This is a genomic window from Actinoplanes sp. M2I2, assembly GCF_023544445.1.
Lineage (GTDB): Bacteria > Actinomycetota > Actinomycetes > Mycobacteriales > Micromonosporaceae > Actinoplanes.
The window spans coordinates 1-44566 of sequence record NZ_JALPVJ010000040.1 but is presented as its reverse complement, the minus strand read 5'-3'; the positions used below and the strand labels follow the sequence as shown (position 1 = coordinate 44566).

The 44566-nt window shown below is 71.8% G+C and carries 38 protein-coding genes and 2 pseudogenes; 17 read left to right on the top strand and 23 right to left on the bottom strand.

Features of this window, described 5'->3' with window-relative positions; genetic code table 11:
- Positions 1 to 124: 124 nt before the first annotated feature.
- From HJC40_RS43590 to HJC40_RS43580, 3 genes are all read right to left on the bottom strand, one after another.
- The gene (locus tag HJC40_RS43590; RefSeq protein ID WP_250009729.1) at positions 125 to 844 is read right to left on the bottom strand and encodes a hypothetical protein; all 720 of its coding nucleotides are present in this window, start codon (positions 842 to 844) and stop codon (positions 125 to 127) included.
- Positions 845 to 1054: 210 nt separating this feature from the next.
- Entirely contained in the window at positions 1055 to 1966 is a 912-nt protein-coding gene (locus HJC40_RS43585; RefSeq protein ID WP_250009727.1) for a phosphotransferase, read from the bottom strand.
- Positions 1963 to 2538: a metal-dependent phosphohydrolase gene (locus tag HJC40_RS43580; protein WP_250009725.1), complete on the bottom strand. Its 576-nt coding sequence runs from the start codon at positions 2536 to 2538 to the stop codon at positions 1963 to 1965. The genes HJC40_RS43585 and HJC40_RS43580 overlap by 4 nt, the downstream gene beginning before the upstream one ends.
- A gap of 34 nt (positions 2539 to 2572) precedes the next feature.
- Here HJC40_RS43580 and HJC40_RS43575 point away from each other — a divergent pair, with 34 nt between their 5' ends.
- Entirely contained in the window at positions 2573 to 3031 is a 459-nt protein-coding gene (locus HJC40_RS43575; protein ID WP_250009724.1) for a hypothetical protein, read from the top strand.
- Here HJC40_RS43575 and HJC40_RS43570 read toward each other — a convergent pair.
- Positions 3028 to 3609, bottom strand: coding sequence for a hypothetical protein (locus HJC40_RS43570; protein WP_250009723.1), 582 nt, complete (start codon positions 3607 to 3609; stop codon positions 3028 to 3030). The genes HJC40_RS43575 and HJC40_RS43570 overlap by 4 nt on opposite strands.
- A gap of 177 nt (positions 3610 to 3786) precedes the next feature.
- Positions 3787 to 4986 carry a helix-turn-helix domain-containing protein gene (locus tag HJC40_RS43565; protein ID WP_250009722.1) on the bottom strand — a complete coding sequence of 400 codons (1200 nt, stop codon included), beginning with the start codon at positions 4984 to 4986 and terminating at the stop codon, positions 3787 to 3789.
- A 381-nt stretch (positions 4987 to 5367) separates the two neighbouring features.
- Between HJC40_RS43565 and HJC40_RS43560 the strand changes: the two genes are divergently transcribed.
- Genes HJC40_RS43560 through HJC40_RS43540 form a run of 5 tightly spaced genes read left to right on the top strand, consistent with a single transcriptional unit; the run spans position 5368 to position 10085 of the window.
- Positions 5368 to 6486 carry an ABC transporter substrate-binding protein gene (locus HJC40_RS43560; RefSeq protein WP_250009721.1) on the top strand — a complete coding sequence of 373 codons (1119 nt, stop codon included), beginning with the start codon at positions 5368 to 5370 and terminating at the stop codon, positions 6484 to 6486.
- Positions 6479 to 7378: an ABC transporter permease subunit gene (locus tag HJC40_RS43555; protein ID WP_250009719.1), complete on the top strand. Its 900-nt coding sequence runs from the start codon at positions 6479 to 6481 to the stop codon at positions 7376 to 7378. Before HJC40_RS43560 ends, HJC40_RS43555 begins: the two co-directional genes overlap by 8 nt.
- Positions 7366 to 8193 (top strand): ABC transporter permease, encoded by an 828-nt coding sequence (locus HJC40_RS43550; RefSeq protein ID WP_250009718.1) that lies wholly within the window; start codon positions 7366 to 7368, stop codon positions 8191 to 8193. Before HJC40_RS43555 ends, HJC40_RS43550 begins: the two co-directional genes overlap by 13 nt.
- Positions 8190 to 9209 (top strand): ABC transporter ATP-binding protein, encoded by a 1020-nt coding sequence (locus HJC40_RS43545; protein WP_250009717.1) that lies wholly within the window; start codon positions 8190 to 8192, stop codon positions 9207 to 9209. The genes HJC40_RS43550 and HJC40_RS43545 overlap by 4 nt, the downstream gene beginning before the upstream one ends.
- Before the next feature lie 60 nt (positions 9210 to 9269).
- Positions 9270 to 10085 (top strand): M15 family metallopeptidase, encoded by an 816-nt coding sequence (locus HJC40_RS43540; protein WP_250009716.1) that lies wholly within the window; start codon positions 9270 to 9272, stop codon positions 10083 to 10085.
- Between the two features lie 154 nt (positions 10086 to 10239).
- Here HJC40_RS43540 and HJC40_RS43535 read toward each other — a convergent pair whose 3' ends face one another.
- The 5 genes from HJC40_RS43535 to HJC40_RS43515 form a co-directional block, all read right to left on the bottom strand.
- Entirely contained in the window at positions 10240 to 11433 is a 1194-nt protein-coding gene (locus HJC40_RS43535; protein ID WP_250009715.1) for a PrsW family intramembrane metalloprotease, read from the bottom strand.
- Positions 11430 to 12092: a hypothetical protein gene (locus HJC40_RS43530; protein ID WP_250009714.1), complete on the bottom strand. Its 663-nt coding sequence runs from the start codon at positions 12090 to 12092 to the stop codon at positions 11430 to 11432. The genes HJC40_RS43535 and HJC40_RS43530 overlap by 4 nt, the downstream gene beginning before the upstream one ends.
- Before the next feature lie 154 nt (positions 12093 to 12246).
- On the bottom strand, positions 12247 to 13443 hold the full coding sequence (locus HJC40_RS43525) for a PrsW family intramembrane metalloprotease (RefSeq protein WP_250009712.1): 1197 nt from the start codon (positions 13441 to 13443) through the stop codon (positions 12247 to 12249).
- Positions 13440 to 14012 carry a hypothetical protein gene (locus HJC40_RS43520; protein WP_250009711.1) on the bottom strand — a complete coding sequence of 191 codons (573 nt, stop codon included), beginning with the start codon at positions 14010 to 14012 and terminating at the stop codon, positions 13440 to 13442. Before HJC40_RS43520 ends, HJC40_RS43525 begins: the two co-directional genes overlap by 4 nt.
- 348 nt (positions 14013 to 14360) lie before the next feature.
- Positions 14361 to 14996 carry a DUF4232 domain-containing protein gene (locus HJC40_RS43515; protein ID WP_250009710.1) on the bottom strand — a complete coding sequence of 212 codons (636 nt, stop codon included), beginning with the start codon at positions 14994 to 14996 and terminating at the stop codon, positions 14361 to 14363.
- A gap of 426 nt (positions 14997 to 15422) precedes the next feature.
- On the opposite strand from HJC40_RS43515, the pseudogene HJC40_RS46820 reads away from it, so the two are divergent.
- Both HJC40_RS46820 and HJC40_RS43510 read left to right on the top strand, forming a co-directional pair.
- Positions 15423 to 15557 (top strand): annotated as a pseudogene (locus HJC40_RS46820) (DUF2256 domain-containing protein); the annotation flags it as partial.
- 93 nt (positions 15558 to 15650) lie between these two features.
- Positions 15651 to 15785: a DUF3253 domain-containing protein gene (locus HJC40_RS43510; RefSeq protein WP_250009709.1), complete on the top strand. Its 135-nt coding sequence runs from the start codon at positions 15651 to 15653 to the stop codon at positions 15783 to 15785.
- 15 nt (positions 15786 to 15800) lie between these two features.
- Here HJC40_RS43510 and HJC40_RS43505 read toward each other — a convergent pair whose 3' ends face one another.
- The 4 genes from HJC40_RS43505 to HJC40_RS43490 form a co-directional block, all read right to left on the bottom strand.
- The gene (locus tag HJC40_RS43505) at positions 15801 to 16145 is read right to left on the bottom strand and encodes a hypothetical protein (protein ID WP_250009708.1); all 345 of its coding nucleotides are present in this window, start codon (positions 16143 to 16145) and stop codon (positions 15801 to 15803) included.
- A 140-nt stretch (positions 16146 to 16285) separates the two neighbouring features.
- On the bottom strand, positions 16286 to 18085 hold the full coding sequence (locus HJC40_RS43500) for a glycoside hydrolase family 15 protein (protein WP_250009707.1): 1800 nt from the start codon (positions 18083 to 18085) through the stop codon (positions 16286 to 16288).
- 38 nt (positions 18086 to 18123) lie between these two features.
- Positions 18124 to 18690 (bottom strand): DUF2087 domain-containing protein, encoded by a 567-nt coding sequence (locus HJC40_RS43495; protein ID WP_250009705.1) that lies wholly within the window; start codon positions 18688 to 18690, stop codon positions 18124 to 18126.
- Positions 18691 to 18731: 41 nt separating this feature from the next.
- Positions 18732 to 20948 (bottom strand): glycoside hydrolase family 9 protein, encoded by a 2217-nt coding sequence (locus HJC40_RS43490; protein WP_250009704.1) that lies wholly within the window; start codon positions 20946 to 20948, stop codon positions 18732 to 18734.
- Between the two features lie 151 nt (positions 20949 to 21099).
- Between HJC40_RS43490 and HJC40_RS43485 the strand changes: the two genes are divergently transcribed.
- Positions 21100 to 23499: a glycogen/starch/alpha-glucan phosphorylase gene (locus HJC40_RS43485; RefSeq protein WP_250009703.1), complete on the top strand. Its 2400-nt coding sequence runs from the start codon at positions 21100 to 21102 to the stop codon at positions 23497 to 23499.
- A 48-nt stretch (positions 23500 to 23547) separates the two neighbouring features.
- Here HJC40_RS43485 and HJC40_RS43480 read toward each other — a convergent pair whose 3' ends face one another.
- Both HJC40_RS43480 and HJC40_RS43475 read right to left on the bottom strand, forming a co-directional pair.
- A complete protein-coding gene (locus HJC40_RS43480) occupies positions 23548 to 24723 on the bottom strand; it encodes a zinc-dependent alcohol dehydrogenase (protein WP_250009702.1) in 1176 nt (391 codons plus the stop codon).
- A complete protein-coding gene (locus HJC40_RS43475; RefSeq protein ID WP_250009701.1) occupies positions 24720 to 25262 on the bottom strand; it encodes an SRPBCC family protein in 543 nt (180 codons plus the stop codon). The genes HJC40_RS43480 and HJC40_RS43475 overlap by 4 nt, the downstream gene beginning before the upstream one ends.
- A 304-nt stretch (positions 25263 to 25566) precedes the next feature.
- On the opposite strand from HJC40_RS43475, the gene HJC40_RS43470 reads away from it, so the two are divergent.
- Positions 25567 to 27051 carry an aromatic acid exporter family protein gene (locus tag HJC40_RS43470; protein WP_250009700.1) on the top strand — a complete coding sequence of 495 codons (1485 nt, stop codon included), beginning with the start codon at positions 25567 to 25569 and terminating at the stop codon, positions 27049 to 27051.
- Between the two features lie 37 nt (positions 27052 to 27088).
- Here HJC40_RS43470 and HJC40_RS43465 read toward each other — a convergent pair whose 3' ends face one another.
- The 3 genes from HJC40_RS43465 to HJC40_RS43455 form a co-directional block, all read right to left on the bottom strand.
- Positions 27089 to 28558 carry an NB-ARC domain-containing protein gene (locus tag HJC40_RS43465; RefSeq protein ID WP_250009698.1) on the bottom strand — a complete coding sequence of 490 codons (1470 nt, stop codon included), beginning with the start codon at positions 28556 to 28558 and terminating at the stop codon, positions 27089 to 27091.
- A 271-nt stretch (positions 28559 to 28829) separates the two neighbouring features.
- On the bottom strand, positions 28830 to 29435 hold the full coding sequence (locus HJC40_RS43460) for a TetR/AcrR family transcriptional regulator (RefSeq protein ID WP_250009697.1): 606 nt from the start codon (positions 29433 to 29435) through the stop codon (positions 28830 to 28832).
- A 21-nt stretch (positions 29436 to 29456) separates the two neighbouring features.
- Entirely contained in the window at positions 29457 to 31046 is a 1590-nt protein-coding gene (locus HJC40_RS43455; RefSeq protein ID WP_250009695.1) for an MFS transporter, read from the bottom strand.
- A 190-nt stretch (positions 31047 to 31236) separates the two neighbouring features.
- On the opposite strand from HJC40_RS43455, the gene HJC40_RS43450 reads away from it, so the two are divergent.
- Positions 31237 to 33480 (top strand): bifunctional diguanylate cyclase/phosphodiesterase, encoded by a 2244-nt coding sequence (locus tag HJC40_RS43450; RefSeq protein ID WP_250009694.1) that lies wholly within the window; start codon positions 31237 to 31239, stop codon positions 33478 to 33480.
- Positions 33481 to 33501: 21 nt separating this feature from the next.
- On the opposite strand, the gene HJC40_RS43445 is transcribed toward HJC40_RS43450, so the two are convergent.
- The gene (locus HJC40_RS43445; protein WP_250009693.1) at positions 33502 to 34770 is read right to left on the bottom strand and encodes an acetyl-CoA C-acetyltransferase; all 1269 of its coding nucleotides are present in this window, start codon (positions 34768 to 34770) and stop codon (positions 33502 to 33504) included.
- Positions 34771 to 34857: 87 nt separating this feature from the next.
- Between HJC40_RS43445 and HJC40_RS43440 the strand changes: the two genes are divergently transcribed.
- From HJC40_RS43440 to HJC40_RS43425, 4 genes and pseudogenes are all read left to right on the top strand, one after another.
- The gene (locus tag HJC40_RS43440) at positions 34858 to 36186 is read left to right on the top strand and encodes a 3-oxoacyl-ACP reductase (protein ID WP_250009692.1); all 1329 of its coding nucleotides are present in this window, start codon (positions 34858 to 34860) and stop codon (positions 36184 to 36186) included.
- Positions 36187 to 36191: 5 nt separating this feature from the next.
- Entirely contained in the window at positions 36192 to 37016 is an 825-nt protein-coding gene (locus HJC40_RS43435; RefSeq protein WP_250009691.1) for a MaoC family dehydratase, read from the top strand.
- Between the two features lie 36 nt (positions 37017 to 37052).
- Positions 37053 to 38264 carry an acyl-CoA dehydrogenase family protein gene (locus tag HJC40_RS43430; protein ID WP_250009690.1) on the top strand — a complete coding sequence of 404 codons (1212 nt, stop codon included), beginning with the start codon at positions 37053 to 37055 and terminating at the stop codon, positions 38262 to 38264.
- Positions 38261 to 39791 (top strand): annotated as a pseudogene (locus HJC40_RS43425) (AMP-binding protein). The gene HJC40_RS43430 and the pseudogene HJC40_RS43425 overlap by 4 nt, the downstream one beginning before the upstream one ends.
- 12 nt (positions 39792 to 39803) lie before the next feature.
- Here HJC40_RS43425 and HJC40_RS43420 read toward each other — a convergent pair.
- Positions 39804 to 40025 (bottom strand): CDGSH iron-sulfur domain-containing protein, encoded by a 222-nt coding sequence (locus HJC40_RS43420; protein WP_250009689.1) that lies wholly within the window; start codon positions 40023 to 40025, stop codon positions 39804 to 39806.
- Between the two features lie 74 nt (positions 40026 to 40099).
- On the opposite strand from HJC40_RS43420, the gene HJC40_RS43415 reads away from it, so the two are divergent.
- Together HJC40_RS43415 and HJC40_RS43410 are read left to right on the top strand one after the other, a co-directional pair.
- Positions 40100 to 41095, top strand: a complete 996-nt coding sequence (locus tag HJC40_RS43415; RefSeq protein WP_250009688.1) for an iron-containing redox enzyme family protein — start codon at positions 40100 to 40102, stop codon at positions 41093 to 41095.
- 33 nt (positions 41096 to 41128) lie between these two features.
- Complete coding sequence (locus tag HJC40_RS43410; protein WP_250009687.1) at positions 41129 to 41959, top strand: MBL fold metallo-hydrolase; 831 nt, start codon at positions 41129 to 41131, stop codon at positions 41957 to 41959.
- A 12-nt stretch (positions 41960 to 41971) separates the two neighbouring features.
- Here the strand turns inward: HJC40_RS43410 and HJC40_RS43405 are convergent, their stop codons facing one another.
- Together HJC40_RS43405 and HJC40_RS43400 are read right to left on the bottom strand one after the other, a co-directional pair.
- Positions 41972 to 42211 carry a hypothetical protein gene (locus HJC40_RS43405; RefSeq protein WP_308201010.1) on the bottom strand — a complete coding sequence of 80 codons (240 nt, stop codon included), beginning with the start codon at positions 42209 to 42211 and terminating at the stop codon, positions 41972 to 41974.
- Between the two features lie 204 nt (positions 42212 to 42415).
- Positions 42416 to 44011 carry a hypothetical protein gene (locus HJC40_RS43400; protein WP_250009685.1) on the bottom strand — a complete coding sequence of 532 codons (1596 nt, stop codon included), beginning with the start codon at positions 44009 to 44011 and terminating at the stop codon, positions 42416 to 42418.
- Positions 44012 to 44566 lie beyond the last annotated feature (555 nt).

Sequence of the window (44566 nt, the reverse complement as noted above, 5' to 3'; positions counted from 1 at the left end):
CAGACCTGTTTCCTTCGCAAGAACTGGTCTATCGATGGCTCCACGCCTATATCCAGCACCGTCCGGTACTCATACTTTTGCCCGTGTCGTACCGAATCAGACACCTCTCCTTGCTGAGATCACGTCACTGGTCGGATAGGGCCGGCAGAGCAACAGAGACCTGTTCGTTCAGACTGATTTCCCTATCGCTGATCTCGCAGCGCGCGAACCATACGGAGGGATCGCAGAATGGATACCGGAGAGCGGTGAGTGAGCCGCGGGTCTCTGCGATCTTCCCTCGCATGGCCCAAGCCATGATGGTGAGCTCAGACCCACCTATGGACGGCGGCATGATGAACTCGTATGCGGAGTATGGGAGTAAACGGACCACGGGTGTTTCTGGTGCTCCTGGAGGCTGCCACGTCGGATTTTCCTCCAAACGAGGGGTTCCGGTTGGTCTAGCTCCGCTATTCAAGTACCTCTCGTCATCCTCATGGAAAGTCTGGATATCTCCCCTTATCGGTCGGAGGTCTCCCTGGACGACAACACCGAGCCGGCTCCCGGCGTAATTCTCGAGCCCTTCCCAATTTTCCTTGTCAACCCTGAGTTTTAGAGTAGCCAGACCAGTTTGCGCCTCCACCTTCAGTGCAACGGTCAGAGCAGGAATCTGGCCGTCGGGAGGGTTCAGAAAGTCAACTGTGACCCCGCCGAAGAATCCCGACACGGGAGTTTGAGGACTTACGTCCTTCAGCTGCCAGATGCCGGCCACTGTTACGAGGACGGCGAAAACGGCAAGTGCGCTCAGTGTCCGAACCCGGCTCGTGGGATCGGCTTCGCGGTCGGTGCCCCCCAAAGCTCGCTGCATCAAGCACCATCCGTTAGCAGTTCATGCTTGAAGGTGGGATCTCCGCCGTTTGGACCGGTCGTGATCTTCATGCTCCACGCTGGATCGCGCTCATGCTTGCCACGGTAAACCGCGCGTCCAAGGGTCGCCTCTCGAACGAGTGGCGGCCTCGGGATGGCTTGACGTCGGCGCTCGTGGATTCTCGCGTGCTTCTGCCGGTCGAGCGGGCGGCTACTCGAGCAGATCGACCGCGGCGCGCAGCTGGCGTTCGGCCGCGGCCGTGTCGCTCTGGTCGACCGTGTGCGTCTGGTCGGTGGCCTGGTGAAGGTGCCACAGCGCGGAGATGACGCGGTGCCAGCCGAGCGCCCATCGGGCCGGGGCCAAGCCTGCGCGCGGGGCTTGGGTGTCGCGGTGTCCCCCGGCCTGCACGTGTGCGTTGATCAGGGCGTCCATCGCCGGCACGTTGGTGGTGCGCATGCCGAGGATGCTGGCCAGGTCGAGCAGGCCAGGTCCGGTGTGGGCGAGTGGGACGTCGAGGATGTGTTGGCCGGCGGCGCTGATGTGGATGGCGGTGGGGTGGAGTTCGCCGTGGCAGATGCCGTAGGGCGGCCGGTCGGCGTCGGCGGCGCGGCGGGCGGTGATGTGGTCGAGGCGTTTGAGCGTGGTGTGCAGTTCGCCGGGGTCGGCGATCGCGCCGGTGGCGTGGGCCTGGTCGACGAGGGCGAGCGCGCGGCCGGGGGCGTCTTTCAGGGTGTCGGTGTTGATCGTGGGGTGGCCGGGCAGCGGGTCGGGTCGGTGCAGGTGCGCGGCCGCCGCGGCGGCGGTTTCCGGGAGGGACGGTGCGCGCAGGGCCGGGCCGAGGTCGGTCAGGAGCATGCCGGTGGTGGTGCCGTGCCGGGTGTGGGCGTGGAGCTCGGGGACGGGGATACCGGCGGCGGCGAGCGTGGCCAGCGCGCGGGGCTCGTTGGCGAAGGGCGGCCGGGCGTATTTGAGGATGAGGGTGCGTCCGGGCAGGTGAAGCCGCCGCACCCCGGACAGGTGCCATTCGCGGATGGTGTCGGCCCGGGTGGGGGCGGGAAGGTGTGCGGCCTGGCAAAGGTCGGCGGCGAGGCGCTCGAGCTCGGCGGGGTGCCAGCCGTTCACCGTGGGATTCCGGTGGTGGCGTCGTCGAGTCGGGTGAGGGCGGTGGCGAGGGCGGCGCTCATGGTGTCCGGGACGCGGCCGGCGCCGGCGGCGTGGCACTGGTGGAAGTAGGGCAGCAGGAGCAGCAGCGGTCGGCGGCGGGTGAAGAAGCCGGTGATGTCGCCGGATTTGCGGGCGCGGCTCATCAGTGAGGACAGTGCGACGATCCGGTCGGCGGTGGAGGCGAGCAGGACCTGGTGGTCGTCGACGACGATCTGCGGGTGATCGGTGTCGAGGCTGCGGTGCTCGTTGTGCATGACGCGGACGATGCGGCGCACGGTGGGCCCGTATCGGGTGGTGAGCAGCTCGTCGAGGTCCAGGGTGTTCGGGGCCAGGTCCGGGGAGTCGTGCAGCAGGGCCGCGGCGATGAGGTCGGTGCCCGGGTCGGGGATGTGGGCGCCGATGGTGACGGCGACTTTGACGGCGTGGGCCAGTGCGGGCCGGTCGTCGATGATCTCGCTGGCGCACCAGGTGCGGGCGTCGTCGAGGGCAGACTGCACGATCGGGTGGCGGGGTGGCGCGAGGACGGTCATCGGGGTGCGGTCCTTTCTCTCCTACGATGGGCGCATGGATGGCCCGTTGCCGCAGTGGTGTGATGACACGTGCTCGGTGTGCCCGGCGCAGGAGCTCGGGCCGGGCCGGTTCGATGTGGTGGCTCGGCCGTCGCAGGATTTCGCGTATCGGCCTGAGGTGGGGTGGCGGGTCGGGCCGGACGGGACGGCGGTGTGTGTGCACCCGTACCGGGTGGGGATGCCGCCGGGCCGGTATGCCTCCGCCGGGACGCCGGTGCCGTCGACGAGGGAGGCAACCCGGACGCTTCCGGCGCCCACGGCGGAGGCCTTGAAGCTGCCGGAGCACCTGGACGACCTGGAAGGCTGGTTGGTCGCGGTGCTGCGGACGGCAGCCGAGGATGAGATTTTCGGTGCGGTGGCGCGGGCCGAGCGTCAGGCGGGTGAGCGGTTCGCACCCGGCGCGGTGGTGTCGGCACTGCGCCGGGTGCTCTCGCGTGAGCTCGCTCGCCGTTAGGCGGGGATGGCCTCGAAAATGATGTCGTGGCTGCGGCCGCTGCCGACGATGCCGGCCTTGCCGTACTTCTCCTCGAGGATCTCGAGGCGCCGGTTCACCTCGGCGGAACCGAGCCAGTAGCGGCTGGGCTGCTCACCCCAGCCGGCGGCGGCGTAGTACGCGTCGGTGGTGCAGCCGCGGTTGTAGCTGAACTCCTCGTGCTCGGTGGCGTGCGGGAAGTGCACGCCGATCGCTTCCTGGATCTTGCAGATCACGGTGAACTGCGCGAGGACGGCGTGGACCATCTCGTCGACGGCCGGGGGCAGGAGCAGCTCGGCGGTTTCCTCGTCGCCGCCGGTCAGCTCGAACACGGCCGCCTTGAGCGCCAGCGAGCGCAGGGCCTCCTCCAGGAGCGGGGCGGCGTCGCGGCCGAGGTCCCACTGGCTGACCGTCGGGTAACCGGTGAAGGTCGCCCAGCAGGTCGAGTACCGCATGGACGAGCCGGTGAGCCGCTCGTAGAGCGGGTGCGCCTTGATCGAGTCGAGGATCTGCGCGGCGCGGGGACCAACCAGCTCGGGGGCGAGCGTCGGGGTTTTCATGCCATGGGTCCTTCCGGATCGGGGATTCTTTCCGGCTGGCCGGCCCGGTGGCCGGGCGGCTGTGCCGTTACCCCGAAACGTATGGCGCGACGGTGCCGCGAAGGTGACCCGCGCTGTCCCGGTAGGAGGGTCACCGACGGTGCAGAGGTGACCCGGGGCGGGTCAGTGCTTGGCTGGTCAGGTGTCCATGCCCATGCGCTGCGCCAGGGCGCGCAGGCCGGGAAGGCGCTGGGTGCGGCGGCGGGGCAGCAGCTCGGCGACGATGGCGCGGGCGATCGACTGGTGCGGCAGCGCTTCGGGGGCGAGTTTCTCGGCGCGCAGCACGGTGCCGACCGCTTCACCGGAGCGCATGTCGAGGGTCTGCGCCCAGGCGACGTTGAGCAGGTAGCGGGAGTGCATGGCCGGTGGCATCCGGTCGGGGTGCTCGACGCGCTGCGCTCGGGTGAGGGCCTGGCGGGGCTGGCCGGCTGAAATCGCGGCGTCGACCGCTCGCATCCCGACGACGGTCGGCCCGAACGGCATGCCGACGTACCGGGACACGGGGTCGTCGCCGAGGCGCGCGGCGGCGGACCCCATGAGCTGAATGACTTCGGCGGCATCGCTGTGCCGGCCGGACCGCGACAGGGCGACGGCGGAGTAGCGCAGCAGCTCGCCCCAGACGGCGAGCTGGTCGACGGTGGCGGTCGACAGCTTCGGCTCGATCCGCTCGGCGGTGGTCGTGGCCAGGTGCTCGGCTTCCGACCACAGCCCTTGCCGGGACAGCACCCATGAGCGGGTGGCCTGCTGGGCGGCCTCCAGCAGCTCGTCGCCGGCCTCGTTGGCGGCGTGGCGAGCGCCGTGCAGCGCGAGGTGGGCGAGGTCTTCGTGGGCGAGGTGGGCCAGCAGCGCCGCGGTGATCTGCAGGGTCTCGGCGAGCACGGTCGCGGCGATCGGCTGGTCGGGCTTCGCGGCGGTACTGACGGCGACGCGGGCGGCGCTGATCCGCTCGGGCAGGGCCCGGGCCAGGACCGGGTAGGAGCCGGCCCAGTACAGCTGCCACAGCTGGGCGACGCCCGGCTGGAGCGTACGGGCGGGGACCGGGTCGGCGCCCAGATCGGCGAGGCCGAGCACGGCGCGGCGCAGCTGCACCATCTCGGAGTCCTCGGCGCCGGTGGCCAGGCCGCGGTGTTTCCCGACGAGGTCGCCGGCGGCCACGTCCAGGGCGTGTGCCAGCGCGGTCAGGGTTTCCAACCGCACCGACTGGCGTTGGCCTTGCTCAAGCTTGCGGATGATCCCGACGGAGATCCCGGAGTTGTCGGCGAGCTGCTGCTGAGTCATGCCGCGGCGCTGGCGTTGCACGAGCAGGCGTTCGCCAAGGGAGTGCGATTCAGCTGCCATGACGCGTCCTTCCGTCGGACCCGGCCGGTCTGTCCCTTCCACGATACGGGGGGCTGAAGCAGGCTGGCAGCTGCAACGCCCGCCGCTCGACGGCTGTGTTCGCCTGGTCCTTTGGCGCGCGCGGGAAGCAGGCCCGCTGTTCGGGAGTGGTGTCGCATGCACTCGATGCGGCGGGGTGAGCCAAGCCGGAATGCGCAGCTATAGGCATTGATCACGCCGGGGCTTACGATCACGGCAACGCCTGGAGCAGGCCGGGACATCCGCCTGATCGGCCAAGTGATCGTCGTCGGGTGGACGCCTGATGGCCGCCTGCTGTCAAGCAAGCACTTTCATGATCACCCAGCGCGTACCGGCCCGGTGCGCGCAGAGGGAGGAACAACGGTGCGACCCATCATCCGCACGATCGCCGTCACCTTGGCGGCAACCACGCTGGCCGCGGTGGCGGCCTGCTCGCCGCCCGAGAAGGAGTCCGCGTCGTCGGGCTCCAGCGCGGCCTCCGCCACCAGCGCGGGCGACCTGGGCGGCATCGACAAGCTGGTCGAGGCGGCCAAGGCCGAGGGCCAGCTCAACGTCATCGCGCTGCCGCCCAACTGGGCGAACTACGGCGAGATCATCAAGGCCTTCGGCGACAAGTACGGCATCAAGGTCAACTCGGCCCAGCCGGACGGCTCGAGCCAGGACGAGATCAACGCGGCCAACCAGCTCAAGGGCCAGGACGGCGCCCCGGACGTGTTCGACCTCGGGGCCACGGTCGCGACGGCCAACATCGCCATGTTCGCGCCGTACAAGACGGCCACGTTCGCCGACGTGCCGGAGAACCTCAAGGACGCCGGCGGCGCCTGGGTCAACGACTACGGCGGTTACATGTCGGTCGGCTACGACAGCGCCAAGGTGCCCGCCCCGACCAGCCTGGCCGACCTGCTCAAGCCCGAGTACAAGGGCAAGGTCGCGCTCAACGGCGACCCGACCCAGGCCGGCGCGGCGTTCGGCGGCGTGCAGATGGCGTCGCTGGCCAACGGCGGCACCGTCGAGGACATCGCCAAGGGCGTCGACTTCTTCGGTCAGCTCAAGAAGGCCGGCAACCTGCTCCCCGTCGACCCCTCGGACACCACGATCCAGTCCGGTCAGACCCCGGTCGTCTTCGACTGGGACTACCTGAACGCGGCCCAGGTGTCCAAGCTCAAGACCTGGAAGACCTTCGTCCCGGACGGCGCGGTCCTCGGCTCGTACTACGTGCAGGCCATCAACAAGGACGCCCCGCACCCGGCCGCCGCGCGGCTGTGGCAGGAGTTCCTCTACTCCGACGAGGGCCAGAACCTGTGGCTCAAGGGTGGCGCCCGTCCGGTGCGGGCCGAGGCCATGGAGAAGGCCGGCACCATCGACAAGGCCGCGTTCGCCGCGCTGCCGAAGATCGAGGGCACCCCGGTGATCCCGACCGAGGCCCAGAACACCAAGGCCAAGGAATACCTGGCATCGAACTGGGCCAAGGCCATTGGCTGAGATCGTCGCGGCCGTCCCGCAGCGTGTGGCCAAGCGGCCGCGGCTGCGGGGCGTCACCGCCCTGCTGGGCGCCGTGCCGTTCTTCGCGTACGTGACGATCTTCTTGATCATCCCGACGCTGGTCGTGGTCATCGGCGCGTTCGCGGGCGACGAGGGCGGTGCCACCCTGGCCAACGTCAAGGCGCTCGGCGACTCGTACATCCTGGACGCCTTCGGCCGCAGCATCGCGCTCTCGGCCATCAGCGCGCTCGTCGGCGCGGTGCTCGGCGCCCTGCTGGCGTACGCCCTGGCGACCGCCAAGCCGGACGGCGTCCTGCGCCGGGTGGTGACCGCCGCGGCCGGCGTGCTGGCCCAGTTCGGCGGCGTCACCCTGGCCTTCGCGTTCCTGGCCACGATCGGGCTGTCCGGCTTCCTCACGGTGTGGCTGCGCGACACGTTCAGCGTCGACATCTTCTCGGGCGGCGTCTGGCTGTTCGAGCTGCCCGGGCTGACGCTGGTCTACACGTACTTCCAGATCCCGCTCATGGTGATCGTCTTCCTGCCCGCCCTGGACGGCATCCGGCCGCAGTGGCGGGAGGCGACCGAGAGCCTGGGCGGCACCACCTGGCAGTACTGGACCCGGGTGGCCGGGCCGCTGCTGGCCCCCGCCTTCCTGGGCTCGACCCTGCTGCTGTTCGCCAACAGCTTCTCCGCGTACGCCACCGCGGCCGCCCTGGTCAGCCAGGGCAGCCCGCTGGTGCCCCTGCAGATCCGCGGCGCGATCACCAGCGAGGTGCTGCTCGGCCAGCAGAACGTCGGCAAGGCGATGGCTCTGGGCATGGTGATCGTGGTCTCGGTCGTCATGGCGCTCTACACCCTGCTGCAGAGAAGGACGTCCAAATGGCTGGGGTGATCGCGCGGCGCGCCCGCAAGCAGCGCGTCTTCCGCTGGGCCGTGCTCACCGTGCTCGGCGTCTTCTTCCTGCTGCCGCTGGTCGCGATGGTGGAGTTCTCGACCCGCGACGCGACGACCTGGCCGGCGCTGGTCGACTGGCCCGAGCTGAGCGAGCGCTACCCCGCGCTGGCCGAGGGCATCACCGCGTCGCTGCTGCAGGCCGCGCTCACGGCGCTGCTGATGCTGGTGCTGCTCGTGCCGACCGCGGTGTGGGTGCGGTTGCGCCTGCCCCGGCTGCGGCGCCTGGTCGAGTTCCTGTGCCTGCTGCCGCTGACGATCCCGGCCATCGTGCTGGTCGTCGGGCTGGCGCCGGTGTACGCCTGGGTCACGTACTTCCTCGGCGGCTCGTCCCTGACGCTCGTCTTCGCGTACACGATCCTGGTCCTGCCCTACGCCTATCGCGCCATCGACGCGGGCCTGTCCGCGATCGACGTGAAGACGCTGGCCGAGGCCGCCCGCAGCCTGGGCGCCGGCTGGGGCACGGTGATGTGGCGGGTCGTGCTGCCCAACATCCGCTCGGCGGTGCTGTCGGCCGCGTTCCTGACGGTGGCGCTGGTGCTGGGCGAGTTCACCATCGCGTCGCTGCTCAACCGGACCAACCTGCAGGTCGCCATCAACTTGCTGGGCAAGAGCAACGCCACCATGTCGGTGGCCGTCTCGCTGACCGCGCTGCTGCTGGCCTTCGTCCTGCTGATGCTTCTGTCCCTGCTGGGCGGACGACGCCGCACGTCGGCCGTCGTGGCGCCCGCCCCCCTCAAGGAGCCAGCCGCATGAGCGGTGTCGCCGTACACCTCAACGGGCTGCGCCGGACCTTCGGGACCGTGCACGCCCTCGACAACCTCGACCTGTCGATCGAGCCGGGCGAGTTCGTCGCGCTGCTCGGCCCGTCCGGCTGTGGCAAGACGACGGCGTTGCGGGTGCTGGCCGGCCTCGAGGACGCCGACAGCGGGCAGGTGCTGGTCGGCGGCCGGGACGTCACCGCCCTGCCGGCCAACCGCCGCGACATGGGCATGGTTTTCCAGGCGTACAGCCTCTTCCCGCACCTGACCGCCCAGGCCAACGTGTCGTTCGGGTTGTCGCTGCGCGGCCGCTCCAAGTCGTCGGCCCGGGCCCGCGAGATGCTCGAACTGGTCGGGATCGGCGCCTTCGCCGACCGCTACCCGCATCAGCTCTCCGGCGGGCAGCAGCAGCGGGTCGCGCTGGCCCGCGCGCTGGCCATCGAGCCCAGCGTGCTGCTGCTCGACGAGCCGCTGTCGGCGCTGGACGCCAAGGTCCGCGTCCAGTTGCGCGACGAGATCCGGCGCATCCAGACGGAGGTCGGCACGACGACGCTGTTCGTCACCCACGACCAGGAGGAGGCCCTGGCGGTCGCCGACCGGGTGGGCGTCATGCGCGCCGGCAAGCTGGAACAACTGGCTGCCCCGGCCGACATCTACCTGACTCCGGCGACACCGTTCGTGGCCGAGTTCGTCGGCCTGAGCAACCGCCTGCCCGGCACGGTCACCGGCAACGAGGTCGAGGTGCTCGGCACCCGGTTGCCGTTGCTCTCACCGGCTTCGCAGGCTTCCGTCACTGCCCTCGTACGACCGGAGTCCGTGCAGGTCACCCCGGAAGCCGACGGCGACGGCCGGGTGCTGACGACCAGCTTCCTGGGCCCGATCAGCAAGGTCACGATCGCCGTCGGCGACGTGCTGGTGGTCGCCCAGGTGGCCACCGACCGGCTCGCCTCCCTGACCCCCGGCACCCCGGTCCGCGTGACCCTGCGACCCGTACCGGTGGCCCTGGCCTGACTTGGGAAAGTTTCACGTTTCCCTGCGCCACGCCCGGCCCGGTTCGTACGGTCTGTAGCCGTGCCGAAACGACTGCTCGCCGCCGCCCTGTCCGCCCTGCTGCTCGTGCCGTTGCTGGGTCCCGCCCCGGCCACGGCCACCCGTCCGGCCGGGCGGGCGGCGGCGGCCTGGCACGTGGTCCGCCCCGGCGAGACGCTGAGCTCGATCGGCGCCCGGCACGGGGTGAGCGCCCGCAACCTGGCCACCTGGAACCAGATCGCCCTGACCACCCCGATCCAGGTCGACGCGGTCCTGCGCCTGAACCGGCCCCCGGTCCCGCTCCCGGCGTTCCAGTCGAAGATCGTCCCGGTCACCGCCGGCGAGGTGAACTGGAAGGCGTCCGCCGGGTGCCCGGTCATCCCCGGCAACCTGCGCAAGCTCTGGGTGTCCTACATCGACTTCAACGGCGACTACCACGTCGGCAGCGTGGTGGTGCGTTACGACGTGGCCCGCCGCGCGCAGCAGATCTTCCGGATCCTCTACAACTGGCGCTTCCGCATCATGGCGATGGCCCCCATGCGGGTCAACATGCCGGCCCAGACGAACATGGCCGTGGTGACGGCCGGCTACAACTGCCGCCCGATCGGCGGCACGAGGGTCTGGTCGGAGCACGCCACCGGCACCGCGATCGACATCAACCCGTTCCAGAACCCGATGCTGCGCGGGCGTTCCCTGTCGCCGGCCAACAGCGCCCTCTACCTGAACCGCAGCCGCTACCTGATCGGCATGATCCACCGCGAGGGGGCCGCGCGGGCCTTTTTGTGGAACGGGTTCCACTGGGGTGGGCGCTGGACCAGCCTGAAGGACTACATGCACTTCAGCCTGACCAACCGCTGACGACCTGCGCATATGTGAATCACCCGGCCCGCTGGGCCGTGGCTGGGCCGTCGAAGGCAGTTGGGCGGCGCGGCCCAGCGGTTGCCACTGCGAGCCCGGGGGAACACGACGAAGCCCCGGCCCTCCCTGGTGGGGTGGACCGGGGCTCGTTGTCCTAGGCGGTCGGGGAGAGGCGGCGGAGTTCGTCGCGGGTGAACCGGACCCGTTCGGTCTCCTTCCCGCCCGCGGCGGCCAGCTGGTCGGCCAGGTCGTGCGCCGCCTCCAAGCGGTGCTGCCGATGCGAGCGGTCGGCCTTGCCGAGGGCGGCTTTGCGGTAGGCGCGGCGTTGCTTGCGGTCGCCGGCCAGGGCATCGAGTTCCTCACCGGTGATGACGCCCGCGTCGGCCTCGGGTTGCATGACCGTGCGCATCGCCGCGCGCTCCGGCTTGACCGTGTGGTTGAAGACCGTCACGACAATGGAGAGCGCGATCGCGAGCTCGGCCACCAGCATGATGTACGAGACCAGGAGATTGCCGCCGGACAGCACAGCGCCGGCGTCCCACCACCCATGCAGGACCATGGCGGTCAGCATCAGACCCAGGCCCAGGCCGGTACGGCGGCGTTGCGCCACGGTGCCGATCAGGAACACCACCCCCGTGCCGAAGATCGCCGTGTAGGCGATGTGGGAGGAGAAACCGGTCAGCAGCCGCAGCGCTGTGGTGCTCAGGCTGCTGCCCAGCTGGTCGGAGCCGAACTGCTCGCCGGCGGCGTTCAGGGCGTACAGGATGTCTTCCAAAATCTCGAAGCCGAGGCCGGCGAACGCGCCGATGATAAATCCGTCGTAGGCGGTACGGACCACCCTCGGGGCCAGGAACAGCAACAGCAGCACCCCGGAGCCCTTACCGAGCTCCTCGAAGATCGGCGCGGCGATCCCGGCGCCCCAGTTGTCGGCGAAGTTCTGCCCGAACAGCTTGCCGAGCAGATCGATCAGAGCGGTGTTGCCGTTCATGGCAATAGTCCACGGCGCGACGAAACCACCCCAGACGAACGCGGCCACCTTCACCGCGACCGGCTGACTGGAGTAGCGGTCGATGCGGGTGGTGAACCACCAGAAGAGCAATGCGTAGAAGGCGAAGACGATGCTGTTGACCGCCAGGGCCGGCGCGTAGAGCCGGATATGCACGTTGGCGTAGTCAGCCATGTAGTACAGCCCGTAACCCAGGGCGATGAGGAACAGCCAGTAACAGGCGTTGCGGGGCTGCCACAAACTCATCCGGTTGCCCCAGCCGGACCGCTCGATGGCGGCCTGCCGGGCGGCAACAGCCGAACCAGCGGCACCGACCGGTACAGGGTGGGAGTCAGCGGTCATGACCCACTCCCAGCGCTGACCGGCTGCACCGACTGAACCATCGCGGCGACTTCCTCACCCACGCTGTCGGCAAGCGTCTCCGGTCCTACGGCCTCGATCTCGACGCCGGTGCCGTCGAAGACAAACGCCGCGACCAAACCGACCGCGCTGGCACTGTCATAGTGCGCGGCCACGCCCTTGTCACCGTCAGCGTTGACGATTGTCACCGGTTCGCCGTTGACCCGGAATCCGCCACCGTCGACGCGAGTGCCTTCGTTGTTCTTCTTGATCTGCTCCAGCAGCTGCGCCGGGGTGCCGTCGTAGTCGTCGGTCCGCACCTTGAACGTGGTGCCCTGATAAGTCACCACCGCAATTTTCGGATAGCTGTTGCCCACGTCCGGCCGCCCCTGACGCAGACCTGTCGCGATGTTCGCCCCGACCGCGGGCACGAACTCCACGTCACCGACCTGGATCACGTCACCGGCGCGCACCGGGTCGGTGACCGGGACGGCTCTGTTGATGGCCGGCATCACCCAGACCGTGAAGACGAACAGCACCGCCACCACCGCGGCCGGCAGCAGCGTGCGCCGGTCGAGACCGAACAGGCGCCGGTCCGCCGGCACCCAGTCCTCCCGCCAGCGATCGAACCCGCTTGGATCTGACACGTACACCCCTGACATCACAACGCCCCAAACCCCCGCCATGGAATGTGATCACGACGCTCGCAACGCCGACGGCCAGCGCGGCCCGGCGAAGGTCACGGCGCGACCGGTGAACACGCCGAAGCCCCGGCTCCTCCGGCCAACGAGGCAGCCGGGGCTTCGCGCTCAGCGGTCAGCTCGGGGATTCAACCTCAGCTTTTCCCGGAGTCTTGGCCACGGCGGTTTCGTAGCGGTCGCGCAGGAGGCGGACTTCGAGCTTGTCCTGGTCGGCCTTCGGGCCCGGGCCGGTCTGGCCGTACTGCATGACCAGGTGCAGCTGCTTGCGCTGCAACTCGTGGTAGAGCCTCCCCGCCTTGCGGCCGTGCTGTTTACGGGCCTGGCGGCGCAGCTTCCGGCGGCTGCGCAGCGAGCCCAGCGCGTGCCGTTCCTCTGCGGTGATCAGGTCGTCGCCGTCGATGTAGGCATCCGCGATGGCGATGAGGTTGGTCGCCTCGTCACGTCCGGCGAGCCACCACAACAGGGCGCCCAGGACGAACAGCGGCAGCCCGCGCAGGAAGATCTGGAAGATGTTTTCGGGCTCCAACAGCGGGGAGTTCCAGAGGAAATGCATGGACCAGGCGATCAGGAAGAATCCCACGGCCACCGCGAGCCGGACACCGAACGGCTTGTGCCGGCGGGTCAGGAAGTACCCGACGCCGATCGCGGCGATCGAGGTGAACAGCGCGTGGCTCCACAGCCCGGACAGGATGCCGCGTACGAGCACGATCTGCAGGACCGGAGTGATCTCGTTGGGACTGGGATAGGACAGCCCTTGGCTGAGGGTGTAGCTCAGGTCCTCGGAAATCTGAAAACCCAGACCCACGAGCGCGCCGATGCTGGCCGCGGCCAGCAGGGTGCGGAACTGTGTGCGGGCGATCAGCACGAGCAGGATCACGCCGAGGATCTTGAGGGTTTCCTCGGTTGTCGGCCCGACGATCGCCGCGCCCCAGTCATCGGAGAACTCCGGGCTCGTCGTCTTGGACAACACCGACAGGAATTCCGTGTTCACCGGACCGGCCAGGTAGATGGCGCCGAGGCTGCCATAGGCGAAGGCAAGGACGAATCCCAGCGGTGGGTGCTGGGCGAACAGGTCAAGTTGCTGGTGGAAGAACCACAGCGGGATCGCCGTGTACAGGGTCCAGACCAGCAGGCCCAGCAACACCGTCACCGGTACGACCTGCGAACCCTGGTAGAGCTCTCGTGACACGGAGAACAGGCCGTTGGCCAGCAGGAAGATCAGCAGCCAGAACGCGAACCGACGTGGCTGGAAGAAGCTGTCCACGCCCACGGGCCCGCGAACAGCGGCCGGAGGATTGTCCAGTGTCGTCATGACTGCTCCGTCCGGACGCTGTCGATCATGGCTTGGTAGGCGGGCAGGCTCTGATCGAACGCCGAGTCCGGGCTCCGGCCGACCATCACGATCGCCCGGTCCGCGGCCTCATCGACAGAGACCCAGACCCGGCCCTGATCCTCCTGATCGAAGAAGCTGAACGTCGTACCGCTCACGCCGCCCGCCGTCGCGAAGGTGGCGTCGTTGTCGATCACACGGGCCCTACCGATCGCCTCGTCGATGTTCTTCTGCCGCTCGACCTCCTCGGCCAGCGTGCCCTCCCACGGCAGCACCTGAACGTTGAACTGCCCGGCCTGACCGACCAGCACCACCGAGGACGTCGAATCGCTCTGCGACGAGTCGGTCGCGTCGAGATACCAGCCGGCCACGGGCACGAAGCTCACCGCCGGCCCGACCTGCTGCACCGAACCCGCTGTGATCGGCTCCAGGTCCGGCTTCGTCTGGTCGTCCAGGACGACCCAGAGGCTGACGTACGCGACGATGACCGCCAGCACGGCCAGCCCGCCGGGCCAGGTCCGGTACGGCTCCCGGCGCGGAAGTTCGGGCAATTCCTTTGGTGCTTTTTCATGCAGTCCTACAGCCATGGTGTCCCTAATGCCTCGTGCGCGACCCCCGCCGCCGCCGCACATCCTTCCGGCACCTGCACACTGCGGCAACGACCTCACACAGGAAGTGACCAAGATTTCACGAGACGATCTTGACCAAGTCACGTCAGATGGTGACGTAAGGCCTCCGGCGGCCGGGCCACCCGCGCTGGACCCGGCGACTCTGGGATGCCGAGGCCCGGGGGAGCCGGCCCCATGATGCGGGCCTCCGGCAGCCGGGACTCCGCCCCGGCACGTGGATGGCAGCACCCGCGCCGGAGGCCGCGTCCCTGAGCGAGGCCGGGAAGCCGGTCAGGACCAGGCGCCGGTTTCGAGGCGTCCGGTGGTGCCGAGGTCGAGGGGCGACGGCAGGGTGACGAGCTGACGCATCCGGCCCGCGGTTACCGCCACCGCCAGCGACGCCCCGGTGTCCGACCAGCCGCTCGCGCTGGTGACGGTGTTGCGCCAGGTAAGCACGACATGCGCTTCCGTGCCCGGCTTCAGCACCAGCCGCCCCGGCGCCGTGGTGTAGCGCCGGCTGGGGAGCACGGCGACCTTGAGCGGCCGGCTGTCCTCGTCGAGGACGACGATGTCGGGCCGGCCGCGCACCTCGTACGGCTCGGTGCCGCAGTTGTGGAGGGTCAGCGCCATCTCCCGGTAGCCCATGGCCGCTTCCCCGCGTTCGGCGGTGATCAGCACGCCGAGCAGCGAGCACGCGGACGCCGGCTCGATCGTTGTGGGCGGGGTGGGACCTGCGGTGGTCGGAACAACGGCCGGTGAGGCTTCGATGCTGGGGGCCGCCGGCGGCTCGAGCCCGCTGGTCGCCTGCCACGGCTCGGAGCACGAGGCGATCAGCGGGAGCACGAGCAACAGGAGCGACCGGCGCAGCAGGACCACGCCGACGATCATGACGTATGCCCGCCAGGTGTCCCGTCGGACGCGCTTCATCGACCACGCCGCCGGACCCGGATCCCGGGCCGCTTTCCGGAAGAGTGGCGCGGGTTTAACAGTCCTTCCGCGGGGCAGCTTCGCTCAGTGCCGACGAACCAGAGCGGTCATTTCGCAGAGCACCCACGGCCGATGACCGCGAAGAACAGCAGGGCCCCGCGTTCGGGGACGAACCTGGCGGAGACCGTCGCGACAGCCGAGCGGCTGTGCGCGGACGCCGACGCCGCGCGCGAGCAGTCGGCTCACCTGATCGCGCGGGCCCGGAGGCTCGTCGCCGCCGGGCGGCGGCGACGGACCTTGTGAACGAGTGCCCGGCTGCCTCTGACCGGCCCGGTCCGCTGTTCGAAGGGGTCGCGCCCGACAAGACCCTCGGCGCGGAAAAGGTCTTTCGCCTTCTGCGGCCCGGACGACGACGCCGTTCCGGCGATGCCGGGCGGCTTGTGGAAAGGTGGACACATGCCAGTTCCGGCGGCCAAGACCTGCGACTCCTGCGGACGGACTATCACCTGGCGTAAGGCGTGGGAGGCCGATTGGGAAAATGTTCGGTGGTGCAGCGCCGCCTGTCGTCGCCGCGGTTTCCGGGACGCCGACCGGGACTTGGAGAATCGTATTGTCGTCGCGGTGGGCCGCCAAAAACGATTCCCGTTGTCGGGCATGGACGGGGATCGGGAGGACGTCCGCCGGGCGGCGCGGCGGCTCGCCGCGGCCGGGCGCCTGCGGTGGACGCAGAAGGGCCGGCCGGTCGACCCGAGCACCGCCCGCGGGGACGTCGAGGTCACTGCGGTCTGAAAGCCGGCGGCGAGCTCACCTGCGCTGATCGCCTTCGCCGGCCGGTGCGGCCGCCTGCACCCAGGGCGGGACCCGGTGACGCGTGGACGGCCGCAACCGGGTCGTGGACAGGTCCATCAGCCGGTCGGAGGAGACCGGATGCGACCGTACGACGCGGTGGGCTTCCGGCGGTGATCCGGTCCGCCGGGCCGAACGGGCCCGAGAATGCCGTCGCCTGATGCGGGCGGGACTGTGGTCACCCACTTCGGCAATGCGCTTCAGCATTCGGAATCCGACCAGGCAGATCGCGGCGGGAATGATGAGGGCCACCAGCTTGAGAATGATGGAAAGGGTGCTCACAAACTCACCGTAGCCGAGCAATCACACGATTTCGTGGCCTGCGGATGCCGTTGTGCGGCGATGATCGGGCACCGTCGAATCCACCGACCGACGCCCCCACCGGCGAACGTCCTAATTCGATCAGGTGGGGTGAACATCGGTCACCGCAGCGTGCGGGGGCGTCAGCGCAGCCCTTCGGCCGCGCGGGCCTCGGTCGCGGCCGTGGTCGCGGTCAGGGTGCGGGCCGTATCGATCAGCGGGACGTGGCTGAAGGCCTGGGGGAAGTTGCCGACCAGGCGGCCGGCGTCGGTGTCGTACTCCTCGGAGAGCAGGCCCACGTCGTTGCGCAGGGCCAGCAGGCGGGTGAAGGTCTCGCGGGCCTCGTCGTGCCGGCCCATCAGGGCGTAGTTGTCGGCCAGCCAGAACGTGCAGGCCAAAAAGGCGCCCTCGCCCGGCGGCAGGCCGTCGACGTCGGTGTCGTGGTGCTGGGTGTAGCGCTGCACGAAACCGTCGACCAGCAGCTCGCGCTCGATGGCGGCGACCGTGCCGACGACCCGGTCGTCGTCGGCCGGGAGGAAGCCGACCAGCGGAACCATCAGCAGGGCGGCGTCGAGCTCGGCCGAGCCGTAGTACTGGGTGAACGTCCGGCGCGTGGTGTCGTAGCCCTCGGTCAGGATCTCCTCGCGGATCTCGTCCCGCAGCGCGGTCCACCGGTCGGCCGGGCCTTCCAGCCCGAACTCCTCGACCGCCTTGACCGCCCGGTCGGCCGCGACCCAGGCCATCAGCTTGGAGTGCACGAACTGCTTCGGGCCGCCGCGCACCTCCCAGATGCCCTCGTCGGGGTCGCGCCAGTGCTGTTCGACGAACTCCATCAGCTTGACCTGCAGGCCCCAGGACGGGTCGTCGGCCTTGAGACCGGCGCGGCGGCCCTGGTGCAGGGCGTCCATGACCTCGCCGTAGACGTCGAGCTGGAACTGCCCGGCGGCGGCGTTGCCGATCCGGACGGGGTTGCCGTCGTAGCCGGTGAGCCAGTCGGCGATGTACTCGTCCAGGCGGCGCTCGCCGGCCACCCCGTACATGATCTGGAGCTCGGCCGGGTTGCCGGCGATCGCCCGCAGGAGCCATTTGCGCCAGGCGGTGGCCTCGGACTGGAAGCCGCTGTAGAGCAGGGACTGCAACGTGATCGTGGCGTCGCGCAGCCAGCAGAAGCGGTAGTCCCAGTTGCGCACGCCGCCCAGTTTCTCGGGCAGGCTGGTGGTGGCCGCGGCGACGATGCCGCCCGTGGGGGCGTACGTCAGGGCCTTGAGGGTCAGCAGGGAGCGCACCACGGCGTCGCGCCATTCACCCTCGTACGTGCAGGCCGAGACCCAGCCGCGCCAGTAGCCCTCGGTGACACCCAGCTGGTGGACCGCGTCGAGCGGCTCGGGCCGGGTCAGGTGGGACGGCCGCCAGGTGAGCACGAACGGCACCCGGTCGCCCGCGCGGACGGTGAAGTCGGCCCGGGTGGCCAGGTTCTCGCCGCGCGTCTCGGCGGGCGTGCGCAGCCAGACCGCGTCCGGGCCGGCCACCGCGACGAGGTCGCCCTGCTCCTGGTAGACCCAGGGCACGACGGTGCCGTAGTCGAATCGCAGGCGCAGCACCATGCTCATCGGCACCTCGCCGCGCACGCCCTCGACGATCCGGATGACGGCCGGCGCCTCGGTGCGCGGCGGCATGAAGTCGATCAGCCGCACGACGCCGCCGCCGGTCTCGAACTCGGTCTCCAGCACGAGGGTCTCGTCGCGATAGCGCCGCCGCGTGGTGAAGGAGCCGGCCGGCGCGATCGTCCAGTGCCCGTTCTCCTCGTCGCCGAGCAGGGCGGCGAAGATCGCCCCGGAGTCGAAGCGGGGCACGCAGAGCCAGTCGATGCACCCGTTGCGGCCGACGAGCGCCGCCGTCTGCGTGTCCGCGATGATCGCGTAGTCCTCGATCGGTAGCGGCATATCCGATCGGTTACCCGGCGTCCGGAGACTTCAACCGGTCAGGAGCGGGCGGACGGAACCGGGCGGCCGGCGCCGTACGTGGTGCCGGCCTGGTCGCGTTCCAGCCAGCCGGTCTCGACCAGCATCCGCCGGGCCGCGGCCACGTCGTCGGTCACCGCGGCCAGGCGGCGGTTGACGGTCTGCTCGTCGTGCAGGCCCTCGAGCGCCAGGAAGCGGGCCAGCAGCTCGCCCAGCAGCGTGTACCGCTCGCTGAGCGTGGGCGGCATGGTGGTGAGGCGGCCGTGCGTGAAGTTGCCGCGCAGCTGGGGATAGTCACCCAGGTAGGCGCTGATCGGCTGCTCGCGGTCGAGCGCCAGCGCGGTCTCGCGCAGGATGCCCGGCGACGCGCGGTAGATGCCGTTGCCCGTGCCGGTGGCCAGCCCGGCGGCGACCAGGCGGGCCAGCGTCTCGCCGGCCGTCTGCACCGGTACGTCGATCGTGTAGGCCAGCTCGGCGATGGAGGCGCCCTCCGAGCCACGGTGGACCAGCTCGGCGAACGCCCGCAACCGCAGCGGGGTGGCGAGCTGGCTGAGGATCTCGGCGGCGCGGGCGGCTTCGGCTGACATTCCGTCACCGTAGACTCACCCGCGCCGCCGGAGCGACCCCTTTACAGCTCCGCGACGTACGCCGCGATCGACGCCAGCGGGGCGTTCCAGTTGATGGTCAGCTCGTTGGTCGACCACGACTGGATGTCGTCGATGTAGCAGAACTGACCGACGCAGCCGGTGAGCTTGCTCTGGGCGTACGGGTCCTGGATCGACGAGTTGGGTCCGCCGGCCAGCGTGCCCACCGGCGGGTTGGGCAGCGCCGGGTCGAGCTGCCGGGCGTACCAGCGGCTGTGCTGGTTCTGCGAGCTGACCTCGCCGTACCCGGTCACGTAGGAGATGTTGAGCGCGTTGCGGCCGAAGATGTAGTCCAGGCCGGTCAGCACGCCGTCCCGGAAACGGTCCCGGCCGGTCAGCTTGTGCGCCGCCGCGATGACGACCATGTTGTTGAGGATGGTGCTGTTCGAGCCCCAGTCCCAGCTGTTGCCGGCCGGGGCGTACGGGACGCCGTAAGCGTGCTGCCGCTGGATGGCCAGGTACTTCTCGGCTCCGGCGATGACCGACGCCTTGACGGCGGGCAGGCCGGGCAGCCGGTTCGGCACCAGCGCCAGATCGAGGCGGCCCGCTGCGGCGGTGTTGCCCCAATCGAAGGCGCCGGCGCCGAACACGTCGGCGGTGTGCTCGGGCGACGAGAGCACATCCGCCTGGTACCCCTTCTCCCCCGTGGTCAGGAAGAGCTCGGCCGCCGCCCAGTAGAAGTCGTCGGTGACCTTGGCGTCGTTGTAGGCGCCGCCGCCGACACCGTCGGACTCCGGGGCGTACCGGTCGGGGTTGGCCTTGGCCGCCGCGTAGGCGGTCCGGGCCGCGGTCAGCGCCCGCTGGGCGAAGGCCGCGTCGTACTTCTTGTAGACGCGCGCCGCCTGGGCCGCGGTGGCGGCCAGGTTGAGCGTCGCCGCGGTGGACACCGGGTGCAGCTCGCGCGGCTGCGGGTCGAGGTGCGGCAGCAGCGGCAGCCCGGTCCAGTTCTGGTCGTGGATCTTGTGGTGGGCCATGCCGGCGTACGGCTGACCGGCCGGCACCTGCATGCGGAGCAGGAAGTCGAGCTCCCAGCGCACCTCGTTGAGCAGGTCGGGGGTGCGGTTGCCGCTCTCCGGGATGGCCAGGCCGACCTTCTTCAGGCCGGGCGAGCGCTCGTACGCGTTGAGCAGCTCCCACACCGAGATGCCGCCGTTCACCACGTACTTGCCGTGGTCGCCGGCGTCGTACCAGCCGCCGCGCACGTCGAGCCGGTAGTCGCAGACGCCGGCCTGGCAGGGCACGTCGCCGTCACCCTGGTTGGGCGCGACGTCGACGTGGCCGGCCGGGCGGCCGTAGCCGGGGCGCAGCGCGTCGTCGATCGCGATGCCGCTGCGCTGGGTGTAATAGAACTTCAGGGCGTCGGTCCGCAGCTTCTCGTACGCCTCGGCGCCGATGTCGAACGGCCGGCTCGTCTCGCCGTCCACCGTGAGGGTGTAGCCGGTGCCCTTGCGGGTGTAGCGGCTGAAGTCGACGCTGTGGACGTTCTGCCCGGACGACACGTCGACGCCGCGCGGGGTGCTGCGGCCCTGGGCCACGACCTTGCCGGCCCGGTCGGCCAGCTTCCACGGGAGCGCGGTGGTCGCCTCGGTCACCAGCGTGGCGCCCTTCGGGCCCTTCGGGACGTACGCCACCTGGTTGACCCGGACGCGGGGCCCGGTGTCCGGCTCGTAGACCTCGGGCGGCACGCCACCCACCAGGGACACATTGTCCACGCAGAACCTCCACGGCTCCGGGCTGCCGCCCAGCTGGAACGCGACCTGTCCCTGCGCCGTGCTCGCGCCGGCGGTGAACGTCCACTCATAGTGCTGGGTCGCGCCCAGCACCGGGGACTGTTCGAAATACGTGTCGTACGGGTCGACGGCCAGACCGACGACCGCCCGCACACCGCGGCCGGCCGGGTCGCCGCTCGCGTCGAAGGAGAACCGGTAGGTCTCCCCCGCGACGAGATCGATGTCGTTCTGCCCGACGATCGCGTCCCACTTGTTGGTCGTGCCGCCGGGCACGTCGGCGCAGGCGCGCCCGTCGTCGAGGGCGAGCGTCATGCCCGCGTTGGCCCAGAACGGTTCCGTAGAGGTATCGAAAGCCCCGTTGACCACTTGCTCGACCTCGGCCGCGGCACTGGCCGGCGCGGCGACGCCCGCGGCCACCACCGCGGCCGCCCCGAGCACCGCGACAACGCGGGAGCGCTCCCAAATTGACATGCAGTCATCCTGATCGATGCCGTGACGCCCTGTCAACGATCAGGAAACGCCGCGTTCACGATGGACCGGCCGGACAGCCGGGCTGTGAGCTTCGTCGGGAAGTAGCGCGGGTGACTGTCGCCGGACACCTCGGTGGTGCAGGGTGCGGGGCATGGACCTTCGCAACGGGCTGCGGCCGCTCGGGAACACGCCGGCAGAGTTCGAACAGGACCTGCTGAGCAACCTGTACTACCGGCGGGGCACGACGGTCGAGTCGGCGAGCGCGCAGGACGCGTACGAGGCTCTGGCCCTCACCGTCCGCGACCGGCTCGCCGCCCGCCGGGCCCGCACCGCGGCGGCGCACTACGCGAGCAACCCGCGCTGGGTCTACTACCTCTCGGCCGAGTACCTGCTCGGCCCGCAGCTCGAGCAGAACCTCCTCTACAGCGGCACCACCGACCTGGCCCCGGCCGCGCTCAAGGCGCTCGGCTTCGACCCGGCCGAGGTGGCCGCGCTCGACGTCGAACCGGGGCTGGGCAACGGCGGCCTGGGCCGGCTCGCCGCCTGCCTGCTCGACTCGCTGGCCACTCTCGACATTCCCGCGGTCGGCTATGGCATCCGCTACGACCTGGGCATCTTCAAGCAGGAGTTCGTCGGCGGCGAGCAGGTCGAGCGGCCCGACGACTGGGCGTTCCAGGGTGACCCGTGGGAGTTCCCCGGGCCCGACGACCGGCAGACGGTCGGCTTCTACGGACACGTCGGACCGGACGGGTGGGTGCCCGGCGAACTCGTCCACGGCGAGCCCAGTCACCTGCTGGTGCCCGGCTACGGCACCGAGACCGTCAACATCGTCCGGCTGTGGCGGGCCCGGGCCGCCCGGGCGTCGTTCGACCTGAGCCGCTTCTCGGCCGGCCAGTACGGCGAGGCGGTGCAGGACGCCGTGCGGGCCGAGAACATCAGCAAGGTGCTGTACCCCGACGACAGCACCGAGATGGGCCGCGAACTGCGCCTCAAGCAGCAGTACTTCCTCGTGTCGTGCTCGCTGCGCGACATCGTCCGGCGCTACCGGTTGCGCAACGACGACTGGGCCGGCTTCCCGGCCAGGACGGTCATCCAGCTCAACGACACCCATCCCACGCTGGCCATCCCCGAGCTGATGCGGCTGCTGGTCGACGAGGAGAAGCTCGGCTGGGACGAGGCCTGGTCGATCGTCCGGCAGACCTTCGCGTACACCTGTCACACGCTGCTGCCCGAGGCCCTGGAGACCTGGCCGGTGGCGATGCTCGGCCGGCTGCTCCCCCGGCACCTCGAGATCATCTATCAGATCAACGAGGGGCTGCTGGCCGAGGTCCGCTCCCGCTTCCCGGACGACCTCGACCGGGTACGGCGGATGTCGCTGATCCAGGAGGAGCCGGAGCGCCGGGTGCGGATGGCCAACCTGGCCGTCACCGGCACGTTCGCGGTGAACGGGGTGGCCGCGCTGCACTCCGAGCTGCTCACGTCGACCACGTTCCACGACTTCGCGACCCTGTGGCCCGACCGCTTCGGCAACGTGACCAACGGGGTGTCGCCGCGGCGGTTCGTGCGGCTGGCCAACCCCGGGCTGTCCGAGCTGATCACCTCCGGGCTGGGCTCGGACGCCTGGCTGCGCGACCTGTCGCAGCTGGCGGGCCTGGCGCCGCTGGCCGACGACGCCGCGTTCCGGGAGCAGTGGCGCTCGGAGAAGCGACGGGCCAAGGCCGCGCTGGGCCTGGGCGACCCCGGGGCGCTGCTCGACGTGATGATCAAGCGGTTCCACGAGTACAAGCGCCAGCAGCTCAAGCTGCTGCACATCGTCACGCTGTACCACCGGCTGCGCTCCGACCCGGCCCGGTTCGGGGCGCCGCGGACGGTCCTGTTCGGCGGCAAGGCGGCACCGGCCTATCACGCGGCCAAGTCGATCATCCACCTGATCAACGCCGTGGGCGCGACGATCGCGGCCGACCCGGCGGCCTCGGGGCTGCTGCGCGTCGTGTTCCCGCCCAACTACAACGTGACGCTGGCCGAGCGGATCATCCCGGCGGCCGACCTGAGCGAGCAGATCTCGATGGCCGGCAAGGAGGCCTCGGGCACCGGCAACATGAAGCTCGCGCTGAACGGCGCGGTCACGATCGGCACCCTCGACGGCGCCAACGTCGAGATCCGCGACCGGGTCGGCGCCGAGAACTTCTTCCTCTTCGGCCTGGACGCCGCTCAGGCCGCCGGTCTGCGGTCGTCGGACTACCGGCCGCGCTCGTACTACGACGCGGACCCGGAGCTGCGGGCCGCGCTCGACGCGATCGGATCCGGGGTGTTCGGCGGGGTGGGGCAGGACATGGCCCGGTCGCTGCTGGACCGCGACGAGTACCTGACCCTGGCCGACTACCGGGCCTACGTCGACAAGCAGGACGAGGTGTCGGCGGCCTGGCAGGACCAGGAGCGGTGGACGCGCATGTCGATCCTGAACGCCGCCCACAGCGGCTTCTTCTCCTCCGACCGTACGGTCGCCGACTACCTCGACCGCGTCTGGCGGGCCGACCCCGTACGGCCCTGACCGCGCACGCCCGGGCGGGCCGGCCGCGTGGCCGGCCCCGCCCGCGAGTCACGGTTTGAGGACGACCTTCTCGCAGTCGTCCTGCTTGTTCTTGAAGATCTCGAAGCCGCGCTCGGCCTCGTCGAGCGGCAGGGTGTGGGTGATGATCCGGGTCGGGTCGATCTCCCCGCGTTCGATGCGGCCCAGCAGCGGTTCCATGTAGCGCTGGACGTGGCACTGCCCGGTCCGCAGGGTCAGCGACCGGTTCATCCATGCGCCGGCCGGGAACTTGTCGAGCAGGCCGCCGTAGACGCCGATCACCGAGACCACGCCGCCGCTGCGGCACGACAGGATCGCCTGGCGCAACGCGTGCGGGCGTTCGGTCTCCGACCGGACCGCCTGCTTGACCCGGTCGTACGCGGCGATGTGGGCGCTGCCGTGGTCGGCTTCCAGACCGACCGCGTCGATGCACTTGTCCGGGCCCCGGCCGCCGGTCAGTTCCAGCAGCATGGAGCGCACGTCGACCTCGTCGAAGTTCACCGGGATGTGGCCGGCCTGCTCGGCCATCCGCAGCCGGTAGGGCTCCTTGTCGATGGCGATGACCTTCGCGGCGCCGAGGACCCGGGCGCTGTCCATGGCGAACTGGCCGACCGGGCCGGCGCCCCACACGGCCACCACGTCGCTGGGCTGGATGTCGCACATCTCGGCGCCCATGTAGCCGGTGGGCAGGATGTCGGACAGGAACAGCACCTGCTCGTCGGTCAGATCGGACTCGATCCGCAGCGGCCCGACGTCGGCGAACGGCACCCGCGCGTACTGGGCCTGGCCGCCCGCGAAGCCGCCGGTCAGATGCGAGTAGCCGAAGATCCCGGCGACCGGGTGGCCGAACATCTTCTCCGCGATCACGGCGTTGGGGTTGGTGTTCTCGCAGCACGAGTACAGCTCGGCGGCACAGGCCGCGCACGCGCCGCAGGCGATCGGGAACGGCACGACCACCCGGTCACCGACCCGCAGCTTGTCCGCAGGCACGCCGGAACCGACCTCGATCACCTCGCCCATGAACTCGTGGCCCAGGATGTCGCCGTTCTGCATGGTCGGCACATAGCCGTCGACCAGGTGCAGGTCGGACCCGCAGATCGCGGTCGAGGTGATCCGCACGATGGCGTCGCGGTTGTTGAGGATCCGCGGGTCCGGCACGTCGCGGACCTCGACCTTGTTGCGGCCGGCCCAGGTGTTCGCCCTCACGCGTCCGCTCCCTTCTCGAGCTCGGCGTCCGACAACGGCTGGGCCGGGCGCTGCGGGAACTCCTTGCGGGCGCGCTTGCCCCACGGGGCGCCGTCGGAGCGGACCACCTCACCGGTCTCCAGCACCTGCTTGAGCCGGCGCAGGTCGTCGTCGAGCTGCTGGTGGGGTTCCTCGCCGAAGTACTTGGCGACCGCCTTGCCGACCGCGCCACCCGGGATCTCGTACACGAGCACGACGTGCACCTCGGTGCTCACCCCGTCCGGGGCGGGCACGAACCGGACCGTGCCGGCGTTGGGCACGTCGGCGTCGCCGGTCGAGCGCCACGCGATCTTGTCGGCCGGCACCTCCTCGATGATCTCCGCGTCCCACGCGACACTCGTGCCGAACGGGGCGGCGGCGGACCAGTGGCTCGTCCGGTCGCCGGTGGCGCGCACCTCCTCGAGGTGGGCCATGAACGTGGGGAGGTTCTCCAAGTCGCGCCAGAACGCGTACACCTCCGGCGCGGGTTTACGGATGGTTGTCGTTGCTGTCAGCTCCATCGATCCTCCTTCGCGGGCGCCCCGCGCCACCGCGCTTCGACTCGGTGGCATGGACGCCTGAATCAGGGCCGACTACCCGTCCCCATTCGCCCGAAACCGCCCATCGTCGGGAGGAGCCATCTCCGGAGGGGGCGGCGATCCGATGCGGTGGCGCATTCGCCCGGACCGATCCGGATGGCATGCTGGCGGGTACGAGTCCACCCCGCCGCCCGCACCGGTTCGGCGACGAGATTCCCTCCGATGCCCGCCGCCCGGGCCGGCCCCGCCCCCGGCCGGGTACGGCTCGGCCCGGCGAGGAGGAGCGATGAGGCTGACCACCTATCTGCGCCACCCCTGGACGGCCACGCTGGCCCGGTGGGGACGGATCCCCGGGCTCCGCACTGCCAAGGTGACGCTGGCCGCCGTGCTGTCCTACGTCGCCGCCGATCTGCTCAACACCACGGCGTCCCCGATCCTCGCGCCGCTGACCGCCATCCTGGTGGTGCAGCTGACCGTCTACCAGACGGTCGCTCAAGGACTGCAGCGCGTCCTCAGTGTGCTGGCCGGCGTTCTGGTCGCGGTCGGGCTGGCCACCGTCGTGGGGCTGAGCTGGTGGAGTCTCGGCGCCGTGGTGGCCGTGACGCTCGTCCTCGGGCAGGTCCTCCGTCTCGGGCCGCACACCCTGGAGGTGCCGATCAGCGCGATGCTCGTGCTGGCCGTCGGCGGCGCCTCGGCGCCGGAGGCGGCGGCCGGCCGGGTGTACGAGACGCTGATCGGCTCGGCGGTCGGCATCGCGGTGAACCTCGCCATCGTGCCGCCCGTGCATGTCGGATCGGCCGGCTCGGCGGTGGCCGGCATGGCCACCCGGCTGGGCGACTTCCTGCGATCGCTGGCCACCGACCTGCGCGCCGGCTGGTCCCGGCAGGCCGCGCAGGACTGGCTCACGGCGGCCCGGGGCCTGAGCGCGTCGGTGCTGGAGGCCGGCCACTCGCTGGTCCGGGCCGAGCAGAGCGCCGTGCTCAACCCCCGCGGCGGCGAGGTCCGGACGGCCCAGCCGCGCCTGCGCACGGCCCTGACCGCGATCGAGTACTGCACCATCGTCGTCCGCACCCTGTGCCGGGAGGTCTTCGACCGGACGTTCTACCTGCCGCCGGACCTGGAGGCGGAGGTCTACCCCTCAGCCGCCCGGCTGGCCCTGGCCGACGTGCTCGACGTCGCCGCCTCGGCCCTGGACGGCGTGGCCGCCGTCGCCGCGGGCGAGGAGCCGGTCGACATCGCCCGCGGCCGCGTCGCTGAGCGGCTGGACGAGCTGTATCAGCGGCGCGAGCAGCTCGGCCGGCTGCTCCTGGTCGACCCGCACGCCGACGCCGCGGCCTGGCAGCAACACGGCGCGCTGCTCACCGCGGTGGACCGGCTCCGGGTCGAGATCGAGGCCGCGGTACGCCCGGCCGACCAGCCGTGGCGCCCGCCGTCGCTGACCGAGGGGCCGCGGCGGGCGGCGCGGCGTGTCGTGGGCGCCGCCGAACAGACCCTCCCGCTGGTCACCGACCGGTCCCGGCAGGCGGTTCGCCGGATCATGGACGTCGCCGCCGAGGCCGCGACGGATGCGGCGGCGCACCTGGCCCACCCCGATCCCCGGGCGGCCCGCCCCCACCGGCGCGATGCCGGCGCGAGCCCGCCGGACGAGCAGGAGGCCGCCGACGCCGCCGCGGCCGCGCTCCGGGCCGCCGCCGACGCGCTGGCCGAGGACGACGAGCCGAGACCCCCGCCGCGACCGGACAGCACGGGGCCTGAAGCCGATCGGGAATGACCGGGCCGGCTGGGAGCCAGTAGGCGGCCGTGCCGGATCACCGTACGACTCGGGTCCCGTTCTGGAAACTTCCCAGCAGAGCCGCATGCCGGGGCCAGCCCTCGGCCGCCGCGTAGGCGGCCGCCGCGGACAGGTCGGCCGGGTCGGCGCCGGTGGCCAGCAGGTGGTCGAACAGGCGGGTCAGGGCGGCCCGCCGGTCGGCGCGGCGGTCCTCGTCGGCCGAGCGGGCCGCCGCGTACACCCGCACCAGGTCGTGCAGCGCCCAGCGGTCCGGGCCGGCCGGGCGGTCCGGGCCGGCCGGGAGCACCAGGTGGTGGACGGCCAGGTCGTGCAGGGCGTCGTCGGCGTCCGCGCCGGCCAGCGCCGACGCGGCGGGCGCGTCGAAGGTCCGGCCCGGGTGGTGGGCGAGCAGGCGGAGCAGGTCGCGGCCGCGGCCGGGCACATTGCTGTACGCGACGTCGAACGCCTGGCGGAGCACGGGGTCGAGCCGGCCCGAGCCGCGGCGCTCGGCCAGCCAGTCGGCGTGGTCGGTCAGCGTCCAGCCCGGACGGTCGCGCATGTGGGCGGCGACGCGGGACAGCGCCAGCGGCAGGTAACCGCAGGTCGCGCCGATCCGGTCGGCCGCCGCGAGGTCGGCGCCGGCCGGCTCGCCGGGATCGGCGGCGGTCGGCGCCACGGTCAGCAGGAACTCGCGAGCCTCGGCCGGCCGGAGGACGCCCACGGCGTGGTGGTGGCCCTCGGTCAGCCCGTCCAGGCGCCGCCGGCTCGTGATCAGGGTGACGCTGCCGGCGCCGGGCGCGAGCAGCGGCCGCACCTGGTCCTCGTCGGCCGCGTCGTCGAGCAGCACCAGGACGCGGGCGCCGGACAGCCGGGACCGCAGGGCCGCGGCGCGGGCCGCGACGCCGTGCGGCAGGTGCTGACCGGCCACGCCGAGCAGGCGCAGGAAGCCGTCCAGCACGGCTTCGGAGCCGGCGGGCGGCTGGTCGGGGTGGCTGCCGCGCAGGTTGACCGCGAGCACCCGATCGAACGGGCGGGTCGCCGCGAGCCGGTGGGCGGCCCGCACGGCGAGCGTCGTCTTGCCCGCGCCGGGCATCCCGGTCAGCACCGCGACGGTGACCGGCGGGATCGGCGGGGCCCGGTCGACGAAGCCGGACGGCAGGGCCGGCAGCCGGCCGAGCACCCGCACCTGGGCGCCCGCGCCCCGGGTCTCGCCGCTGGCCACGCGCAGCGCCTGCCGCCACTGGCTGGTGTAGCCGGGGTCGGCGTGCAGGGCCTCGACCACGGCCACGACCAGGTCGGGGTCGAGGCGGCGGCGCCCGGCCCGGAAGCAGTCGACGACCGTGGTCTTGCCGACCTGCTGCGCCGGTGGGCGGCGGATGTTCACCCGGGCCGCGATCGTCTCGTACGACGGGTTGCCGGCCCACGTCTTGAGCAGGCGCAGGCAGCCGGCGACCTCGTCGAGGGTGTGCGCCTGCCCGGGGTCGGGCAGCACGGCGAACTGCGACACGACGCGCTCCGCGGGGTCGTCGGACGGCGGAGGACCGACAGTAGTCCCGCCCTCGCGGCGACGCGCATCCGGATTCGTTCGGATTCCGCCCGCGGACTCCACGGGGACGGCAGAGTGGGTGGGGCCGAGGGATCCGAAACGGGGGGTCGTTCCCGCAACGGGGGTGGGAGCGGCGCGGACCCGACGGCGCGAGCCGGGCGTGGAGCCATCAAGGCCCACGCCCGGTTCGCTCGTTCCCGGCCGCGTCAGGCGGCCGCGGGCCCGGGTCGCCTCAGGCGGCCGCGCCGCGCAGGATCGCGTCGACCAGCGCCTCGGCGAAGCCCTCCCGCGGCACCCGGGGGCTGTGCTGGAACAGGCCGTTGAGCATGTTCGGGCCGACCAGCATCAGCAGCGTGAGCTCGATGTCCAGATCGGACCGCAGCTCCCCGTTCGCGATGCCGCGCCGCAGCACGTCGCGCATCACCTCACGCCGCGGCTCGATGACCGCCTGGTAACCGGCCATGATCGAGTCGTCGCGCAGGAGCTCGGGCATCAGGCAGGCCGTGACCTTGCCGTAGTTGTGCTGTTCGTTGCTGCGGTTGGCCTTGATCAGCGCGACCAGGTCGTCGCGGACCGAGACGCCGGCCAGCTCGGGCAGTGGGCCCTTCATCGCCGCCACCGCGTCGATGATCAGCGCTTCCTTGTTGGCCCAGCGACGGTAGATGGTGGCCTTGCCCACCCCGGCCCGGGCGGCGACGGCTTCGATCGAGATGGCCGCGACGGTCTGCCCCTCGCTGAGCATGTCGAGCACCGCGTGCAGGATCGCGGAGTCGGCGAGGGCGTTGCGGGGCCGGCCAGGCGCCTTGCGTTCCTGGCCGGCCACTGGAGCCGTGGTCATGGCATTCATGTTACCGGCGCGTCACGCTTCGACCAGTTCCACGCCCTGCTCCTCCGCCAGCCCCTCCGAGGAGGTGGGCTTGGGGGCGGAGGCCGGGCGCTTGCCGGGCAGCCAGATGAATGCCACCAGGGCGCCGAGCACGGCGAAGACCATCGAACCGATGGCCGCGTAGTGCATGGCGTCGAGGAACGCGGCGTTGGCCTGCGAGATCAGCGCGGGGCCGGCGGCGCCGGCCTGCTCGGCCACCCCGTACGCCCCGGAGATCGACTCGCGGGCGGCCTCGGCCGCCTCGGCCGGCAGGCCGTCGGTCGCGGTGCCGAGGTTGCCGCGGTAGACCGAGGAGAGCACGGCGCCCAGGACGGCCACGCCGAGCGCGCCGCCGAGCTGACGGATCGTGTTGCTGACCGCGGAACCGACGCCGGCCTTCTCCCGGGGCAGCGCCGCCATGATCGACTCGGTGGCGGGCGGCATCACGTTGGCCATGCCGGTGCCCATGATGAAGAACGCGGCGCCGACCACCCAGATCGGGGTGTCCTGACCGATGAACAGCCAGACCCCCAGGCCGGCCGCGACCAGCAGCAGGCCGACCGTGCTGACCGCCTTGGGGCCGAAGCGCTTGACCATCGCGGCGCTGCGCGGAGCGAAGACGAGCTGGCCGACGGCGAACGGGACGAACAACGCGCCGGACGCCAGCGGGCCGTAGTCGCGGACGAGCTGCAGGTAGAAGGCGCCGAAGAACAACGAGCCCATCGCCGCGAAGAAGACCAGGCCGATCATGCCGGTGGAGGCCGAGAACTGGCGGTTGCGGAACAGCCGCACGTCCAGCGACGGGAACTCGATGCGCAGCTGCCACCACACGAACGTGGCCAGCACGACCACGGCGCCGGCGAGCGTGCCCCACGCCCTCGGGTCGCCGAACCCGGCCTCGCCGCCCTCGATCACGCCGTACGTGAGAAGGCTCAGACCGATGATCGAGAGGATGACCCCGAGGACGTCGATGCGGCCCGGCTTCGGGTCGCGGGACTCGGGCACCAGCGCGAGCACGAGGATCACGCCGGCCACGGCGACCGGCACGTTGATCAGGAAGACCGAGCCCCACCAGAAGTGCTCGAGCAGCAGGCCGCCCAGGATCGGGCCGATGGCCACGGCCAGGCCGACGGCGCCGGCCCAGATGCCGATGGCGCGCGGGCGCTCCTGCGGCGAGAAGACGTTGGCGATGATCGACAGCGTGGCCGGCATGACGGCCGCGGCGCCCAGCCCCATCAGCGCGCGGGCGCCGATCAGCTGACCCGGGGTGTCGGCGTAGCTGGAGATCAGCGAGGCCACGGCGAAGATCGCGAGACCCACGACCAGCGTGATCCGGCGGCCCAGGCGGTCGGCCAGGATGCCGGCGGTGAACAGCAGGCCGGCGAAGACCAGGGTGTACGAGTTGATCGACCACTCGAGCTCGCTCTGCGTGGCGCCGAGCCCGTGCACCGGGTCGGCGATCGTGCGCAGCGCGACGTTCAGGATGGTGTTGTCGAGCACGACCACCAGCAGGCTGATGACCAGCACGCTGAGGATGGCCCACCGCCGGGGATGCCCGGCCGGGGCGGCCGCGGTTGCGTCCATGGATGTTCCCCCATTTACTTGCCCTACTTACGAAACGGAACCGTTCCGTATCGGTCAGGAGCGTAACGCCACCGGCTTCAAAAACGGAACGGTGCCGTATCGGAATGTGCCGACGATCACGTCGCGCCCGCAATCGCTTCGCAACCGGGCGGCCCCGCGCCCGGCAACCCGGAGGGCCGAAGGTGAGCGCATGGTGACTGGAGCGAACGTGCTGCAACGCTGGCTGCCGACCGGCGGCGGGCTGCGCGACGAGGACTGGGCCGGCCGTCACCGCCTGATGACCCGTCTGCTCGCCGGCTGCCTGGTCGCGCTCACCTTCTACGGCGCGCTGCGCGACGAGCTCTCCGGCGGGAGCCTGCCCACCTGGCTGGTCCTGCTGGTGCTGCCGTGCGTCCTGGCCGCCGCCCTGCTGCCCGGCCGCCGGCTACCGTCGATCTTCGTCGCGTTCGGCTTCACCGTGGCCTGCGCCGCCTTCGTGGCGATGACGCACGGCCAGACCGAGGCGCACTTCACCTTCTTCATCGCCGTCGCCGCGCTCGCCCTCTACCGGGACTGGGCGCCGTTCGGCGTGTTCCTGGCCGGCACCACGGCCCACCACGCGATCTTCGGGATCTTCGACGCCGGCCTGACCTACGGGCACCACTCGGCCCAGAAGCACCCGCTGTTCTGGGCCGTCGTGCACGGTGTCGCCGTGCTGCTCGCGGCCACCTTCCAGGTCGTCGCCTGGCGGCTGACCGAGGCCGAGGAGCGTCGCGCGCAGGAGAACCTGGACGAGAGCGAGGCCCAGCTCACCGTCGCCTTCGAGGAGACCCCGGTGCCGATGGCGATCTTCTCGCCGGACGGCCGGGTGCTGCGGATCAACAAGGCGTACCGGGCTTGGCTGCGCCTGCCCGAGGAGCTGCCGGCCGGCCTGCTGGTCACCGACCTGCCCATCGAGCTGGCCGACCCGGCCGCGCCGCGGTTGTTCGACCAGCTGACCGTGCAGGACGGCTCGTCGATCAACGTGCGCCAGTACCGCCGCAAGGACACCGGCGAGACCCTGTGGGTCGAGGTGCACGGCACCAACCTGCACGACCGCCACGGCAACCTGCGCCTGATCTTCGTGCACTGCCTCGACGTCACCGCGAGCCGCCGCCACCAGGAGGAGCTGCAGGACCAGGTACGCCACGACGCGCTCACCGGCCTGCTGTCGCGCTCGGCGTTCGAGGACGACCTGGCCGTCCTGCTGGCCGGGGCCGAGCCGGTCAACGTGATCTACCTCGACGTCGACCGGTTCAAGTCGGTCAACGACGGCTCCGGGCACGCGGCCGGCGACGAGCTGCTGCGCGGCCTGGCCACCCGGCTGGCCGCCACCGTCCCGGCCGGCGCGCTGGTGGCCCGGCTGGGCGGCGACGAGTTCGTGGTCGCCCTGTCCGGCTCGCCGCGGACCGGGACCCGGGTCGGCCAGGCCATCCTGGCCGCCTTCGCCGAGCCGCTCGAGGTCGGCGACGGTCACCTGCAGGTGGCGGTCAGCCTGGGCCTGGCCGCCGGGGAGTCCCCCGAGCAGGCCGACGAGACGGTGCTGGCCGCCGACACCGCGATGTACGCGGCCAAGCGGGCCGGCGGCAACCGCCTGCAGATCTTCAGCGACGACATGCGGGTCCGGGTCCGCGAGCGGATCGCCGCCGAGGCCCGGCTGCGCGAGGCCCTGGCCGGCGACCTGTCCGAGACGCTGCCGATCTGGTTCCAGCCGATCGTGGCCGCCGGCACCGGCTTCGTCGTCGGCGCCGAGGCGCTGGTCCGCATGCGCACGCCGCAGGGCGAGCTGCTCAGCCCCTTCCACTTCATCCCGGCGGCCGAGGAGACCGGCATGATCGTGCCGCTCGGCGAGCACGTCCTGCGCCTGGCCGTGCGGCACCTGGTCGAGTGGGGCGAGCACCTGGGCTACATGTCGGTCAACGTCAGCCCGCGCCAGCTGGCCGAGCCGGACTTCGTGCCGATGCTGGCCGACCTGCTGGCCGCCTACCCGGCGCTGGACCCGTCCCGCCTGGTCATCGAGATCACCGAGACCGCCCTGCTGAGCTCCTCGGTCGACGTCCGGGAGCGGCTGGAGACCCTCAAGAGCCTGGGCGTACGCATCGCCCTCGACGACTTCGGCACCGGCTACAGCAGCCTGACCTGGTTGCAGTCGGTTCCGGCCGACGTGGTCAAGCTGGACCGCTCGTTCGTGGCCGGCCTGGCCGCCGACCCGCGCAAGGCCTCGATCATCCAGGCCGTGCTGTGGCTGGCCCGTTCGCTGAGCATGTCGGTGATCGCCGAGGGCGTCGAGGACCCGGCCGACTGGGACGCCCTGCGCGAGCTCGACTGCCCCTCCGGCCAGGGCTACCTCTTCGGCAAGCCGGCGCCGGCGGCGGAGTTCGGCGACCGGCTGACGAAGACGCTCCAGCAGGTCTAGCCCCGGTCCAGCCGGTCGGAGTCAGCGCTCGAGGATGGCGACGACGCCCTGGCCACCGGCGGCGCAGATGGAGATGAGGCCGCGGCCGGAGCCCCGGTCGGCCAGCAGTTTGGCCAGGGTCGCGACGATCCGGCCGCCGGTCGCGGCGAACGGGTGACCGGCGGCCAGCGAGGAGCCGGTGACGTTGAGCTTGGCCCGGTCGACCGGGCCGAGCGGCGCCTCCAGACCCAGCTTCTCCTTGCTGAACTCGGGCGACTCCCAGGCCGCCAGGGTGCTGCGCACCTGGCTGGCGAACGCCTCGTGGATCTCGTAGTAGTCGAAGTCCTGGAGCGTGAGGCCGTTGCGGGCCAGCAGGCGCGGGACCGCGTACGCGGGGGCCATCAGCAGGCCCTCGTCGCCGTGCACGTAGTCGACGGCGGCGGTCTCGCTGTCGACCAGGAACGCCTGCGGTGTCAGGCCCTGCTCGGCCGCCCAGTCCTCGGAGGACAGCAGGACGGTCGACGCGCCGTCGGTGAGCGGCGACGAGTTGCCGGCCGTCATCGTGGCGTCCGTCGTGCCGAACACCGGCCGCAGCCGGGCCAGCTTGTCCAGGCTGGTGTCGGCGCGCAGGTTCTGGTCCCGGGTCAGTCCCAGGTACGGGGTGAGCAGGTCGTCGAAGAAGCCGCGCTCGTAGGCGGCGGCCAGCCGCTGGTGCGAGGCCAGGGCCAGCTCGTCCTGGGCGTCGCGGGTGATGCCCCAGCGCAGCGCGGTCAGCGCCGCGTGCTCGCCCATCGACAGGCCGGTGCGCGGCTCGGCGTTGCGGGGGACGTCGGGCTTGAAGGCCAGCAACGGATTCAGCCGGGCGGCCGCCCTGAGCTTCGCGGGCACCGAACGGGCCCGGTTCAGGGCCAGCAGGGCGCGGCGCAGGTCGTCGTTGAGCTGCAGCGGGGCGTCCGAGGTGGTGTCCACCCCACCGGCGATGCCGACGTCGATCTGGCCGAGCGCGATCTTGTTGCCGACCAGGATCGCGGTCTCGAGGCCGGTGCCGCAGGCCTGCTGGACGTCGTACGCGGGGGTGCGCGGGTCGAGGCGCGAGCCCAGCACGGTCTCGCGGGTGAGGTTGAAGTCGCGGGAGTGCTTGAGCACCGCCCCGGCGGCGACCTCGCCCAGGCGCCGGCCGGCCAGGCCGTACCGGGCGATCAGGCCGTCCAGGGCGGCGGTCAGCATGTCCTGGTTCGACGCCTGGGCGTACCGGCCGTTCGACCGGGCGAACGGGATCCGGTTCCCACCGAGCACGGCGACGCGACGCATCGAGGCCTCCCTGAAGTCGGCAGCCACCGGTGTCGATAGCTACTGGTGAGTAGCCTATCAACGACGGCGCCGAGTAGGCTGCGGCACATGGGCGACCGGTACGCGAGCTTCGCGAACTCCTCCCCCGGGCGCGGCCTGGTTAAGCGGCTGGGCCTGCCCGATCCGCCCCGGCTGCGGCGCCACCGGCCGGGTGACCCGCTGACCGAGGGTCCGGTGCTGCTCGGTGCGGCCCCGGGCGGCCGGCTCGGCGACCAGGTGCGCAAGGTGCTGGCCGGGGCCGGGGCCGAGACCCGCGACGAGCCGCTGACCGGCGGCGGGCACGGGGCCCTGATCTTCGACGCCACCGGCATCACCGGCGCCGGCGGGCTCCGCGAGCTGTACGCGTTCTTCCACCCCCACGCCCGGTCGGTCCGCCGATCGGGCCGGGTGATCGTGCTCGGCACCCCGCCCGAGGCCGCCGGGGACCCGCACGAGGCCACCGCCCAGCGCGCGCTCGAGGGGCTGACCCGCAGCCTCGGCAAGGAGTTCGGCCGGGGCATCACGGCCCAGCTGGTCCTCGTCGAGCCCGGCGGCGAGGGCGCCCTCGAATCGACGCTGCGTTTCCTGCTGAGCGGCCGGTCGGCGTACGTCTCGGGGCAGGTCGTCCGGATCGGCGCGGGAACACCGCCGGCGCCGGCCGACTGGCAGCGGCCCCTGGCCGGCCGGAGCGCGCTGGTCACCGGGGCGGCCCGCGGGATCGGCGCGGCCATCGCCCGGGTGCTCGCCCGCGACGGCGCCGAGGTGATCGCGCTGGACGTCCCGGCCGTCGGTGACGCCCTGGCCGGGGTGGCCAACGACGTGCGCGGACGCGCGCTGCAGCTCGACCTGACGGCCGACGGCGCGGCCGGCCGGCTGGCGGCGCACCTGAGCCGGCCGCTCGACATCGTCGTGCACAACGCGGGCATCACCCGCGACCGCACGATCGCCAAGATGGACGCGGCCGGGTGGGACACGGTGCTCGCGGTCAACCTGATCGCGCCCGAACGGATCAACGAGGTGCTGCTCGACCGGGGCCTGATCGCCGAGGGCGGCCGGATCGTCGGGGTCGCGTCGATCGCCGGCATCGCCGGCAACCGCGGGCAGACCAACTACGCGACGAGCAAGGCCGGCGTGATCGGGCTGGTGCAGTCGAGCGCGCCGGGGCTGCGCGAACGCGGCATCACGATCAACGCGGTGGCGCCGGGCTTCATCGAGACGGCGATGACGGCCCGGATGCCGGTGACCCTGCGCGAGGCCGGGCGGCGGATGAACAGCCTGGCCCAGGGCGGGCTGCCGGTCGACGTGGCCGAGACGATCGCCTGGTTCGCCTCGCCCGGGTCGGGCACGATCACCGGCAACGTCGTGCGGGTCTGCGGGCAGAGCCTGCTCGGGGCCTGACCGCCATGGCCGTCGTCGAGCTGAGCCGCGACCCCCGGCCGAGCACGGTGCGAGCGGCCCTGGGGCTGCTCGCCCGGCGGCGCGGCGACACGGTGCCCGACGTCGAGCTGGTGCGGCGGGGGGTCGGCGTCGACCGTGATCACCTGGCCGCGTACGACCGGGTCTGCGGGTTCCGGCTGAGCGACGAGCTGCCGCCGACCTATCCGCACGTGCTGGCCTTCCCCCTGGCCCTGCGCCTGCTCACGGCGCCGGACTTCCCCTTTGCGGCGATCGGGCTGATCCACGTGGCCAACCGGATCACCGTGCGCCGGCCGCTGACGGCCGGGATGTCCCTGGATCTGGCGGTGCGGGCCACCGGTCCGCGCCCGCACGAGCGGGGCCGTCAGGTGGACGTCGTGACCACCGCGACCGTGGACGGCGAGGACGTCTGGACCGGCGTGTCGACGTACCTCTCGCGGTCGCGGGACTCCCGTTCCGGCGCCCCGGGTGAGCGTCCGGAGCACGGCGCTCCGGTCGCCTCCGCGGTCTGGCGGCTGCCCGCGCGGGTCGGCCCGGATTACGCCGGGGTCAGCGGCGACCGCAACCCCATCCACACGTCCCGGATAGGCGCGCGGCTGTTCGGCTTCCCCCGGCCGATCGCGCACGGCATGTGGAGCGCGGCCCGCTGCCTCGCCGCGCTCGAGGGGCGCCTGCCCGGGAGCTGCACAGTGGACGTCCGGTTCCGCCGGCCGATCCTGTTGCCGGCCACGGTGTCCTTCGCCCACGCCGACGGCGCCTTCCAGCTTTTCGGCGAGAAACCGCATCTTGCGGGGCACGTGAGCGCTGCGTAACGTTACCGGCCAGTGACCCCTGCGGAGGGACGTCGCATGGAGTTCTGGCTCGATCTCACCGAGGAACAGAACGACCTGCGGGAGTGGGTGCACGGGTTCGCCGAGAGCGTGATCCGCCCGGCCGCGGCCGAGTGGGACGAGCGCGAGGAGACTCCCTGGCCGGTCCTGCAGGAGGCGGCCAAGATCGGGCTGTACGGCTTCGAGTTCCTGGTGAACACCTGGTCCGACCCGAGCGGGCTGTCCCTGCCGCTGGCGAACGAGGAAATGTTCTGGGGCGACGGCGGCATCGGGATGGCCCTGTCCGGGACGTCGCTCGCGGTGGCCGCGATCTACGGCTCCGGCACGCCCGACCAGCTGGTCGAGTGGGTGCCGCAGTGCTTCGGGGACGCGGCCGACCCCCGGGTGGCCGCGTTCTGCTCGACCGAGCCCGAGGCCGGCTCGGACGTGGCCGCCATGCGTACCCGCGCCGTCCACGACCCGGTGTCCGACGAGTGGATCCTGACCGGGCAGAAGGCGTACGCGACCAACGGCGGCATCGCCGACGTGCACGTCGTGACCGCCTCGGTCGACCCGGCGCTGGGCTCCCGCGGGCAGGCCGCGTTCGTCGTGCCGCCCGGGACGCGCGGCCTGGCCGGCACCAGGAAACTGCGCAAGCTCGGCCTGCGCGCCTCGCACACGGCCGACGTCTTCCTCGACGACGTCCGGGTGCCCGGCTCGTGCCTGCTCGGCGGCCGGGACGCCCTGCAGGCCCGGCTGGCCCGGGTCCGCGAGGGCCGCCGCGCCTCCGGACAGGCCTCGATGCGGACGTTCGAGCTGACCCGGCCGGCCGTCGGCGCGCAGGCGCTCGGCATCGCGCGCGCGGCCTACGAGTACGCCCTGGAGTACGCGGGCAACCGCGTGCAGTTCGGCCGGCCCATCGTGGACAACCAGGCGATCGCGTTCGCCCTGGCCGACATGCGGACCGAGATCGACGCCGCCCGGTTGCTGGTGTGGCGGGCAGCCTGGATGGGCCGCAACGAGCGGCCCTTCACGGCCGGCGAGGGTTCGATGTCCAAGCTCAAGGCGGGCGAGGTGGCGGTCGCGGTGACCGGGCAGGCCGTGCAGATCCTGGGCGGCGCCGGCTACCTGCGCGACCACCCCGTCGAGCGGATGTACCGCGACGCGAAGATCTACACGATCTTCGAGGGGACGTCGGAGATCCAGCGGCTGGTCATCTCGCGGGCGATCACCGGACGGCAGATCCGATGACCGCGAGCCGGGCGTTCGTCCTGGGCACGATGGCCCGGCGCGGTCTGCTCCGGCCCGGCCCGCCGCCACGGGTGCTGCGGCAGTTCGCCGCGCTGCGCCGGTGGGGCTTCGGGCTGGCCGGGGAGCTGCGGCAGGCGGCGGCCCGCGACCCCGGGCGGGTGGCGCTGATCGACGAGGACGGCTCCCTGACGTACGGGGAACTGCTCGAGCGGTCCGCGCGGCTGGCCGCCGCCCTCCCGGTGCGGCCGGGCCAGCGTGTCGGCCTGCTCTGCCGCAACTCGTCCCGGATGGTCGTGTCGCTCATCGGCGTGGCCACCCGCGGCGCCGACCCGGTGCTGGTCAACACCGGCCTGTCCGGCCCGCAGCTCGCCGGCGTCGTCCGCGACCAGGTTCGTCGCCCTCATCCACGACGACGAGTTCGTGCCGCCGCCGGGGGTGACCGCGCTCGGCAGCGACCGGTGGACCGGCGCCGGCGGTCCCCGGGTGACCCGGTTGCCGGAGCCGCCCGCGCGGCCCGGTCGCACGATCGTGCTCACCTCGGGCACGACCGGCACGCCCAAGGGCGCCCGGCGGCCGACACCCGGCGGTTTCCGCCCGCTGTGCTCGATCATCGACCGCATCCCGCTCGACGCGGGGGTGCGGATGTTCGTCGCCGCTCCGCTGTTCCACGCCTGGGGATTCGCCGGGCTGCAGATCGGCCTGGCCCTGCGGGCAACCATCGTGCTGCGCCGGCGCTTCGACGCGGCCGACGCGCTCGCGACCATCGCCGAGCACGACTGCTCGGCCCTGATCGCCGTACCGGTCATGCTGCAACAGCTGCTGGAGCAGCCGCCGCGCGAGGTGCCGCTCACCGTGGCCGCGGTCAGCGGCTCGGCCCTCCCCGGTGGTCTGGCCACCCGGTTCATGGACAGCTACGGCGACATCCTCTACAACCTCTACGGCTCGACCGAGGCCTCGTGGGCGTCCATCGCCACCCCGGCCGACCTGCGCGCCGCGCCCGGCACCGCGGGGCGGCCGCCGCGCGGGACCGTGGTCGAGGCGCTCGACGCGGACGGCCGGCCGGTGCCCCGCGGCACGACCGGGCGCCTCTTCGTGGGCAACGAGATGCTCTTCGAGGGCTACACCAACAGCTCGGCCCGGACGCTGGTCGGCGGGCTGCTGGCGATCGGCGACCTCGGGCACGTCGACGAGGCCGGCCGGGTGTTCGTCGACGGCCGCGAGGACGAGATGATCGTCTCGGGCGGCGAGAACGTCTTCCCCTCCGAGGTCGAGGATCTGCTGGCCGATCTGCCCGAGGTCCGCGAAGTAGCGGTGGTGGGCGTGCAGGACGACAAGTACGGGCAGCGCCTCGCGGCCTACCTGGTGCTCCGCGACGGCGCCGCGCTCGGGCCCGAGGACGTCCGCGACCATGTGCGCCACCACCGGGCCCGGTTCAGCGTCCCCCGGGACGTGGTCTTCCTGGCCGAACTGCCCCGCAACGCGACCGGCAAGATCGTGAAGCGGGCGCTCCCGCCGCCGGACTCCTGACGCGGGGCGAAATCAGTCCTGGCGGGGCACGGGTGTCTCGCGGCCGGCCTCGGCGTGGAACTTGACGACCTTGTGAGTGCCGTCGCAGAACGGCTTGGTGGCCGACTTGCCGCAGCGGCACAGCGCGATGGTGCCGCGGCCGGGGTCGATCGGCTCCCCGTCCGGGGTGAGCAGCTCGAAGTCGCCGCGCACGATGAGCGGCCCGTCCGGGTAGGGAACGATCGTGGAGGACATGGCCGCCGGAATGCCCCGTGAGCTGCGGTTGAAACGATCCGTTTACATGCCCTGGATTCGGGAAGCTTGCGATCATGCAACTACCCACGGCCCGCGGTCGAATCTCCGCCGCGCTCATCGACGTGCTCAGCGGCCGTGCCGCCAAACTCCCGGCCTTTGCCCGTTTCGACGGCGAGGAAGACCTGCACCTGACCCTGTTCGTGTGTTACGAGCTGGCCTATCGGGGCTGGGACGGCGTCGACGACCGGTGGGAGTGGGACCCCGGCATGCTGCGGCTGCGCACCGCCGCCGAGAACCGCTTTCTCGGCTCGCTGTACGACCTGGTGGGCGAGCCGCCGGCCGGCGCCGACCCGGCCGCCGTGCCGGCCGCGCTGGCCGAGATCGTCGAGGCCGACGACGGGCCCGGTCTGTCCGGCTATCTGCGCGGCCGGGCGACCTACGACCAGTTCCGGGAGTTCGTCACCCACCGGTCGGTCTATCACCTGCGCGAGGCCGACCCGCACTCGTGGGCGCTCCCCCGGATCGGCGGGCGGGCCAAGGCGGCGCTGGTCGAGATCCAGACCGACGAGTACGGCGGCGGGGTCGAGCGCCGCATGCACCAGGAGCTGTTCAAGAGCACGATGTCGTGGTTCGACCTCGACCTGGCCTACGGCGCGTACGTCGACTCGGTCGGGGCGCCGACGCTGGCCGTGAACAACCTGATGTCGCTGTTCGGGATGCACCGCCGGCGGCGCGGCATGATCCTCGGGCACCTGGCCGCGTACGAGATGACGTCCTCGCTGCCCAACCGGTCGTACGCCAACGGCCTGCGCCGGCTCGGCGGGGACGCCGACGCGACCGCCTTCTACGACGAGCATGTCGAGGCCGACGCCGTGCACGAGCAGATCGCCGCGCACGACCTCTGCGGCTCGTTCGCCGCGGCCGAACCCGCCCTGGCCGGGGATGTGCTCTTCGGGGCGCGCTGCGCGCTGGCGGTCGACTCGCTGTGGGCTGGATCGATCCTGGACACCTGGAACGCCGGCGCCTCGTCGCTGCGAGATCACACGGTTGAGCCGGTGCTCGCCGGGTAGTCGAATCGTCCTCGCACCAGCCCGGAGGACAGCATGCAAGCCAGCGTCACCTTCATCGGCAACGCCACCACCCTGCTGCGGCTCGGCCAGTTCACGCTGCTGACCGATCCGGCGTTCGGGCCGGCCGGCAGCCGGGTCTACCTCGGATACGGCGCCTGGACCAAACGCCTGCGCGATCCCGAGCTGGACGTGCTGCTCCGGACCTCGGTCGACGGCGTGCTGCTGTCGCACCTGCACAGCGACCACTTCGACGCGGCCGCCCGCGAGTGGATCGAACCGACGCTGCCGATCCTGACCACGCCGGCCGCCTGCCGCAAACTGCGGCGCAAGCGCCACCTCGCCGTCCGGGGCCTGCCGACCTGGGAGTGCTTCGAGTGGACCCGCGAGCGGCAGCGGCTGCGCGTCACGGCCGTGCCCGGCAAGCACGGCCCCGGCCTGGCCGACCGGCTGCTGCCCGACGTGATGGGCTCGGTGGTCGAGCTCGAGGTGGACGGGCGGTCGGCCCTGCGCCTCTACATCACCGGGGACACCCTGGTGCACGACGCGCTGCAGGAGATCCCCCGGCGTTTCGGTGACATCGACGCGATGCTGATCCACCTGGGCGGCACCCGCCTGATGGGCATGCTGCTCACCATGGACGACCGCCAGGGCGTGGAGCTGACCAGCCTGATCCGGCCCGGGATCACCGTGCCCATCCACTTCGACGACTACCAGGTCATGAAGTCGCCGCTGACCGACTTCCTGAGCCGGGCCCGCGAGTACGGGCTCAGCGGCATCACGCCGATCGAGCGGGGCGGCACGCTGAACCTCCCGGTCCGCGACGGCATCGACGGCGCGCACGCCGAGCACCGCTCGACACCGTGACGGACCCGGGCGTCACGCCGCCGCGGTGAGGCTGCTCACCGCGGCGAGCCGCGCCACCGGCCCCAACAGCCGCGGGTCACGGGGCCGGCGCCCCTGGGCCGGCCGGAGGTTCGCCACCGCCGCCTGGGACGCCCGCGGCCAGTCGCGGTAGAGGGTCAGCCCGGCCGGGTCGACGAACGTCATCACCGCGATGGTGCGCGCCTCGGCGAAGCCGGAGTACATGGCCGCCGCGAGGCTGTTCTGGGCGAGGATGTCGAGCGACTAGTTCAGCACCAGGGCCGGAGTTGTCCATTCCTCGACGAGCTCCCGGACGTCCGGTCGTACCGCCGTCTGCTGCTAGCCGGGACGGCTCGGCGCCGTCCCGGCCAGCTGGTGCAGGTGGTCGCGCGTCCGGGCCGAGGTCGAGAGCCCGGCTCAGCGCGTCGAGGACCTGGAGCGAGGGATGCCGTCCCCGCCTCAGGTGAACAGCATGCCCAGGGACGACCCTGATCGCTCGAGGCGGTCCAGGGCGTACGCCAAGGGCATCACCGGCACCGTGGACCCCGGCACCGCGCCGCCCAGCATCCGGGTCGCGTGCCCGGTGGCGACCGGCAGCATCGGATAGCGGCTCGCCGTGAAGCGGTCCATCGGCTCGCGGGTCCGCGCGAACGAGCCCAGCGAACGCCACTGCGCGAGCCCGGCCACCTGGTCGCCGCCGTGGCCGGGCGGTTCGGGCAGTACGGCGACACCGTCGAAACGCTCGCTGCCGGCCAGCCACAGCTCGGCGCTCTCGACCGTTGCGCGTGCGGCCGACTCGCACCAGTACGGGACGAGCCCGCCCGCCCGGACCACCCACGGATCGAGCAGCCGGCCACACTCGATCACGGCCCGGTTGCCCACGCCGCCGGTCGGATCCGGCCGCCGTTCGGGCGAGCTGCGCGGGGCCGGGGTCGGCCCACCCGAGTGCCACCACCCGCCGGAGGCCGCTGCCGGCCCGTGCGGACCGCTCGGAGCGGCCGCCGTCTCGGGCGCGCTGCCCGGGGCCGCCGGCCCCCGCGGACCGCCCGGGGCCGCCGCCGGCTCGCGCGCGTCGCCCGGGGCCGCCGCCTGGTCGCGCCTGGCCGCCGCCTCGGCGTGCCAGTCCCTCAGCAGGTCGGCGACGCAGGCGCTGAGCGTCTCGGGGCGGGCGTAGAGCAGGCGGTGCGACTCCTGGCCGAGCCGGCCGAGATCGACGCCCAGGGACGGCTCGCCCGATCGTTCCGCGTAGCGCGGCGGGGTGTCCGGGTCCGGTTCCGGCCAGGACGCGGCGCCGAGCGCTTCGAGGATCCGGCGGAACGCCGGGTTGGCGATCGAATAGCTTTCCGGGCTGCCGCCACCGACCGGGCTGCCGACCTGGAACCCGTGCCGCGGCGACACCGCCCGCACCGGCCAGGTGCGCAGGTCGCGCAGCAACAGGGTGCAGCCACCGGCGGCGACCCGGGTGCGCAGGAAACGCTCGTACGCGGCCGGGAGGGTGACCCAGCGCAGGTGCAGCAGCACGGTCGAGCCGCAGAGCGGGCCACCGCGCACCGGATCGTGCACCTGGCGAACCGTGATCGACGGGTTCCGCGCGGTGATCGACCGGGCCAGGTCGGCGCCCCAGGCCATCGCGCCGGGCCAGTCCCCCACCGAGCCGCCGGGCCAGGTCACGGTCAGCGGCACGCTGGTCGGCAGCCAGGCCGCCCCGAGAGCGACCGCCAGGTGGGCGGCCGAGCCGTGCGGCGAGCCGAGCAGCACGGCCGGGTAGTCGGCGGCCCGGTACTGCGCCACGATCCACTCGGCGATCGCGTCGGCGTCGACCGTCGCGGCCACGTCGTGCGGGACGGCCTCGGCGTACGCGTCGCGGGCCAGCTCGAACTGCCGCCGGTCGGGCGGCAGCTGACCCCGGCGGCCCAGCAACGGCGTACGCGCGACCCAGCCCCCGACCGTCCCCGACACGGCGGACAGCAACACCCGGCTCAAGCTGTCGGCGCTCATGACGTCGCCGCCCGGCGGCCCGCCCCTGAACTCCGGCACCGTCTCGTAGATCGTCACGCGGCTCAGCTCCCCCCAGAATCCTGGCCGAGCTACCCGGCGCTCACGCGGACAAACCGCGATGGCGATGTGAGCTGACTCAACGTCCTGTGCTTGTCACACTTTCGCGGGGCCCCCAGGCACCCGGATCAGCCCTCTCCGGCAGCGGACCTCAGGGCCGCGCCCGGCCGGTCGTTCGCGACTGCAGACCGGACGCAACGGCCGGCTCCACGAACAGCTCGCGACCATCAGACCCCGCTTCGCGCCGGTGGGGGGGTACTTCGCGGTCATCCTGCTTCGTGGCCCGAGGCGGGTCGTTTCAGAGCGCGCCGAGCTTGCCCGGACGCCGGCTCTCGATCCCCTTGCTCCAGATTGCGGCCGGCCACGCCGCAGCTCGCGGCGACCCGCCACCTCGTCAGCGGGTTGACCGACGATCCTGGACAGCGCCGCTAGGTGACTGGTGTTAAACAGGGGTTGATCGGCGTAGCCGATCGACCCCTGTTGTGGATTGGGGCGGTAGGTGTGTCGGTGATGTGCCTGGTGGTGCGGGCGGATGTGTTTGCCAGTAATGGTTGT

What these genes read in the sequence shown, in the direction of transcription:
- HJC40_RS43590 (WP_250009729.1), bottom strand. Translation starts at nt 844, where the DNA reads ATGCAGCGAGCTTTGGGGGGCACCGACCGCGAAGCCGATCCCACGAGC.
- HJC40_RS43580 (WP_250009725.1), bottom strand. Translation starts at nt 2,538, where the DNA reads ATGACCGTCCTCGCGCCACCCCGCCACCCGATCGTGCAGTCTGCCCTC.
- HJC40_RS43575 (WP_250009724.1), top strand. Translation starts at nt 2,573, where the DNA reads ATGGATGGCCCGTTGCCGCAGTGGTGTGATGACACGTGCTCGGTGTGC.
- HJC40_RS43570 (WP_250009723.1), bottom strand. Translation starts at nt 3,609, where the DNA reads ATGAAAACCCCGACGCTCGCCCCCGAGCTGGTTGGTCCCCGCGCCGCG.
- HJC40_RS43565 (WP_250009722.1), bottom strand. Translation starts at nt 4,986, where the DNA reads ATGGCAGCTGAATCGCACTCCCTTGGCGAACGCCTGCTCGTGCAACGC.
- HJC40_RS43550 (WP_250009718.1), top strand. Translation starts at nt 7,366, where the DNA reads ATGGCTGGGGTGATCGCGCGGCGCGCCCGCAAGCAGCGCGTCTTCCGC.
- HJC40_RS43545 (WP_250009717.1), top strand. Translation starts at nt 8,190, where the DNA reads ATGAGCGGTGTCGCCGTACACCTCAACGGGCTGCGCCGGACCTTCGGG.
- HJC40_RS43535 (WP_250009715.1), bottom strand. Translation starts at nt 11,433, where the DNA reads ATGACCGCTGACTCCCACCCTGTACCGGTCGGTGCCGCTGGTTCGGCT.
- HJC40_RS43530 (WP_250009714.1), bottom strand. Translation starts at nt 12,092, where the DNA reads ATGTCAGGGGTGTACGTGTCAGATCCAAGCGGGTTCGATCGCTGGCGG.
- HJC40_RS43525 (WP_250009712.1), bottom strand. Translation starts at nt 13,443, where the DNA reads ATGACGACACTGGACAATCCTCCGGCCGCTGTTCGCGGGCCCGTGGGC.
- HJC40_RS43515 (WP_250009710.1), bottom strand. Translation starts at nt 14,996, where the DNA reads ATGAAGCGCGTCCGACGGGACACCTGGCGGGCATACGTCATGATCGTC.
- HJC40_RS43510 (WP_250009709.1), top strand. Translation starts at nt 15,651, where the DNA reads ATGGACGGGGATCGGGAGGACGTCCGCCGGGCGGCGCGGCGGCTCGCC.
- HJC40_RS43500 (WP_250009707.1), bottom strand. Translation starts at nt 18,085, where the DNA reads ATGCCGCTACCGATCGAGGACTACGCGATCATCGCGGACACGCAGACG.
- HJC40_RS43495 (WP_250009705.1), bottom strand. Translation starts at nt 18,690, where the DNA reads ATGTCAGCCGAAGCCGCCCGCGCCGCCGAGATCCTCAGCCAGCTCGCC.
- HJC40_RS43490 (WP_250009704.1), bottom strand. Translation starts at nt 20,948, where the DNA reads ATGTCAATTTGGGAGCGCTCCCGCGTTGTCGCGGTGCTCGGGGCGGCC.
- HJC40_RS43485 (WP_250009703.1), top strand. Translation starts at nt 21,100, where the DNA reads ATGGACCTTCGCAACGGGCTGCGGCCGCTCGGGAACACGCCGGCAGAG.
- HJC40_RS43475 (WP_250009701.1), bottom strand. Translation starts at nt 25,262, where the DNA reads ATGGAGCTGACAGCAACGACAACCATCCGTAAACCCGCGCCGGAGGTG.
- HJC40_RS43470 (WP_250009700.1), top strand. Translation starts at nt 25,567, where the DNA reads ATGAGGCTGACCACCTATCTGCGCCACCCCTGGACGGCCACGCTGGCC.
- HJC40_RS43460 (WP_250009697.1), bottom strand. Translation starts at nt 29,435, where the DNA reads ATGACCACGGCTCCAGTGGCCGGCCAGGAACGCAAGGCGCCTGGCCGG.
- HJC40_RS43455 (WP_250009695.1), bottom strand. Translation starts at nt 31,046, where the DNA reads ATGGACGCAACCGCGGCCGCCCCGGCCGGGCATCCCCGGCGGTGGGCC.
- HJC40_RS43450 (WP_250009694.1), top strand. Translation starts at nt 31,237, where the DNA reads ATGGTGACTGGAGCGAACGTGCTGCAACGCTGGCTGCCGACCGGCGGC.
- HJC40_RS43445 (WP_250009693.1), bottom strand. Translation starts at nt 34,770, where the DNA reads ATGCGTCGCGTCGCCGTGCTCGGTGGGAACCGGATCCCGTTCGCCCGG.
- HJC40_RS43440 (WP_250009692.1), top strand. Translation starts at nt 34,858, where the DNA reads ATGGGCGACCGGTACGCGAGCTTCGCGAACTCCTCCCCCGGGCGCGGC.
- HJC40_RS43435 (WP_250009691.1), top strand. Translation starts at nt 36,192, where the DNA reads ATGGCCGTCGTCGAGCTGAGCCGCGACCCCCGGCCGAGCACGGTGCGA.
- HJC40_RS43430 (WP_250009690.1), top strand. Translation starts at nt 37,053, where the DNA reads ATGGAGTTCTGGCTCGATCTCACCGAGGAACAGAACGACCTGCGGGAG.
- HJC40_RS43420 (WP_250009689.1), bottom strand. Translation starts at nt 40,025, where the DNA reads ATGTCCTCCACGATCGTTCCCTACCCGGACGGGCCGCTCATCGTGCGC.
- HJC40_RS43415 (WP_250009688.1), top strand. Translation starts at nt 40,100, where the DNA reads ATGCAACTACCCACGGCCCGCGGTCGAATCTCCGCCGCGCTCATCGAC.
- HJC40_RS43410 (WP_250009687.1), top strand. Translation starts at nt 41,129, where the DNA reads ATGCAAGCCAGCGTCACCTTCATCGGCAACGCCACCACCCTGCTGCGG.